The sequence below is a fragment of the Azovibrio sp. genome (genome assembly GCF_049658005.1).
In the GTDB taxonomy this organism is placed as follows: domain Bacteria; phylum Pseudomonadota; class Gammaproteobacteria; order Burkholderiales; family Rhodocyclaceae; genus Azovibrio.
Genome location: NZ_JBASOH010000063.1, coordinates 1 through 49,220 on the forward strand (window position 1 = coordinate 1; position 49,220 = coordinate 49,220).

At 61.9% G+C, this 49,220-nt stretch carries 34 protein-coding genes, 1 tRNA gene and 1 pseudogene; 23 read left to right on the forward strand and 13 right to left on the reverse strand.

The genetic code is table 11. The annotated features are described in order from the left end of the window. The 5 genes from WBH99_RS06775 to WBH99_RS06795 all read left to right on the forward strand — a co-directional run. A partial coding sequence (locus WBH99_RS06775) for a DNA methyltransferase (protein WP_424219348.1) occupies nt 1-2,897 on the forward strand: 2,897 nt, incomplete at its 5' end. After that, complete coding sequence (locus tag WBH99_RS06780) at nt 2,897-4,054, forward strand: AAA family ATPase (protein WP_424219349.1); 1,158 nt, start codon at nt 2,897-2,899, stop codon at nt 4,052-4,054. The genes WBH99_RS06775 and WBH99_RS06780, both read left to right, overlap by 1 nt. Next, complete coding sequence (locus tag WBH99_RS06785) at nt 4,051-4,704, forward strand: DUF4276 family protein (protein WP_424219350.1); 654 nt, start codon at nt 4,051-4,053, stop codon at nt 4,702-4,704. Before WBH99_RS06780 ends, WBH99_RS06785 begins: the two co-directional genes overlap by 4 nt. A gap of 1 nt (nt 4,705) precedes the next feature. Continuing rightward, nucleotides 4,706-8,065 (forward strand): DEAD/DEAH box helicase family protein, encoded by a 3,360-nt coding sequence (locus WBH99_RS06790; RefSeq protein WP_424219351.1) that lies wholly within the window; start codon nt 4,706-4,708, stop codon nt 8,063-8,065. Between the two features lie 167 nt (nt 8,066-8,232). Beyond that, the gene (locus WBH99_RS06795) at nt 8,233-9,381 is read left to right on the forward strand and encodes a DUF748 domain-containing protein (RefSeq protein WP_424219352.1); all 1,149 of its coding nucleotides are present in this window, start codon (nt 8,233-8,235) and stop codon (nt 9,379-9,381) included. Nucleotides 9,382-9,430: 49 nt separating this feature from the next. Here WBH99_RS06795 and WBH99_RS06800 read toward each other — a convergent pair whose 3' ends face one another. Continuing rightward, nucleotides 9,431-10,210: an SDR family NAD(P)-dependent oxidoreductase gene (locus tag WBH99_RS06800; RefSeq protein ID WP_424219353.1), complete on the reverse strand. Its 780-nt coding sequence runs from the start codon at nt 10,208-10,210 to the stop codon at nt 9,431-9,433. Between the two features lie 204 nt (nt 10,211-10,414). Between WBH99_RS06800 and WBH99_RS06805 the strand changes: the two genes are divergently transcribed. Continuing rightward, nucleotides 10,415-10,825, forward strand: coding sequence for a bacteriohemerythrin (locus tag WBH99_RS06805; RefSeq protein WP_424219354.1), 411 nt, complete (start codon nt 10,415-10,417; stop codon nt 10,823-10,825). Here WBH99_RS06805 and WBH99_RS06810 read toward each other — a convergent pair. Further along, entirely contained in the window at nt 10,789-11,679 is an 891-nt protein-coding gene (locus tag WBH99_RS06810) for a UDP-2,3-diacylglucosamine diphosphatase (RefSeq protein ID WP_424219355.1), read from the reverse strand. The genes WBH99_RS06805 and WBH99_RS06810 overlap by 37 nt on opposite strands. Next, complete coding sequence (locus WBH99_RS06815; RefSeq protein WP_424219356.1) at nt 11,679-12,908, reverse strand: glycosyltransferase family 4 protein; 1,230 nt, start codon at nt 12,906-12,908, stop codon at nt 11,679-11,681. Before WBH99_RS06815 ends, WBH99_RS06810 begins: the two co-directional genes overlap by 1 nt. A gap of 209 nt (nt 12,909-13,117) precedes the next feature. Here WBH99_RS06815 and WBH99_RS06820 point away from each other — a divergent pair, with 209 nt between their 5' ends. After that, the gene (locus WBH99_RS06820; protein WP_424219357.1) at nt 13,118-13,642 is read left to right on the forward strand and encodes a Dps family protein; all 525 of its coding nucleotides are present in this window, start codon (nt 13,118-13,120) and stop codon (nt 13,640-13,642) included. A gap of 109 nt (nt 13,643-13,751) precedes the next feature. Here WBH99_RS06820 and WBH99_RS06825 read toward each other — a convergent pair whose 3' ends face one another. From WBH99_RS06825 to WBH99_RS06835, 3 genes are read right to left on the reverse strand one after another with little or no spacing between them, the layout of a single operon-like run. Further along, entirely contained in the window at nt 13,752-14,882 is a 1,131-nt protein-coding gene (locus WBH99_RS06825; RefSeq protein ID WP_424219358.1) for an ABC transporter permease, read from the reverse strand. Further along, entirely contained in the window at nt 14,879-17,650 is a 2,772-nt protein-coding gene (gene rbbA / locus WBH99_RS06830; RefSeq protein WP_424219359.1) for a ribosome-associated ATPase/putative transporter RbbA, read from the reverse strand. The genes WBH99_RS06825 and rbbA overlap by 4 nt, the downstream gene beginning before the upstream one ends. Then, the gene (locus tag WBH99_RS06835) at nt 17,647-18,714 is read right to left on the reverse strand and encodes an HlyD family secretion protein (RefSeq protein WP_424219360.1); all 1,068 of its coding nucleotides are present in this window, start codon (nt 18,712-18,714) and stop codon (nt 17,647-17,649) included. The genes rbbA and WBH99_RS06835 overlap by 4 nt, the downstream gene beginning before the upstream one ends. Nucleotides 18,715-18,905: 191 nt before the next feature. On the opposite strand from WBH99_RS06835, the gene trxB reads away from it, so the two are divergent. Continuing rightward, nucleotides 18,906-19,883: a thioredoxin-disulfide reductase gene (gene trxB, locus WBH99_RS06840; RefSeq protein ID WP_424219361.1), complete on the forward strand. Its 978-nt coding sequence runs from the start codon at nt 18,906-18,908 to the stop codon at nt 19,881-19,883. Between the two features lie 4 nt (nt 19,884-19,887). Beyond that, the gene (locus WBH99_RS06845; protein WP_424219362.1) at nt 19,888-20,529 is read left to right on the forward strand and encodes a Smr/MutS family protein; all 642 of its coding nucleotides are present in this window, start codon (nt 19,888-19,890) and stop codon (nt 20,527-20,529) included. Between the two features lie 45 nt (nt 20,530-20,574). Here WBH99_RS06845 and WBH99_RS06850 read toward each other — a convergent pair whose 3' ends face one another. The 3 genes from WBH99_RS06850 to ppa all read right to left on the reverse strand — a co-directional run bounded on the left by WBH99_RS06850 (nt 20,575) and on the right by ppa (nt 23,178). Further along, nucleotides 20,575-20,913, reverse strand: coding sequence for a P-II family nitrogen regulator (locus tag WBH99_RS06850; protein WP_424219364.1), 339 nt, complete (start codon nt 20,911-20,913; stop codon nt 20,575-20,577). An 18-nt stretch (nt 20,914-20,931) separates the two neighbouring features. Further along, complete coding sequence (locus WBH99_RS06855) at nt 20,932-22,557, reverse strand: NAD+ synthase (protein WP_424219366.1); 1,626 nt, start codon at nt 22,555-22,557, stop codon at nt 20,932-20,934. Between the two features lie 72 nt (nt 22,558-22,629). Beyond that, nucleotides 22,630-23,178: an inorganic diphosphatase gene (ppa, locus tag WBH99_RS06860; RefSeq protein WP_424219367.1), complete on the reverse strand. Its 549-nt coding sequence runs from the start codon at nt 23,176-23,178 to the stop codon at nt 22,630-22,632. 397 nt (nt 23,179-23,575) lie between these two features. On the opposite strand from ppa, the pseudogene mads1 reads away from it, so the two are divergent. From mads1 to WBH99_RS06910, 10 genes and pseudogenes are all read left to right on the forward strand, one after another. Next, a pseudogene (gene mads1, locus WBH99_RS06865) lies at nt 23,576-23,755 on the forward strand (methylation-associated defense system helix-turn-helix domain-containing protein MAD1); the annotation flags it as partial. Between the two features lie 68 nt (nt 23,756-23,823). After that, on the forward strand, nt 23,824-26,592 hold the full coding sequence (locus tag WBH99_RS06870) for a DUF499 domain-containing protein (protein WP_424219368.1): 2,769 nt from the start codon (nt 23,824-23,826) through the stop codon (nt 26,590-26,592). Further along, nucleotides 26,592-27,611: a hypothetical protein gene (locus tag WBH99_RS06875; protein ID WP_424219369.1), complete on the forward strand. Its 1,020-nt coding sequence runs from the start codon at nt 26,592-26,594 to the stop codon at nt 27,609-27,611. Before WBH99_RS06870 ends, WBH99_RS06875 begins: the two co-directional genes overlap by 1 nt. 34 nt (nt 27,612-27,645) lie before the next feature. Beyond that, nucleotides 27,646-28,662: an AAA family ATPase gene (locus tag WBH99_RS06880; RefSeq protein WP_424219370.1), complete on the forward strand. Its 1,017-nt coding sequence runs from the start codon at nt 27,646-27,648 to the stop codon at nt 28,660-28,662. Then, nucleotides 28,662-31,481, forward strand: a complete 2,820-nt coding sequence (locus tag WBH99_RS06885) for a S8 family peptidase (protein ID WP_424219371.1) — start codon at nt 28,662-28,664, stop codon at nt 31,479-31,481. Before WBH99_RS06880 ends, WBH99_RS06885 begins: the two co-directional genes overlap by 1 nt. Next, nucleotides 31,481-34,732, forward strand: a complete 3,252-nt coding sequence (locus WBH99_RS06890) for a hypothetical protein (RefSeq protein ID WP_424219372.1) — start codon at nt 31,481-31,483, stop codon at nt 34,730-34,732. The genes WBH99_RS06885 and WBH99_RS06890 overlap by 1 nt, the downstream gene beginning before the upstream one ends. Further along, complete coding sequence (locus WBH99_RS06895) at nt 34,732-35,934, forward strand: ATP-binding protein (protein WP_424219373.1); 1,203 nt, start codon at nt 34,732-34,734, stop codon at nt 35,932-35,934. Before WBH99_RS06890 ends, WBH99_RS06895 begins: the two co-directional genes overlap by 1 nt. Beyond that, nucleotides 35,931-36,929, forward strand: coding sequence for a ParA family protein (locus WBH99_RS06900; RefSeq protein ID WP_424219374.1), 999 nt, complete (start codon nt 35,931-35,933; stop codon nt 36,927-36,929). The genes WBH99_RS06895 and WBH99_RS06900 overlap by 4 nt, the downstream gene beginning before the upstream one ends. Continuing rightward, nucleotides 36,926-37,450 carry a hypothetical protein gene (locus WBH99_RS06905; RefSeq protein WP_424219375.1) on the forward strand — a complete coding sequence of 175 codons (525 nt, stop codon included), beginning with the start codon at nt 36,926-36,928 and terminating at the stop codon, nt 37,448-37,450. The genes WBH99_RS06900 and WBH99_RS06905 overlap by 4 nt, the downstream gene beginning before the upstream one ends. A gap of 9 nt (nt 37,451-37,459) precedes the next feature. Next, the gene (locus tag WBH99_RS06910; protein WP_424219376.1) at nt 37,460-40,225 is read left to right on the forward strand and encodes a DEAD/DEAH box helicase; all 2,766 of its coding nucleotides are present in this window, start codon (nt 37,460-37,462) and stop codon (nt 40,223-40,225) included. Nucleotides 40,226-40,324: 99 nt separating this feature from the next. Here the strand turns inward: WBH99_RS06910 and WBH99_RS06915 are convergent, their stop codons facing one another. Continuing rightward, nucleotides 40,325-41,203 (reverse strand): class I SAM-dependent methyltransferase, encoded by an 879-nt coding sequence (locus WBH99_RS06915; RefSeq protein WP_424219377.1) that lies wholly within the window; start codon nt 41,201-41,203, stop codon nt 40,325-40,327. Nucleotides 41,204-41,304: 101 nt separating this feature from the next. Between WBH99_RS06915 and WBH99_RS06920 the strand changes: the two genes are divergently transcribed. Next, the gene (locus WBH99_RS06920; protein ID WP_424219378.1) at nt 41,305-42,630 is read left to right on the forward strand and encodes a replication-associated recombination protein A; all 1,326 of its coding nucleotides are present in this window, start codon (nt 41,305-41,307) and stop codon (nt 42,628-42,630) included. A gap of 1 nt (nt 42,631) precedes the next feature. On the opposite strand, the gene WBH99_RS06925 is transcribed toward WBH99_RS06920, so the two are convergent. Continuing rightward, nucleotides 42,632-43,786 carry a phospholipase A gene (locus tag WBH99_RS06925; protein WP_424219379.1) on the reverse strand — a complete coding sequence of 385 codons (1,155 nt, stop codon included), beginning with the start codon at nt 43,784-43,786 and terminating at the stop codon, nt 42,632-42,634. Then, the gene (locus tag WBH99_RS06930) at nt 43,783-44,676 is read right to left on the reverse strand and encodes a M14 family murein peptide amidase A (RefSeq protein ID WP_424219380.1); all 894 of its coding nucleotides are present in this window, start codon (nt 44,674-44,676) and stop codon (nt 43,783-43,785) included. The genes WBH99_RS06925 and WBH99_RS06930 overlap by 4 nt, the downstream gene beginning before the upstream one ends. A gap of 141 nt (nt 44,677-44,817) precedes the next feature. Here WBH99_RS06930 and serS point away from each other — a divergent pair, with 141 nt between their 5' ends. Further along, nucleotides 44,818-46,119, forward strand: coding sequence for a serine--tRNA ligase (serS, locus tag WBH99_RS06935; RefSeq protein ID WP_424219381.1), 1,302 nt, complete (start codon nt 44,818-44,820; stop codon nt 46,117-46,119). A gap of 1 nt (nt 46,120) precedes the next feature. Here serS and mltF read toward each other — a convergent pair whose 3' ends face one another. Beyond that, complete coding sequence (gene mltF, locus WBH99_RS06940; protein ID WP_424219383.1) at nt 46,121-47,578, reverse strand: membrane-bound lytic murein transglycosylase MltF; 1,458 nt, start codon at nt 47,576-47,578, stop codon at nt 46,121-46,123. A 12-nt stretch (nt 47,579-47,590) separates the two neighbouring features. Between mltF and WBH99_RS06945 the strand changes: the two genes are divergently transcribed. Beyond that, a tRNA-Ser gene (locus WBH99_RS06945) sits at nt 47,591-47,683 on the forward strand. Between the two features lie 345 nt (nt 47,684-48,028). After that, on the forward strand, nt 48,029-49,141 hold the full coding sequence (locus tag WBH99_RS06950; protein ID WP_424219384.1) for a glycoside hydrolase family 5 protein: 1,113 nt from the start codon (nt 48,029-48,031) through the stop codon (nt 49,139-49,141). The last annotated feature ends 79 nt before the right edge of the window (nt 49,142-49,220 follow it).

The following is a 49,220-nucleotide window of genomic DNA, read 5'->3' on the forward strand; positions in this document are numbered from 1 at the left end:
TGGCCGAGAAGGTGCAGGCCGCGCTCAACAGCGACAACGAAGCCCAACGTGAGCAAGTGGCGCGCGAGCTGAAGGAAAAAGAAGCCCAGTATCAGGCCGATGGCATCGACCCGGATACCGTGCCCAAGCTAAGGGAATTGCGCCAGAAGCTGGCGCAATACGGCGAGGGTGCCAGCGAACACGAAAACGCCGTGTTCTCGCACCTGCTCACCTTCTTCTCGCGCTACTACCAGGATGGCGACTTCATCAGCCAGCGCCGCTACAAGGGCGACACCTACGCCATCCCCTACGCGGGCGAAGAGGTGATGCTGCACTGGGCCAACAAGGATCAGTACTACACCAAGAGCGGCGAGAACTTCAGCAACTACAGCTTCAAGCTCCCCGAAGAACATGGAAAGCCCGGCCGCACCGTGCATTTCCGTCTGGTGGCCGCCGACACCGCCAAGGACAACCGCAAGGACAACGACAAGGAACGTCGTTTTGCTTTGGTCGAAAAGAAGACCGTCACCCGCATCGACGATCAGGGCGACGAGTACGAAGAAGAAATCCTGCCGGTGGAAGAAGCAGACGGTGCGGACGCCACAGAGCTGATCATCCGCTTCGAGTACGCCGCCCAGCCCAAAGGCACCAAGCAGGAGGCGCTGGTCACCAAGGCGGTAGAGGCAATACTGGCGGATGTCGCCGTCAAGGCACGCTGGCTGGCCTTGGGCAACCGCGCGCCGACGGAGAAAAACCCGCAGCGCACGCTGCTGGAAAAACACCTGACCAACTACACCACCAAGAACACGGCGGATTACTTCATCCACAAGGATCTGGGTGGCTTCCTCCGGCGCGAGCTGGACTTCTACATCAAGAACGAAGTCATGCACCTGGACGATGTGCAAAACGCGGGTGCGTTCGCCGACATCGAGAAGTCCTTGCGCATGATCCAGTGCCTGCGCAGCATCGCGCTGGAGCTGATCACCTTCCTGGCGCAGCTGGAGGATTTCCAGAAGAAGCTGTGGCTGAAAAAGAAGTTCGTGGTGTCCAGCCACTACTGCATCACGCTGGATCGAGTGCCAGAAGCGCTTTATCCAGATGTCGCGGCCAACGAACGACAATGGGCGCAGTGGAAACAGCTGGGCGTCTGGGATGGCGATGCGACGGGGACGGTGGAGGACTTGAAGGCTGCGCCGTATCGGATGGTGGATACGAGCCTGTTTGATGATGAATTCAAGAGGGAACTACTTTCAGGCATCGATAACCTTGATGAGAGCTTCGAAGGGCTTCTCGTTCATGGAGAAAATTTTCAGGCGCTGACGCTATTTCAAAAACTTCTACAAGGTAAAGTGAAGTCGATTTATATCGACCCGCCATATAACACTGGGAAGAGCGACTTTCCGTATAAAGACGGATTTCAGGCGTCAAGCTGGTACACAATGATGCTTGATAGGGCAGAAAGCGCGAAGACGCTTATGTCAAAGAAGGGATTGTTCGCGCTACAAATCGGAGATCAAGAAGCAGGGAGATCACGTCTATTAGTTGAGGATGTTTTCCCTGAGAGAAAGAACTCGGTCGTTGTTCGTCGCGGCATAAAAAATGTGCAAGCACAGTTTTCAGACATCGAAAAATTAAGCCTCGGACATGATGTGATTCACATCTGTTCCGCGCAAGAGGGTGTTCGACTTCCTCATCTTCGGCATCGTCTCAAGAACGGCAAGGATGGAAAGTGGGATACTTTCTGGAGAGGGACAGATCGTGCGACCATGCGCTATGAGTTGTTTGGACAAAATCCATCGACTGGACAGTGGCGCTGGGAAGAAAATCGAGCGAAGCAAGCGATAGAAAATTACGAAAAATTTCTTAAGAGCGAGGCTAACAAGAAATCGCTGGATGAGTGGTGGGCGGAATGCCTCCAAGCGGGTTCTGATTTGGATTTTGTTCGTTGCAATGAGGATGGAGTTGTACAGTATTATGTCCCACCTCAAGATTTCCGCCTTGTAAGCGATAACTGGCTCGACATTCCTGCATCAGGCGGATTCACAGACTTTCCGCATGAGAAGGGCATATTGCTCCTTCAGCGCATTATCGGCTGGAATTGTGAGCAAGGCGATATCGTCCTTGATTACTTTGCTGGCTCCGGTTCAACCTCGCATGCAGTAATTGATCTGGCCAGATATGGCGTGCTTTTGAAGCACATTTCGATTGAACAGGGCGATTATTTCGATACCGTGCTCAAGCCACGTTTGCAGAAAGTCGTATTTTCTGCAGAGTGGGCAAGCGGAAAGCCAACTGCTCCTGGCACCGGCATCTCCCACTGCTTCAAAGTCCTCAAACTCGAAAGCTACGAAGACGCCCTGAACAACCTGCAACTGCGTCGTACGTCCGCGCAGGGCGATCTGCTGAACACGCTGCCGCAGCAGGCCAGGGACGATTACCTGCTCCACTACCTGCTGGACGTGGAAAGCCGTGGCTCGCTGCTGTCCGTGGACGACTTCAAGAAGCCATTCGACAACACCCTGAACGTGGCCGTGGATTCAGCAGGCGCATTCGAGCCGCGCAAGGTCGATCTGGTCGAAACCTTCAACTACCTGATCGGCTTGCGCGTCAAACACATTGATGCCCAGCCTGAACGCGGCTTCGTTACCGTCACCGGTACGCTTCCCAGCGGCGAATCCTGCCTTGTGCTCTGGCGCGACTGCGATGCGCTGGACTACGAAGGCGTCAACAAACTCTGCAACACGCTGGCCATCAACCCGGCGGACAACGAGTTCGATGTGGTCTACATCAACTGTGACCACAACATCCCGACGGTGCTGACGCAGACCGCCGATGAAGGCGGTGCCACCCGTGTGCTCAAGCTGCGTCAGATCGAACCGGAGTTTCTGGAGCGCATGTTCTCGGTGGAGGATGTGTGATGGCCGAGTTTGGCACCCCGGGTATTCAACAGAGAGAGCGAGAGCCAGCTCGAATCAAATCGGTCACCATTGAAGGCTTTCGCAGCCTGAATAACATCCAGAACCTGGAGTTGCCACAGCTCACCGTGCTCATCGGGGCGAACGGTGCAGGCAAGTCCACCTTGATCAGGTTTTTCGAAATGCTCAGCTGGATGCTCAAGGCGAAGAACCTGCAGGAGTTCGTGCTTCGCCACGGGGGAGGCGATGATCAGTTCTTCATGGGGGCGCGCAAGACACCGCGTATCCACGCCGAGCTGTGCCTGGAGACAGCATCTGGCTACAACGACTATCGGTTTGATTTGTCTCACATCTCGGCCGGCGATACGGTCATGGTCATGAACGAAGCCTATCGATATTCGGCCCATGGCATCCCGGCCAAGGCGAAGTGGACCGAGATTGATGCGGTTGGAAAGGAGTCCAGCCTTCTGGACCAGAAGCACAAGAAGACGGTCCAAACGGCCCAAACCATCGTCAATCTCCTGCGCCAGTGCTCTACCTATCAGTTCCATGACACATCCATCAACGCCGCCATTCACAACCGCTGGGATGTCACCGAGTCGTTCCGCCTGCGCTCGGACGGCGGCAACCTCGCGGCTGTGCTGCTGGATCTGCGCAACACGGACAGCAAACGCTACGAACTGATCGTCAAGCAGATTGGCCGGGTGTTGCCTGCGTTCAAGGACTTTGTGCTGGAAGAAGAAGCCGGCAAGGTGTTGTTGCGCTGGGTGGGCCGGCAAAGCGACAAGGTTTTCGGCTCGCACCTCACCTCGGACGGATCGCTGCGCCTGTTCTGCCTGTTGACGCTGTTGAACCTGCCGCCGGAGCGGTTGCCGGACGTGATGTTCTTCGACGAGCCTGAATTGGGGCTGCATCCCCATGCCATCACCTTGGTGGCCGAGATGTTCAAGCGCTTGTCCAGGAAACGGCAGATTTTCATCGCCACGCAGTCTCCGTACCTGGTGGACTGCTTCGAGCTGGAAAACATCATCGTGGCCAGTGCCAACAACGGCGAGACCGTGTTGCGCAACCTGCCGCCCGAGCAATACCAGGAATGGCTCGATGATGAGTATCAGATCTCTGACATCTGGTTGAAACAGGCAGTCGGAGGGATGGAATGATCCGGGTCTGCATTGTTTGCGAGGGCCAGACCGAGGTTGAGTTTGTGAAGTCCTGCCTGGCGCCTTATCTGCGGGGTAGCCAAGTGTTGGCATTTCCGTCGCTGCTTCAGGCTCCCTCAGGGAAACACAGGGGTGGGCGTGTCACGGTGGAGCGCTTGGTCAAGTTCATGTCGCACCAGTACCACCAGACGGACCGCATCAGCACGCTGCTGGACTTCTACGGCTTTCAAGATCGCGCAGGCCGCACACGTGCCCAACTGGAAGCCGACATCGGCGCGGCTGCCCGTTGTCGTATTACCAAGGGCTATGACCCGCGCTATGTGCTGCCTTATGTGCAGATGCATGAATTCGAGGGCCTGCTGTTCACCAACCCCGCAGACTTTGAATGGGCAGAAGACGGCTGGAGCGAAGACGTGAAAGCCGCGTTGATCGCTGTGGCGCAGGCGTTCCCGAATCCAGAAGACATCAACGACAGCCCCGAGACCGCGCCTTCCAAGCGCATCCTGCACATCTTTCCCGACGGCACCTATTCCAAGACCGAGCACGGCCCACTGATCGCGGAGTCCATCGGTATGGATGCTATTCGAGCCAAGTGCCCGGCTTTCAGCGAATGGGTCGGAAAACTTCAAGCCTGGGGAGGCACAGCCTGACATGGCAACCAAAAAACATGCTGGCCGACCGGCCGCAAAAAAACGCAGCTTCCACCAGGAACTGGTGCTCAATCGCTGGGTGCTAGGTTTCTTTCAGGGCGGCACGCTGGCGGCGCTCAAGATGCGCCTGGGCGACGACCGCTTCGGGGGCATCGACGAGGACGGCCAGACCAGGTTCTTTCATGAGCTGACCCGAGGCTTGTTCGATCCCGACAAGGTGCCCGAAGCCGACCTGCGGCGCTACGACTTGAACGTCGTCGCCCACTGGCAGGCCATCACCGCCCAGCGCAACAAGCTGGAAGGCCATGAGCTGCAGATGAAGTACTTCCAGTACCTCTCGCTGCTGTTCACCGAGCTGTATCTGGACTGGTACTTCAACCACCGTCAGGACTTGCTCGATGGCCTGAATGAGGAAATGACGCGCTACCGCGCCGAGACAGGCGCGGAGCCGTTCCGCGATTTCGAGGCAGACGATCTGAACAAGGTCGCCTTCTGGAACGCCACCGGCAGCGGCAAGACCTTGCTGCTGCACGTCAACATCCGCCAGTACCTGCACTACTTCCAGGCGGGGCGCAGCGATCACTTTCCCGACAAGATCATCCTGCTCACGCCCAATGAGGGGCTGTCGCGCCAGCATCTGGAAGAACTGCACCTGTCCGGCTTCGGCTTCTCGAAGTTCTTCAACAAGGCGCAGTCACCGGCGCGCGGCACCATCGAAATCATCGACATCAACAAGCTCGGCGACGAGATGGGCGACAAGACCGTCGCCGTGGATGCCTTCGAGGGCAACAACCTGGTGCTGGTGGATGAGGGGCATCGCGGCACCGGCACGGCGGCCGGGGCGTGGATGAGCCGCCGCGACGCGCTGGTGCGCGGCGGTTTCGCTTTCGAATATTCAGCCACTTTCGGGCAAGCGGTGGCCAAGGGCATGACCGTGGCGGCGGCAGAAGAAGACATCCAGAAAAAGCGCGCCAAGATGCTGTTCAACACCACCAGCCTGCGCAGCCTGGACGACGGGCAGAAGGCGCAACTTGCGCTGACCGCCGAGGACAAGCGCCGCGCGCGCATCACTGCCACGCGCGAGATTTACGCCAAGTGCATCCTGTTCGATTACTCGTACAAGTTTTTCTATGAGGACGGCTACGGCAAAGAGTCGCTGATCCTCAACATGAATGGCGAGGCCTACGAGCAGGCGGACAACGCGCGCAAGTATTTCACTGCCTGCCTGCTGGCCTTCTATCAGCAGCTTTGGCTGTGGAGCACGCACCGCTCGGCGCTTACCGACTTCAACATCGAAAAGCCGCTGTGGGTGTTCGTGGGCAACACGGTGTCAGGCGAGAATTCGGACATTCTGGAAGTGGTGAAATTCCTCGCTGACTTCCTGAACAGCGATGCGCAGATCAAAACCTGGCTGGCCGATTTGATTGCGGACAAGGCCCGGATTCTGGACGCCAAGGGCAACAACATCTTCAGCGGGCGCTTCACGCCCTTGATGGGCTTCAGCGGTCGCGTGGACGAGCTGTACGCCGGCATCCTGCTGCGCGTGTTCAATGCCTCGGCCCGTCAGCGTTTGAAACTGGTCAACATCAAGAGCAGCAAAGGTGAGCTGGCGTTGCGTGTGGGCGATGCCGAGCCCTTCGGCCTCGTCAACATCGGCGACGACGCAGGCTTCTTCGGGATGGCGGAGGGCGTGGAGGCCTTCGACACTGAACGTGACGACTTTGGCGGCGCGCTGTTTGGCACGCTGAACAACAAGGACAGTCGCCTCAACGTACTGATTGGCTCGCGCAAGTTCACGGAAGGCTGGAGCAGTTGGCGCGTATCCACCATGGGTCTGCTGAACATGGGCCAGGGCGAAGGCTCGCAGATCATCCAGCTGTTCGGGCGCGGCGTGCGTCTGAAGGGCAAGGGTTTCTCGCTCAAGCGTACCTTGCCGCAGGACCGGCCCAAGGTCGCGCATCTGGACAAGCTGGAGACGCTCAACATCTTCGGCGTGCGCGCCAGCTACATGGCCGCGTTCAAGGACTACCTGCGCGAGGAAGGTATCACGCCCAGTGACGAAGTGCTGGAGCTGGACTTCCCGACAAGGGCCAACCTGCCCAAAGGCAAACTCAAAACCTTGGCGCTGAAGGATGGCTACAAGGACAACCAGAAACTAGGATTCAAGCGCACGCACTTCCCGTGGCTGTACGAAATTCCCGCGCAGTTCCAAGGGAAGATCAAGCCGCCCCACGTGGTGCTTGACCTGTACCCGCGTGTCGAAGCGCTGTCCAGCAAGGACAAGGGCACAGCCTCCACGACGAAAGCCCGCAACAAGGGCAAGCTGAATCAGACGCTGCTCCCGGCTTTCAATTGGGATCGCATCTATCTGGCCTTGCAGGATTACAAGCTGCAGCGCAGCTGGAGCAACCTGCGGCTGGAACGGCAGAAGCTGATCGACTTCTGCGCGGGTGCACAGGACTGGTACACGCTGTTCATTCCGGCAGCGGAGTTGAATGTCACGACCTTCGCCGACATTTGCAAGCAGGAAGACATCCTGCTACGACTGCTGACGGACTACACCGACCGCTTCTACAAGGCCCTGAAGACGGGCTACGAAGGCCAGTTCTACGACATCACCCACATCGATGAAGATCACGGGTCGATGCTCAAGCTGTACCAGTTCGAGATCGAGAACAGCGACGACGGTCTGGAATATCAGGCCAAGCTGGAAGTGCTGAAGAAGCTGGTGGCGGACGGCAAGATCGGAGAGGCGAGCAAATGGAACGCACCACACATGGTGGCCATCAGCTTCGACCGCCACTTGTACTACCCGCTGCTGGCGTTGGAGGACAAGGATGCAGTGCCGCTGAAGCTGCGTCCGCTGGCGTTTGACGCGCCGAGCGAATGGGAGTTCGTCCGCGATCTGGAGGCGTTCTACCACTCGCCAGACGGCAAGGAAGCTATCGGCCAGCGCAGTCTGTACCTGCTGCGCAATGCGGATCGGGAAGAGAAAGGCTTGGGCTTTGCGTTGGCGGGCAACTTCTATCCGGACTTCCTGCTGTGGCTGGTGGACGATGCCAGCGGCAAGCAGTGGCTGACCTTTGTCGACCCGAAGGGGCTGCGTAATCTCGACCTGTCGCACCCCAAGCTGGGGCTGTACAAGGAAGTGAAGACGCTGGAAACGACGCTGGCATCGCAGGCCAAGGCGGGCGAAGCACCACTGGTCTTGAATGCCTTCGTGCTGTCGCCGACGAAGTTCGCCGACCTGCTCAACGTCGGCGACCCAACAAAGAAGGACGATCTGGAAAGCCGCAACGTGTTGTTCATGGAAGATGGTGCCAGCGCCTACCTGAAAAAACTGTTCCGGGTGTTGGTCTGAGTGCATGCCAGCTGGATGCCATCGGCAAGCATGTTGGGCATGTTGGTCTAGTCTGGCCAGACGCGGATGGCGGCATGGAGTTGGTGTAAGGGCAGGTCGAGATGAGATGTGCGTCATATCGCGTCCGGGTAAAATCCCCCCTTTTTGAAAACGGTGAAGCTTCGTCCATGACTTCTGCCTCCACTTCGCGCCGTTCCTGGCCCCTCTTTTTGCTCGGGGGGCTGCTGCTTCTCGCGCTCCTGGCTTTGGCCGCCTTCCAGGTGGCGGTGCATCTTCTCGAGGCGCAGATCGTTGCGGCTCTGGGGCCCAGGGGGGAGGTGCGGGAATTGAAGGTGGGGCTGACCGGGGTGGAAATCCTCGGCCTGCGCCTGCCGGCTGAAAACCCTTCCGGCAAGGGCGGCTGGCTGGCTCCCGAGTTGCTGCGGGCCGAGCGCATCCTGGTGGTGCCGTCGATTGCCGACCTGCTCGGCGCCCGGGTGGTGCTGCAGAGCATCCGCATCGAAGGGGCTTATCTTTCCATCCTGCGCACCCGGTCCGGGCAGTTGCAGGTGCTGCCTTCCCTGGCCGAAGCCAGCCCGGTCGAGACGCCGGGGAAGGGGGAAAACCCGGCGGGGCAAAAGCCGGGCCGGGCCGTGGAGGTGCGCATCGGCGAGGTCGAGCTGGTCGATAGCACCGTGGATTTCTTCGATGCCTCGATCCGCCAGCCGGCCTTGAAGGTGCGGCTGGAGCAGATCAATGCCCGCCTCGGCCCGCTGCTCCTCCCCGATCTCACGGGCCAGAGCCAGTTGCAGGTGGAGGGGGTGGTCAAGGGAAAGCACCGCGATGGCACCCTGAAGCTCACCGGCCAGGTGGAACTGGCCAGCAAGGAATCGGACCTGGAGCTTCGCCTGCGCGGGGTGGATCTCACTGCCCTGCAACCCTATCTGATCAAGGCGGCGGAAACCGGGGTGCGGCGCGGCAGCATGGACCTCGATCTACACACGACGGTCAGGAATGGCCGCCTGCAGGGTCCGGGAACCCTGACCCTGAACCAGCTCGAGCTTGCCAGCGGGAGCCGCTCCTTCATGGGGATGCCAAGGAGCGCCGTGGTGGCGATGATGAAGGACCGCCAGGGCCGGATCCGCGTCCATTTCGTCCTGTCTGGCAAGCTCGATGACCCGGCTTTTTCCCTCAATGAGAATCTGATGGCCAAGGTGGGCTCCGCCGTGGCGGAGAGCCTGGGCATCAGCCTCGAAGGCCTGGCAAAGGGGGTGGGCGGCGCCGGCAGCGGCGTCGTTCAGGGCCTGGGGAAATCCTTGAACAAGCTCTTCAAGTAAGGGCCCGGAGCCGGGGTGGGGCCGTCCCCCAGGGCGCCGGCAGGCCCGCTCAATGCAGGCTCAAGCCTCCGGAGATGCTGATTGCCTGCCCGGTGACGAAGCTGGCGTCGTCCGAGGCAAGCCAGGCCGCCGTGCCCGCCAGATCCTGAGGGTATTCGAGCCGGGGGATGGCCGAGACTTTTGCCAGCTCTTCGCTCATTTGCTTGAAGTCGTGCTCCTGAACCGTTTCGCTTTGCGTCAGACCCGGCGAGATTGCATTGACGGTGATGCCGAATGCCCCCACTTCAAAGGCCAGCGCCCGGGTGAGCCCAACCACGGCGGCTTTGGAGGTCACATACTGGAGGCCATTGCCGCGCCCCATATACACGGTGTCGGACGATATATTGATGATGCGGCCCCAGTTCTGGGCCCGCATGTCCGGGAAGACCTCGCGGGCGCAGAGCCACATGCCCTTGACGTTGACGGACATGACGCGATCCCAGTCTGCTTCGTCGAGCTCATGAAATGGGCGCGCCGCCCGTTCCAGGCCGATGTGCCGCAGCATGACGGCGGCGTTATTGACGAGAACGTCGATCTTGCCGAAGCGTTGCCGCGCTTTGCCCACCATTTCTTTGATCTGGGCGGCATCGGAGACATCGCACAGGACCGGCATCACCTGACGATCTTCGCTGGCAATTTCTGCCGCCGCTTGCTTTAGGACATCCTCGGACGTGCCGCAGATGACGACATTGGCGCCTTCCTCATAAAGGCGCTTGGCAATGGCTTTGCCGATCCCTCGGCCGCCGCCGGTGACGAGGACGACATGATCCTTCAATCGTTTACAGCTCATTTTCGTTTCTCCTTGCAGGGATGAACTTGGAACTTGGGAAATTGCGTTCCTGGCCTTGATAAACCAAGGTGCTGGATGCTTCATACCATAGCATACGAGTGGTCTGGAACAGTATGGCTTTCCCTGGGAAGAAGATGATGGCATGCTAATGGCCTTGATGGCCCCAATGCGGGGCTTTGCCCCGATCGATTGCAAGGAGCCGCCGTGTCTGCATTCATGCCCTGGTCTGATGAGTTGGTTTTGGGAATCGACTCCATCGATAATCAGCATCGCTGGCTGGTGAATGCCACCAACCAGATCTACGAACAGATCGAATCGCAGAATCCCGATCCTCAGATAGTCGGTGAGGTGCTCGAAGGGTTGGTGGATTACACCATGAACCATTTCGTTCTCGAGGAAGACCTGTTCAAGCGTTTCAACTATCCCGAAACTGCGGCTCACAAGCAGGAGCACGACAAGTTTACCCATCAGGTCATGAACCTGCTGCTTGATTTCGAACGGGGTGAGCCGGTTACCGAGGATGCGCTGGAATTTCTCAAGGCCTGGTTGATTCACCACATCCTGAGGGTGGACAAGGCCTATGTGCCCTTCCTGAAAGCCAATGGCGTCGTCTGAAGCGGGGCAGTCGTTGCGCTTTCCTCGTGCGTTCTCAGCTGCGGCTGGGGCAGCCGTTCCGGTACCGGAAATTGCGCCTCGTCCGATGCCGTCGCGGCCACGGCCTGGGCTTCCTGGATGCCCGGGTGCCAATGCACCAGTTCCATGCGGCCGTCCTGGTGTTCGACGATGGCCGTGCAGCTATCGACCCAGTCGCCACAGTTGATGTAGGTCATGCCCTGCATTTCGCGCAGGGTGGCCCAGTGGATGTGGCCGCAGATCACCCCATGCAGGCCCCGCTGGCGCACTTCATGGGCGACGGCATCCTCGAAATCGAAGATGAAATTCACCGCTTTCTTCACCTTGCGCTTGGCGTAGCCGGCCAGGGACCAGTAGCCGGGACGGCGCAGCTTGCGGCGCAGCCAGGAGAGGAGGAGGTTGGCGCGCACCAGGATGTTGTAGGCCATGTCGCCGATCACGGCGATCCAGCGGTGACAGTAGGTGATCTGGTCGAATTCGTCGCCGTGCACCAGCAGGTAGCGGCGGCCATCGGCCGCCGTATGCACCCATTCCCGCTCCACCCGGATGTCGCCAAAGGCGGTGCCCACGTATTCCCGCAGGGCTTCGTCGTGGTTGCCGGGGATCAGCATGACATGGTTTCCATGCCGGGCCCGGCGCAGGATTTTCTGTACCACCGTGTTTTGGGCCGCCGTCCAGTGGATGCCCCGGCTCATGGCCCAGAAGTCGATGATGTCCCCCACCAGATACAGGTATTCGGAGGGATATTCCTTGAGGAAGTCGAGCAGCGGTCCGGCCTGGCAGGCGCGGGTGCCCAGGTGCACATCGGAAATGAAAACGGAACGTACCTCGGGCATCAGTCGGGCACGATCTGTAAAAAATGGTTTTCCTGGCCCGGCAGCCGGGCGTGGCGCCGGATGATGTGCAAGAAGATGGCTTCCAGGTGTTCGTGGATGCGTTCCCAGTCGATGGGGGCGACCCGTTCCCGGGCCGCGGCGCCAAGGCGCTCGCGCAATTCCGGCTCTGCCGCCAGACGGCGGGCGGCGGCAATGAATTCGGCTTCATTGCCCGGGGTGGCCAGCAGCCCCGAGCCGCCGTCCTCGATCACTTCCCCCGCCGCCGCACAACGGTAGGCCAGTACCGGCAGTGCGCTGGACATGGCTTCCAGGGTGACATTGCCGAAGGTCTCGGTGAGGCTGGGGAACAAGAACAGGTCACCGGAGGCATAGTGGGCAGCCAGGTCTTCGCCGCTGCGCATGCCGGCAAAGTGGGTCTCCGGCCAGGCCTGGGCCAGACTCTTGCGGGCCGGTCCGTCACCCACCAGGATCAGCCGGGCATCCGGGCGGAGCGCGCGGATGGCCTGGAAGGCCTTGAGGGCCAGGGGCAGGTTCTTTTCCGGCGCCAGACGGCTGACCACCAGCACCGCCAGGCCATCGGGTCCCAGGCCCCATTCCCGGCGCAGGCTCTGGGAGCGGCGACCGGGATGGAACAACTGGCGATCCACCCCCCGGGCCAGGACTTGCAGATTGGCGTAGCCCTGCTGGCCCAGGTCCCTGGCCATTTCGGCGGTGGGCACGAAAGTGGCGGCGGTGCGGTTGTGGAAACGTTTCAGGTAGCTGGCCACGGGCTGCTTCAGCCAGCCTATGCCGTAATGGCGGCTGTAATGGTCGAAATTGGTGTGAAAGCTCGATGTCACGGGCAGCTTCAGCTTGTGGGCCACGGTCACCGCCGATCTGCCCAGGGGGCCTTCGGTGGCCACATGGACCAGGTCAGGGGGATTGTCGGACCAGTGCTGTTGCAGCCGCCCACCCAGGGGTAAACCGAAACGCAGGCCGTCGTAGCCGGGAATGGGGACCCCGACCGCCAGCATCTCGAGGAAATTTTCTGTCTGGCGCGGAATGTCTGCCGGTCCCTGGCGCGGTCGTACCAGCTGCACCGAGTGTCCCCGGGCCAGCAGTCCATCCACCATGCGGCCCAGAGTCATGGCGACCCCATTGATCTCGGGGGGGAAGGTTTCCGTCACCATGGCCACCCGCAGGCGGGGCTTGCGGGCCAGGCGCGGGATGCTGTTGTCGTCTTGGTTCATGGTGTCGATGGTGGCGGCCCGGAACGACAAGGGTTTGACGATTTTGTGATGCTTTTCTTACTTGCTCCGCTGCGCCGCCAGCATACTGCCGGGGCGCGAGGCGTATGCCGTCCAGGCTTGCCCCGGGCGTTGATCCGGGTTACAAATGCGCCTGTCCGGCCAGCCGCAGCCACCGGATCTTCCGAACGACAACAAAGGAGAGTTCAATCATGTCAGCCAAAACCGCCAGCAAGAAACCCGGCAGCAAAGGGGCCTCCAGCGAGGCCGCCCTCGACATTGGCATCAACGACGAGGAGCGTGCCAGGATTGTCGAAGGTCTTTCCCGTCTGCTGGCCGATACCTACACCTTGTACCTGAAGACTCACAACTTTCACTGGAACGTGAAGGGGCCGATGTTCAATACCCTGCATCTGATGTTCGAGACCCAGTACAACGAGCTGGCCCTGGCCGTGGACCTGATTGCCGAGCGCATCCGCGCCCTGGGCTATCCCGCCCCCGGCACCTATAGCGAGTTTGCCCGGCTCACCTGCATTCCCGAGCCCGAGGGCGTGCCCCATGCCGAGGAAATGATCGTGCAACTGGTGGAAGGCCAGGAGGCCGTGGTGCGGACCGCCCGCAACCTGTTCCCCGTGGTGGATGCCGCCCGCGATGAGCCCAGCGCCGACTTGCTCACCCAGCGCATGCAGGTCCATGAAAAGACGGCCTGGATGCTGCGCAGCCTGCTGGAATCCTGATTTCCAACAGTTTTCGGTCGTGCCATGCAAAACGGGCGGGGAATTCCCCGCCCGTTTTGCATATCCGCCCGGCGCGGCTCGTTGCCGGGTGGCTGGTGACACGAGGCGTTTACTCGGCGGCGGCCAGGGTCTTGCGAAACCGCGCCAGCGAGAACGTGAACAGGATCGATCCGATCACGGTCAGGCTGATCAGCTGTGGCCAGACCACCTCCAGGCCAGCGCCGCGATAGAGAATGCCGTGGGACAACAGCACGAAGTGGGTGTTGGGCGCTGCCAACATCACGAACTGGACGAGTTCCGGCATGCTTTCGCGCGGGGTGCTGCCACCGGAGAGCATCTGCAGGGGCAGCAGCACCATCAGCAGCAGCATGCCGAACTGCGGCATCGAACGAGCCAGGGTGGCCAGGACAATCCCCAGCGAGGTGGTGGCAAAGAGATGCAGGGCCGCACCGAAAAAGAACAGCGGCAGCGAGCCTTCGATGGGCACGCCCATCAGGCCGCGCACCACGACATTGAGGGAGAAGGCCGAGGCGACGAGCACCACGGCCGCCATCGCCAGCACCTTCGAGGCCATGATCTCGAACGGGGAGACCGGCATCACCAGGAGGTGTTCGAGGGTGCCGTGCTCGCGCTCGCGGATCAGGGCCGCGCCGGTGAGCACGATGGAGAGCATGGTGATGTTGTTGATGATCTGCATCGCCCCGCCGAACCAGGACTTGTTGAGCTCGGGGTTGAAGCGGGCGCGCAGCACCAATTCCACCGGCGGGATCGATACCGCGCGTTCGCGGCGCACGAACTCGTTGATCTGATCCAGGACGATGGCCTGGATGTGGCCGCTGCCGGTGAAAGCCTGGCTCATGCGCGTGGCATCGACGCTGAGCTGGATGGTCGGGGAGCGCCGGGCAAGCACATCGCGCTGAAAGCTGGCCGGGATGTACAGGGCGAAGGTGTCGAGCCCGGCATCCATGCGCGCATCCAGCTCGGAGAGGGCGATCCGCGTCGGCGGCATGAAGTAAGGAGGATAGAGGGCATCGACAATGCGCTCGGAGAGCGGCGAGTGGTCCTCGTCGATGACCGCGATCGGCGCCTTGTGCAGCGTTTCCGGGATGGCCGTGGCGGCGGTGTAGATCGAGAAACTGAAGGCATAGACGATCAGCACCAGCATGATGGGGTCGCGCAGCAGGCTATAGAGTTCCTTGATGCCGAGCTGGGTGATGTTGCGGATGTGTTGCTGTTTCATCGTTGTTGCTTCCTGAGCAGCAGGGCGGTCAGGCCGATCAGGGTGGGAATGCAGATCAGGAGCGGCACGAAAGAGGACTGCAGATCGGCAAATTGCAGCGCCTTGGAGAAGGTGCCGCGCGAGATGATCACGAAGTAGGTGGTCGGAAAGATATTGCCGATCAAGCGTCCCGCGCCTTCGAGCGAGCCGACCGGATCAATCAGGCCGGAGAACTGCACCGCTGGCAGGATGGTGAGGATCGAGGTGCCGAACAGGGCGGCCACCTGGCTGCGCACGAAGGTGGAAATGAGCAGGCCCAGGGCGGTGGAGCAGGTCACATAGAGTAGCGCGCCCAGCGTGAGGGCCGCGAAGCTGCCGGTGACCGGTACGCGGAACAGCACCACGGCCATCAGCACCAGCAATAGAAAACTCACCATGGACAGCACGATATAGGGAATCTGCTTGCCCAGCAGGAATTCGAGCCGGGTGCTCGGCGTCACGTAGAAGTTGATGATCGAGCCCATTTCCTTCTCGCGCACCACCGACAGGGTGGCGAGAATGGCCGGGATGAGCATCAGCAAGAGCGGAATCACCGCCGGCACCATCGCCGGCAGGCTGCGCACGTCGGGGTTGTAGCGAAAGCGCGTCTCCACGGTCGCCAGCGGCGCCCCGCCGGCATCCCCCAGGGCCTCGCGCAGGCGCTGACTCAGCCAGTGCTGGTGGATGCCCTGCACATAGCCGCGCACCGTCTCGGCACGGGTGGGCATGGCGCCGTCAATCCAGGCGGCGATCTGGACCGGCCGGCCGTGCAGCAGATCGCGCCCGAAGCCGGGTGGAATCTCGATGGCCAGGCTGATCTCGCCGGTGCGCATGCGCCGGTCGAGCTCGGCATAGTTGGCGAGCGGCGCTTTCTCGGAAAAATAGCGGGAGCCAGACAGGCTCAGGCTGTAATCGTGGCTGAGGCTGGTCTGGTCGTGGTCGAGCACTGCATAGGCCAGATCCTCCACATCCATCGTGATGCCGTAGCCGAGTACGAGCATCAACAGGAGGCTGCCCAAGACCGCCAGCGTCAGCCGGATCGGGTCGCGCTTGAGCTCCAGCGACTCGCGCAGCGTATAGCTGAACAGCCGCCGCAGGCTGAAGCTGCGGCTGGCCGCGTGGGCGAATGCCGGCGGAGCGGCATCGTCCGCGCTCGCCGGGGGGGCTGGCCGGGCCGGCTCCAGCAAGGTTTCGCGGGTGGCTTCTTGCAGGTAGGCAATGAAGGCGTCTTCGAGCGTGGCGGCGCCGCGCGTCGCGATGATGGCCTGGGGCGTATCGCTTGCCAGCACACGGCCGGCGTGCATCAGCGAGATGCGGTCGCAGCGCTCGGCCTCGTTCATGAAATGGGTGGAAATGAAGATGGTGACGCCATCGCGGCGGGAAAGCTCGATCAGGGCGCGCCAGAAGGCATCGCGCGCCACCGGGTCCACCCCCGAGGTGGGCTCGTCGAGAATCAGCATCTCGGGGCCGTGGATCATCGCCACCGCCAGCGACAGGCGCTGCCGGTCTCCGAGCGGCAGCGCATCGGGCAGCGCATCGAGGATGTCGGTTAGATCAAAGCGTTCGGCCATGGCCTGCACGCGCGGCTCGATGTCGGCTTCCGGCATGCCGAACAGGCGGGCGTGCATGACCAGGTTCTGGCGCACGCTGAGCTCGTTATAAAGGGAAAAGCTCTGTGTCATGAAGCCGACGCGATGGCGGGTGGCGAGGTCGTTGGCATCGAGCGGTTTGCCGAACAGCAGCGCTTTGCCCTCGGTCGGGGGGAGCAGGCCGGTGAGCATCTTCATGGCGGTGGTCTTGCCGCAGCCGTTGGAACCCAGGAAGCCGAAAATCTCGCCGCGCCGGATGCGGAAATTGACCCCATCCACCGCGGTGAAGTCGCCAAAGCGCATGGTGAGATCGCACGCCTCGATGGCGATTTCGGCATCGGCATCGGTGGATGGGGGAATGATCTCCACCGGCCGGTAGCCGGCGCGTTTTTCTTCCGGCAGCAGGGCGATGAAAGCCTGTTCGAGCGTGGTGCTGCCGGTGCTCGCCAGCAATTCGGCGGGGGCGCCGGTGGCGAGCACGCGCCCGGCATCCATCGCCACCAGCCAGTCGAAACGCCCGGCTTCCTCCATGTAGCCGGTGGCCACCAGGACGCTCATGCCCGGTCGATCGGCGCGGATGTCGTCGATCAGGGCCCAGAACTGGCGGCGCGAGAGCGGGTCGACGCCGGTGGTGGGCTCGTCGAGGATCAGTAGTTCGGGGTCGTGGATCAGGGCGCAGCACAATCCGAGCTTTTGTTTCATGCCGCCCGAGAGCTTGCCGGCCGGACGGTCTGCAAACGGCGCGAGCCCGGTGGCGGCCAGTAGCGTGTCAATGCGCCGCTTGCGCTCGGCACGGTCATGGCCAAACAGGCGGCCAAAGAAGTCCACGTTCTCCATCACCGAGAGGGTGGGGTAGAGATTCTTGCCCAGCCCTTGCGGCATGTAGGCGATGCGCGGCGAGGCTTCGGCGCGGAAACGGGCGCTCGCCATGTCGCCACCCAGCACCTCGATCTGCCCCTGTTGCAGAGCCTGCACACCCGAAACCAGGGCGAGCAGGCTGGACTTGCCGACCCCGTCCGGGCCGATCAAGCCGGCCATCAGCCCGGCGGGGATGTCGAGGTTGATGTCCCGCAGTGCCTGCGCCTTGCCGTAGCTGAGCCCGACGCCATGGAGGCACGCAACCGGAGCGACCGGAGCGGCCGGAGCGGCGACGTCGTTCATTTGGGCAGCTTGACTTGCAAGTGCGGCGGCCAGGGCGCGCTGGGGTCGAGCGTGACATAGGCCACCCCGGGCAGGCCGGTCTTGACCTGGGTCAGGTGCTTCACCAGCAGTTCCTCGGGAATCTGCGCCCGCACGCGGAACATCAGCTTCTCGCGCTCGACCTCGGTTTCCACCGTTTTCGGGGTGAACTGCGCCACGTCGGCGACGAAGGAGATGTGCGCCGGAATCACATACTGCGGCAGGGCATCGAGCACCAGCCGGGCCTCGCTGCCCAGGGCGACGCGGCCGACGGCCCGGGTGGGAAGAAAGAAGGTCATGTAGACGTCCTTCAGGTCCACCAGGTTGAGCACCCGTCCACCCGCCCCCACCACTTCGCCGGCACGGGCCACGATCAGCTGCACGCGGCCATCGCGCGGCGCCTTCAGCAGGCTGTCCTCGATGTCGGTGCGGATGCGGTCTGCCTCCGCCTGCGCCGCTTCCACCGCCGACTCGCTGCCCTGGATCTGGTTGCGGGCCGCCGCAATCGCGGCGTCGCTGGCCGCCACCTGCGCCCGGGCGGCGGCGAGTACGGCTGCGGCGCGATCGACCGCTTCGAGGTAGTCGTCGAGTTGTTGCTGCGAGATGAATCCCCGTTTGCGCAGATCGGTGAAACGCTGGGCGCGCCGCTGGGCGGCCGCCAGCTCGGTCTGGCGCTGCACCACCAGGGCCTGTGCGGCGGCCTTTTCGCTCTCGCGCTGGGCAAGCTGGCTGCGTGCCGTGCTCACCGCTTCTTCGGCCTGCCGGATGCGGGCCTCGGCCTGCCGCAGCTGCGCCTCCAGCGAGTCGGTGTCCATGTGCACCAGTTCCTGGCCGGTGTGGACCAGCTCGCCTTCCTCTACCTCGATGGACTTGATCCGCGCCGGCTGGCGGGCCGCGATGTCGATCTCCACCGCCTCGATACGGCCATTGCCGCTGACGATGTGCTCCATCGCCCCATTGCCGTTGTGCTGCAGCCAGAAATACGCCGCCACCGCGACTCCTGCGACAACGATGCCCGACCCAAGCGCCCAACGTTTGATGTTCATGTTTGCTTCCTCATGTTTGCATCCTCATGGTAACAACTTCGCGCCGGGGTGTGTCAAAGCGCAAGCCGGCACAGCACTCGTCCCTCCTCCGGCGCATCAGAGGTGGCAGATGAAAAAACCCCGAAGCCCGGTTCGAGGACTGCCGGCTCAGGGACTATAATTTCCACCCTCCCAGACCAGAGAGAGACAACATGACCCAAGCCACCCGCCACTGCCCCCTGCTCATTCTCGGTTCCGGCCCTGCCGGCTACACCGCCGCCGTCTATGCCGCGCGCGCCAACCTGAAACCGGTGCTGGTCACCGGCCTGGCTCAGGGCGGGCAGTTGATGACCACCACCGAAGTGGACAACTGGCCGGCGGATGCGGATGGCGTTCAAGGTCCCGAACTGATGGCCCGCTTTGAGCGGCATGCCCGTCGTTTCGACACCGAAATCATCTTCGACCACATCCACACGGTCAAACTGCAGCAAAAGCCCTTCACCCTGAGCGGCGACGCCGCGACCTACACCTGCGATGCCCTGATCATCGCCACCGGCGCCTCGGCCATGTACCTGGGGCTGCCCTCCGAAGAGAAGTTTGCCGGCAAGGGCGTCTCCGCCTGTGCCACCTGCGACGGCTTCTTTTACCGCAACAAGCCCGTGGCGGTGGTGGGCGGCGGCAACACCGCCGTGGAAGAGGCCCTGTACCTGGCCAACATCGCCAGCCATGTGACCCTGATCCACCGCCGGGAAAAATTCAAGGCCGAAAAGATCATGGTGGACAAGCTCTCCCGGAAGGTGGAAGAGGGCAAGATCACCCTGCTGCTCGATTCCGTCCTGGAAGAGGTGGTGGGCGACGATACCGGTGTCACCGGCCTCAAGGTGAAAAACATGAAGACCGGCGCGGTACAGGACGTGGCCGTCCCCGGGGTGTTCATCGCCATCGGCCACAAACCCAATACCGGCATCTTTGAAGGCCAGCTGGAAATGGAAAACGGCTACCTCGTGACCCGGGGCGGGCGCCACGGCAATGCCACCCAGACCAGCATCGCAGGCGTCTTCGCCGCCGGCGACGTGCAGGACCCGATCTACAAGCAGGCCATCACCAGCGCCGCCTCCGGTTGCCAGGCGGCCCTTGACGCCGAGCGCTACCTGGACAACCTGGGTGGTGTTGGCCTGGCAACGGACTGACGCCATGGCGCGGCGACGCGCCCTGCATCCTGCCTTCGACGCCCTGGCCGGTCTGGCAAAGGCCCGGGTGCCGCAGCCTCCCAAACCGCCCAGGGAGGCCCCGCTGGCTCCCGGCGACCGGGCCCTGTTCCGGGCTGCCATGGCAGGGGTGCGCCCCTTGCCCCCTACCGGCCGCGCCGAGATCGAGCCCCTCCGCCCCAGACCCCTGCCCCGCCAACGCCATCTGGACGAGGCCGCCGCCTTGGCCGAAGCCCTGCTGGGGCCGCTCAGTTTTGAAGACCGGCTCGACATGGGCATCGAGGACGCCTACCTGCGTCCCGGCCTGCCGCGTCGCCTGCTTTCCGATCTGCGCAAGGGGCGCTGGGTGATCCAGGCGGAACTGGACCTGCACGGTCTGTACCGGGAAGAAGCCCGGGAGGAACTGGCCCACTTCCTGGCCGCTTGCCTGATCCGGGAAGTTCGCTGCGTGCGCATCATCCACGGCAAGGGACTATCCTCCCCCGGCGGCGAATCGGTGCTGAAAGCCCTGTCGCGCCACTGGCTGGCCCGCCGCGATGAAATTCTGGCCTTTTGCCAGGCCAAACCCCACGACGGGGGCGAAGGTGCGCTGCTGGCGCTGCTGAAGGCCCCGAAACACAAGGGCTGACCGGATTCCCAAGCCCGCCCGCCCGGGCTGACGCGGCGGCGGCTATCAGATCGCGGCTTCGCCCGTTTCCCCGGTACGAATGCGCACCACCTGTTCCACGGGCAGCACGAAAATCTTGCCGTCGCCGATCTTGCCGGTACCGGCGGCCTTGATGATGGCCTCGATGGCGGGTTCCACGATCGCCTCGGCCACCACGATCTCCAGTTTGATCTTGGGCAGGAAATCCACCACATATTCGGCGCCCCGGTAGAGCTCCGTGTGGCCCTTCTGGCGACCAAAACCCTTGACTTCGGTCACCGTCAAGCCGGTAACGCCGATTTCGGACAGGGTTTCCCGGACTTCGTCCAACTTGAAGGGCTTGATGATGGCTTCGATTTTTTTCATGCTCGTCTCTCCTGGAAATCAAAATTCGTCCGCATAGCGGTTGGTAATTGGATAGCGCCAGTCCTTGCCGAAGCCACGGGCCGTGATGCGCACCCCGACCGGAGCCTGGCGGCGTTTGTATTCGGCCATGCGCAGCAGGCGCACCACCTTTTTGACCGCGGCTTCGGGCAGACCGGCCGCGATCAGCTCCCGGGGGCTGCGATCCTCTTCCATGTAGCCCTGGACGATGGCATCGAGGATGTCATATTCCGGCAGGGAATCCTGGTCCTTCTGATCGGGCCGCAGCTCGGCCGAGGGAGGCCGCACGATGACGTTTTCGGGAATGGGTGGATCATCCGGGCTGAGGCGGTTGCGGTAGCGGGAGAGACGATACACCAGCGTCTTGTAGACATCCTTGATGACGGCAAAGCCGCCCGCCATGTCGCCATACAGGGTGCAGTAACCCACGGCCATCTCCGACTTGTTGCCGGTGGTCAGCACCAGAGCGCCGGTCTTGTTGGAAAGCGCCATCAGGATCACGCCCCGGGCCCGGGCCTGGATGTTCTCCTCGGTGGTATCAGCCGGCAAGCCGGAAAAATGCGGCGCCAGCATCGCCTCGAATGCCTGCATGGCGGGCTGGATGCCGATCTCGTCGTAGTGGATGCCCAGGGCTTTGACGATGGCGCGGGAATCGTCCAGGCTCATCCGGGCGGTGTAAGGGGAGGGCATCATCACCGCCCGCACCTTGTCCGCCCCCAGGGCATCGACGGCGATACAGACGGTGAGCGCCGAATCGATGCCGCCGGAAAGGCCGATCAGGACGCCGGGAAAGCGGTTCTTGCCGACATAGTCGCGCACCCCCAGCACCAGGGCCTGATAGGCCTCGGCTTCCTCGGGCAGGATCGGGGCTACCAGGCCAGGCTGGATGTCGCCCTCCCGAAAATCGACCAGCATGCTGCCAACCTCGAACTGGGGCAGGCGGGCCATGACCTGGCCGGTCTTGTCGAGCGCGAAGGAGCCGCCATCGAACACCAGCTCGTCCTGGCCCCCCACCAGATTGGTGTAGACGGCGGGAATTCCGTTTTCCACCACCCGCTGGCCGAGAATTTCCGCCCGTTCGGACTGCTTGCCCAGGTGGCAGGGGGAGGCGTTCAGGACCAGCAGCACTTCGGCCCCGGCTTCCCGGGCCCGGCGCGCCGGTTCCGGGTGCCAGACATCCTCACAAATCGTGAGGCCGCAACGCACCCCTTGCACCTCCACCACCAGGGGATCGACACCGGGCACAAAGTAGCGGGCCTCGTCAAAAACCTCGGTGTTGGGCAGGCGCAGCTTGCGGTAGGTGCCGCGCCGCTGGCCCGCGTACAGCACCGTGGCGCTGTTGTGGCAACGGCCCTCCACCACCTCCGGGTGCCCCAGGATCAGGGTGACGCCGGGTTCGAGGCGGACGGCAAGCTGCTCCACGGCCCGGTCGCAGGCACGCAGAAAGTCGGGGCGGAGCAGCAGGTCTTCCGGGGGATAGCCGCACAGGGCCAGCTCCGGCGTCAGGACCAGCCCGGCCCCGGCCAGCCAGGCTGCGTTGGCCGCGGCTGCAATCAGGCCGACATTGGCCTCCAGGTCGCCCAGGATCGGATTGATCTGGGCCATGGCGATTTTGAGTGAGGACATGGGGTGCCACTATACAAAAACAATGCCCGCCTGGGGGCGGGCATCGCGGGTTTTTCCAGCCGCCGGAACCGATCAGAACTTGGGCTTCTGCTTGCTGGCTTCGAAACGTTTCACGGAATTCAGGATTTCCTGCTTGGCAGCGGCCAGATCCTTCCAGCCCTTGACCTTGACCCACTTGCCCTTTTCCAGATCCTTGTAGTGCTCGAAGAAATGCGCGATCTGTTGCAGCAGCAGGGGCTGCAGATCGTCAAGACCCTGCACCTTGTTGTACAAGGGAGTCAGCTTGGAGACGGGCACCGCCATCAGCTTGGCGTCGATACCGGATTCATCTTCCATTTCCAGCATGCCCAGGGGGCGGCAACGCACCACCACGCCGGGCTGCAGGGGATAAGGAGCCACCACCAGCACGTCCACCGGGTCGCCATCTTCGGACAGGGTGTGGGGAATGAAACCGTAATCGCAGGGGTAGTGCATGGGGGTGACCATGAAACGGTCCACCAGAACGCAACCGGAATCCTTGTCCAGCTCGTACTTGATGCCGGGAGTGTTGGCGGGGATTTCGATGACGACGTTGAAATCGTTGGGGATATCCTTGCCGATGGACAGTGCTTCGATGTTCATTGTTATGGTGCTCCGGAGGTGAAGGGGAAAGGCCCGATTATATCTTCTGGGCTGTTTCCCTAAAGGAGTCCGTGACGACATATTTTCTCCCGGTTTTCTCCCGCCCGGCAGCAATGCCCGGCCAGGCAGGCCCAGCGCATGAATGTCAGACGGATCGCGAGGCCGAGCGCAGGAGAGGCCGGAAGGGGTGGCGATGGGGTGGCGATGGGGTGGCGATGGGGTGGCGATGGGGTGGCCAGGCGCAGGGCATCGGCGGCTCCCAGCCTGACCTCTGGCCCGTGCCCCGGCTGCAACACGATGGCACGGCATCATTTTCTCCTTTTGGTCTGGTGCGCACACCTATGGGAGAATCGGCAACTCTTGGCAATTCATGGTTAATGGCGGCAAGGGCGAGACGATGGCGAACGTTGAAGATGAAATCCTGACCCTGGACGAGCTTGCTGCCTACCTGAAGGCAGGCAAGCGCACGGTCTACAGGCTGGCCGCGGCCAAGAAGATCCCGGCGTTCAAGGTGGGTGGGACATGGCGATTTTCGCGTGCAGACATCGACCGCTGGATCAAACAGCAGTCGATGGAAGGGCTTGCCACCGGTGGTGACGGGGATGACACAGCCGATGGCCAATCGAACGATGGGGAGCGTAAGTCATGCTGGGACTGACTCTGCGGGAAGAATTCCGGGGCAAGCGCCTCAAAGGCACAGCCATTGAGCTCTCCAACGACACGAACACCGGCGCGACTCAGATCGCCGCGAAGGAATTTCTCGAGATCACGTATCCGACCCACGACCTGCTGAAGGGGATCGAGGCTGTCGGCCCGAACCAGGGGCGCCCGGTGGTCGTGATTGGCGAGCGGGGCCTCGGTAAGTCGCACTTGATGGCCGCGCTCTACCACGCCGTCAACGATGCGACCTCAACGGGTGCGTGGCTGAATTCGTGGGCCACCACCTTGGGTGATCCGCAGATCGGCAAGATCGGGCTGCGCAGCGGAATGACGGTGATCGGTGAGAGCCTGCACCGGCAGCGCTACAAGTTTCTATGGGACTTGCTGTTCGAGCGCCATCCCCACGGCACCTACATCAAGGGCAAGTGGGAGGGCATGGGCGCGGCCAAGACCGACATCCCGTCCGACAAACTGATTCTCGAGCTGCTGCAGCACACGCCGACGATGCTGCTGCTGGACGAATTCCAGACCTGGTACGACGGCCTGACCAACACCAAGCAGTATCCGTGGAAGAACTGGGCGTTCAATTTCATCCAGATCCTGTCCGAGATCGCCAAGGAGCATCCGGAATTGCTGGTGCTGGTCATCTCGGTTCGCAATGGCGGCAGCGACGCCTACCAGCAAGTGCATCGCGTCAATCCGGTCGCCATCGACTTCATGGCGGGCGGCAATCCCGAGCGAGTACAGCAGGATCGGCGCCGGATGCTGCTGCATCGCTTGTTCACCAACCGCCTGCAGATCACCAAGCTTCAGATCGCTTCGCTCATTGAACCTCACGTCACCGAGAGCCTGCGCTTGATGGAGGTACCTGCCGCCGAGCATGAGCGCAAGCGCAGGGAATTCCTGGTGTCCTGGCCGTTTGCCCCGCATCTGCTGCGCCTGCTTGAAGAACAGGTGCTGATTGCGACCGACGCGCAGGAAACGCGCGACATGATTCGTATCCTGGCCAACCTCTACAAAAGTCGTGGTGAGGCGGCACCGGTGCTCACGGCTGCGGACTTCCGTCTTGATGACGATGCATCGGGCATTGGCGCGCTGCTCGACTCCGTCTCCAACGAGCACCACCGCACGCTGCGCGCGAAGGCCCAGCAGAACATCATTTCGGTCACCGAGGCAGTGTCCGACCACGCCAATCCTGCCCCGCACCTCCAGGAGATCGTGGGCGCGTTGTGGCTGCGATCCATTGCTGTCGGCAACTTGGCCGGTGCCGAACCAGCAACGCTACAGGTCGACATCACGCGCACCAAGGCCATCGACGACAACGCGTTCCAGGTCGAGCTGGCGACCATTGTCGAGAACAGCTTCAATATCCACCAGGACGGCTCCCGGCTGGTCTTCAAGGAAGAAGAGAACCCTCGCGCCAAGCTGATGGCCTGCGCCCGCAACGACAAGCTGTTCGCAGATGGCTCCGATCAGGCGCAGCTGGCCAAACAGGTTCGCTACGTGATCGGCGGCAGCGACGAGGTCGCAAAAAACTTCCGTGTGATCGCGCTGCCGAAATCCTGGCAAACAGACCCGTGGACATCACTCGACGAAGCCGAACGACCCGAGCGCTGGGACGACCGTCTGCCCATCCTGGTGCTGCCGGAAGAGCCGGAAAAAATCGATCAGACGCTCGGCCGCTGGCTCAAGGATCACCTGCAAAAGCGCCGCAACACCATTCGCTTCTTGCTGCCCAGATCTGGTTCCACCCATGCCTTCCTGGATCGCGACCTGCTCATCCTCGCGCGCGCTGAAATGAAGGCGCAGGAATGGAGCGGCCACAAGGCCACAAACCCGGCGGAATATAAAAAACTCCACAAAGAATTCGAAGGCACCCTGCGTGACAACCTGAAGAAGCGCTTTGACCGTTTCGCTGTCCTGCACCGCTACGACCACCAGAACCCGCAGCAATCCCTGTTCAGTGTCGAGCACCTGAAAAAGCAAGGCGCACAAATCCCCGAAGGTATCGAGGAAACGCTGACCAACGATCTCTTCGTGCCTGAAGACTTCGAAGACCTCGTGCTCGAGGCGGCCTCGGAGAATGCGTCCCTTGGCAAGCTGCTGCGCGAACTGCAGGAGCCACGTCCGGCAGGCCAGGACTGCATCCCCTGGCTGGGTGAAACCGCCATGAAGGAGCGCATCCTGCGCCTGTGCGCACGCGGCAAGATCGCCATCAACCTGCGCAATCTGGAGCATCTGCAAACCCACGCAGGCGAAGACGAGGAATCTGCGTGGCGGCGCTTGCGGCCCAAACTCTCCTACACCGGGCGTCAGCTCGATGAAGTTTTCCTCATGGAGCCCTCGGCCGTGCCCGCGACCGGCGGCACCACGCCACCCGCGCCGCAGCCCCCTGTCGGCATAACGGGTGGATTGGGCGGCGACATCTTGGGCGGTGGCACTGCTCCCGGGGTACAAAAACCGCAACCCGGCACTTCACCCACGCCAGCTCCAGCGCCGGGTGGAATTTTCGGTGGCACTGGCAGCACTACCAAACCGCGTATCCCGCTCTCTAACCCGCCAACCTCGCCGCTCAACCTGATCGGCAAGCTCGAAGGCTGGGGCATTGGCCCGGCCACGCCCGTGGCAGAAGTTTCGATCAAGGTGTCTGCTGGCCAAAGCACGCAAATCACGGGCGCGCAGCTCAAGGAACTGCTCAAGAAGCTGCCCGATGGCATGACTTTCGAACTGAGCCTTGAGAAGGAGGACAACTGATGGCGCTCGATGCAGCAATTTTGCAGCGCCTGACTCAAGGCAGCGCGGCTGATGCGTGGCGCTTCATCATCGAGCGCACACTCGACATCGCCTCACGACCCTTGGCCGAGGGCAACGCCCCGGGCGAGGTCGTCAAGCGCGACCGCGAGATCGGCGAGCTCGATCTATTCCTGGCATCCAGTGCCTGGGATCTGTGGCGATGCTTCGGCCAGCCCGAGATCAGCGGGGTGGAGCGCACCTCGGACCGTCTTGCGCGGTGGTGGGCCGAGCCTCGGTTTGGCAACAGCGCTGCCCGCGCCGTGCTGGTGCTGGATGCCCTGAGCCTGCGCGAACTGCCCTGGTTGCTACAGGGGGCCAAAGAGCGCGGTTTCACCCTGCAGGGCGCTACCGCCACCGCCTCCGAATTGCCCGGCGAAACCAACGAATTCGCCCGTGCACTGGGCTGGGCCAGCCGCGGCCAGTTGCAGGCCAACGGCGGCGGTCTGGCGCACAAGCTGCAACCGGCGCAGACCGAAACCATCGATCTGCCGTGGAAGGACTGCGAAGGACTGGTGGCCAGTAGTCCGGGCGCGAAGAACTGGGTGTTCTGGCACCACTGGCCCGACGCCAGGCTGCATGATTACGGCGCAGGCCAGGGTCTCGAACTGCTGACCAAGGATGCCGCGCAGCAGCTGTCCAGCGACGATTTCTGGGCTTTTGTCGAGCGCCTCGCCACTGGGCGGCGCTTGGTCATCACCTCCGATCACGGCTACGCCGCCACCGGCTACTTCCCCGACGCCGATGGCGAGGTTGCCGCCCACCTCAAGCAGACATTTTCCAGTGGCCGTAGCAAGGCGGGGATGGGCGACGCGGGGCCGTTCGTCCCACCGGTGGCATTGCAGATCAACAGCCCGCACGGCGCTTATCTGTTGGCGTTAGGCCGCAGAAAGTGGCGCAGCCAAGGCGGCTATCCAACGCTGACGCACGGCGGCCTCTCGCTGCTGGAGGTGTTGTCGCCGTTTGTTGAGATAAGCAAATGAATGGATGCATGCATACTTTTCGGAGCAATAGCTAATGGCACAAGCTGATTTATTGGTAGACCTGCTTAAAACCGCGACCAGCGGAGATCAGCTTGCGTTCCGGAAAGCAGCTGAAGGTCTGATTCAGGAAGAAAAGCAAAAAGGACATCGATTGCTGGCGGAGCGGCTGATAAAAGCTTTGCAAACTAGCGTCGTTCAATCTGTGCGGCCTCCTGCCGCAAGAACAAACAGTGGCGGTGTAAATAAAGATTTGTTCTACGAAATCATACCGGAGCGCAATCTGAGCAGCCTGGTGCTGCACGAGGAAATCAGGAGTCAGGTACAAGAACTTGTCGAAGAGCAGCATCGTGCAGAGTTGCTGCATGCCCACAATCTGCGGGCGAGAAACCGGATTCTGCTCGCTGGCCCGCCGGGAAATGGCAAAACAACCTTGGCTGAGGCGCTGGCGTTCGAGCTGATGTACCCGCTCATCGTCATTCGGTATGAAACCTTGGTGGGAAGTTATCTTGGCGAAACATCCAGCCGCCTAAAGAGTGTGCTGGATTATGCGAGGACGCAGCGTTGCGTTTTGTTCTTTGATGAGTTTGAAACGCTCGGAAAAGAGCGCGGCGATACCCATGAAACCGGGGAGATAAAACGCGTCGTCAGTACATTACTGTTGCAGCTGGACGAAATGCCAGATTACGTGGTGGTGGTCGCTGCCAGCAATCATCCTGAGCTTCTGGACAGAGCCGTCTGGCGACGCTTCCAATTGCGCATCGAGCTACCAACCCCGACCTGCGAGCAGCTGACCCAATACATCGCATCGATTGGTCAACGATGCAATGTGAATTTTGGTTACGAGCCTGCAACTCTGGCCAAACACCTGCTTGGATTGAACTTCGCGGAAACCGAAGAGTTCTGCCTTGGCGTGGTTCGCCGTGCCGTGCTCGACATGAAAGCGGAAAACGCCCAGCAAGTGACTAAACTCAAGCTGGAGCAATGGAAAAGCCGTTTGAAGCCAGTTTCAAATGAGGGTGCGTCAACAGCCAAGGAAGGGGGAAATCGCTAATGGCAACCCATCTTCCCCTTCTGGTATTCCCGCAGGCGAAAAACATTCCACCACCCAAAGGGCAGCCCGTCATAATCGGTCAGCCTCATGTTCCCAGTCACGGAGAACAGGTGGCTCGCTTGGGCGCACAGCTGACAGCACTTCAGCAGGAGTTCGACTGCTACAAAGCCAGTGTCAGCAGTTCTGTAGCAGGGTTGGAGCCCGAAATCGTTCTAGTGATTGAGATAGCAGGCAGCGTCAACGATTTTCGGCAGGCTGTCGAAGCCATTGGGTTGGAATGGCTGGGTGAATGGGATATTGATGATATTGAGCCTGATGAAGACTTCTACGAAAATCCCAGGATCGGCGTGGATTTTTTCAAGAAAAAAGTCAACGGATTAAGCAATCGAAAGCAATCCAGGGAAATTAGAGACATATTGTTTGCCGTCGGCTTTATTGATGCCGATGGGAAAATACTTTCTGATGTGATACCAGAATTTGATCTGCCTGCTCACTTGGCTGATTTCAAATCTGAAATTGCCCAAGCCATAAATGCCGCAAAGAACAAATCGCTTTCAGGTAGGTTGTTCCTGTCGCTTGGCAACGAAGCCGGGATGCGCGAGCTCCTGTCGCTATGGCAGAAATGGAAAGACAACCAGATGCTTCCGACTGGAAAGACCAAGTGGCGCGATGTTTTCAACCAGACGTTGCAGATTCGCCGCTGGGGAATTGAAGAGGCGCTGCGCGATACAGGCATGCTAGATCGCTGGCGGGATTTGCTTGACCCCATCAATCCGGGGCAATCAATCCATTGTCATATCGAGCTGTTCTATCGCAAATCAGAAGACAGGCGCAGGCAAGGCGAGCGCAATGTTTCCGCATTGTTGGAAGCGGCTGGTGGCCACATATTGAGCGGCTTCATTGACATTCCGGAAATCGCCTTTCATGCGGTCAAGGCTGAATTGCCTGCAAAAAGCATTCGGCAGCTTTTGAACGATCTGAATTCCGAGGCGCACGACACCGACATCCAACTTTTCAAGTTTCACGGCGTCATGTATTTCCGCCCTACCGGGCAAAGCCTTGCTGTGTCAGAAGATGGCGATGGGGTCGATACTGAAATTACCGAGGGAGAGGTTGATCTGCCGCCCGTTGCGGCCATTCTCGATGGTGTTCCCAATGTGCAGCATCAGGCACTGAAGGGGCGCTTGTTGCTGGACGACCCGGACAATCTTTCTGCCAAGTACCAACCGGGTGAAAGAAAGCACGGAACGGCAATGGCGTCTTTGGTGGTGCATGGAGACATGGCGAGCGGACAATCCGATCCCTTGCCGCGTCTGGTGTATGTACTGCCCATCATGCAGCCTGATCGTCATTCAGGTGACCCAGGGAAACGGAGCGAACACGTTCCCGACGAGGTTTTCTTTGAGGATCGCATCGCGCGCGCGGTCAGGCGGATGTTTGAAGGTGAAGGTGTGGTACCCGCACAGGCTCCCAGCGTTTGCATCATCAATCTCTCCATCGGCGACCCCGCACGCCCCTTCATTCACACACCCAGCCCTTGGGCAAGACTACTAGATTGGCTGTCGTGGAAGTACCGTGTACTTTTCTGTGTCAGCGCTGGGAACTATTCCGATGCCATCGACATTGCGCTGACTGGCCCCGACTATCGGGCTTTGACCGATCCACGAAAAATCGAGCACGTGCTGAAGTGCATTCAGGCTCAGTTGTCTGGGCGACGCATCCTGTCTCCTGCAGAGTCCATCAATGCCATCTCGGTGGGCGCAACGCACTCTGATAACAGCGGAAATTATCACTTAGGACAGCGAACAGACTTGTTGCCTGGTGCATCTCTATTCAGCCCTGTTGCACGGCTTGGTCACGGATTTCGTCGTTCTATCAAACCGGAGATTCTTTTTCCCGGCGGCCGACAACTGTATCGAACGCCCATATTGGATAGCCAAACCTTGTATCGCTTGGATGGCTCGCTCGGTGCGCCAGGACAGAAAGTCGCTTGGGCTAGCAATCAGGCCGGTACGTTGTCGCAAATTGCTCATACTCGCGGCACCAGTAACGCCACCGCTCTTGCCACACGCAGCGCTGCACGCATTTATGAAGTGCTGGACTCTCTGCGCGTAGAGCACGGAGAGAACATTCCGCAAGGACTGATTTCCGTACTCATTAAAGCGCTGTTGGTACATGGTGCGAAGCAGGATGATGACGCTTGCAAAGCAATCACTGCTGCACTGAAAACACCCGAAAACTCACGCAAGATCAAAGAAGTGATGGCCCGATATCTCGGCTATGGCTCGGTTGAAATTGAACGAGTGCTGGCGTGTACTGAACAGCGTGCTACGGTGCTTGGGTGTGGCGAAATTCGTGAGAATGAAATTCACGAGTATCGGCTTCCACTGCCTCCCGTCCTTTCCGGCAGTCAGGTGTGGCGTCGAATGGTGGTGACATTGGCATGGTTCAGCCCTGTCAATCCAGATCACCGGAACTTCCGCGAAGCAAAACTGGAGCTTTCCCCGGTCGGTGGCTGGAGCGATTTGCCTCTCAGAATTGCTCGCCAAGACGCAGACCACAATCAAGTGTTGCGCGGAACGGTGCAGCATGAGGTGGTTGAAGGTTCCAAACAAATCGCGGCATATCAGGACGGCGACAGCATTTTATTGCAGGTCGCTTGCAAAAAGGATGCAAAGGCCAGTCTCGATGTCGCCATTCCCTACGGCCTTGCTGTCACCTTGGAAGTGGCCGAAGGCATCCAAATTCCAATTTATGAACAACTGCGCACTAGGCTCAAGCCGCAAGTGGCGGTCGGTGCAGTTGAGGGAACACCTTAATGGCCACCAAAAAAGAACTGCTCGCTCAGGAAGTCGCCAGGGCCGTCGGCGCAGGCAAGGCGGTTGCGCTGGAAACCGTTGACTTCAACGACCCGAACCGCGCCAAGACTTGTCTCGAGGTTGACTTCCCGATCCTGCCCGTCAATCAGGTGGCAATCATTGAAGGCAACGCGGGCAAGCCGATCTACCAGATGTCGAAGTGGTGGGCGCGGCGGCGTTCCAGTGTGTTTCGTTCGATGTTGATCGCGGCGGCCACCAAGGCCCCGGAAGACAAGTCGCACGCGGCCAGGGTGGTGTGGGACAACTACTACGCCAACCACCAATCGAAGGGCGCGTTCAAGCATTTGAAAGTGGCCGACATCTTCATGGGCGGCGGCACCACGCTGGTGGAAGGCTCCCGCCTCGGCATGCAGATGATCGGCAACGACCTGAATCCGGTGGCGTGGTTCGTGGTCAAGCAGGAACTGGCCAACGTCGATCTGGACGAGGTGAAGCGCCTGCTCGCCGACATCGAGGCCGAGGTCAAGCCGCAGATCATGCCGTACTACTACTGCGACGGCCCGGAAGGTGAAAAAGGCACGTGGACGCACCTGCCGACCCAAAAGGTGATGCCAGCGGACTTTGACCCGCTGACCATTCCGCGCGACGAGCGCAAGGATTACCGCTACGAAGGCCCGGAGATCATCTACACCTTCTGGGCCAAGCACGGCCCGTGTCAGGTGACGGGCTGCGGCCACCGCACGCCGATCATGAGCAGCCCGGTGATGGCGGTGAAGACGCTGACGGTGAAACACTGGGAACACACCTGCCGCCGCTGTGATACCGGATACCACATCGAAGAGCACGCCGCGCGCATGGCGCCCGATTCGCCGCTGTTTGTCGCGCCCGGCGAAACGCCGTTCATCGTGTTCGATGGCAACAAGGTGACCTGCCCGAACTGCGGCGAGGCCACGCACGCCACGATCCGGGTGAAGGATGGTCTGGTGCTCGATGGCGCGAGCGGCCAGACCAAGCTTGGCAAGGGCAAGAACAAGAAGGTGGAACTGAGCCTGCTGGTGCATCCGCAGTGGCTGGCGGGCGAGGCAAAGCAGGATGGGCAAGGCCAGCCCTATGGCGGCTCGGCGCAGGACGATGCGGCGGCGACCACGCGCTGGGATGCGGCGCGCGCCGCGAAGATTCGCCTGCTGGAAGTGCGCGGCACGTTGCCGGAGGAAGTGACCTGCCCGGAAACGGGTGTCACGTTCGCGCCTTCAAGGGGCACGGTGCCGAAAAAATCGCACTACGCCTGCGCGGCCTGCGGCACGGTGCAGGATGTGTTGACCACCATCAAGGCCACCGGCAAGACCGGGCCGATGGCGGCCTACGCGGTGCAGGGCTACGCGCCGAAGCGAGACGAAGCGGGGAAACCATACAGTGGGCGTTTCTTCGCCGCTTACGATTTGGCGTTCGCACGTCAGTACGATGAGGCTCTCGCGGAATGGGAGGCGCGCAAGGAAACTGATCTCAAGGATTACTGGCCGCGCAGCTTGCTTTCGGAAGGCTGGAAGACGCATGGCTGGGGTATCCCGGAGCATGGGCATACCCATTACTGGACGATGTTTAACCCACGTCAGTTACTGGTACATGCGCAACTGCTCAAGGCCATTGCCACCCTTGGAGGTTACGATTGGCAGGTGCGCGAGTATGTACTCGGTGCCTATCAGCAGTATTTGCGCAATCAGAATATGTTCTGTTTTTGGGATAGTGGCTACGATAAGCTCGTACCTCACTTGAGCAACAACAACTACCGCCCCAAAGCACTCCCTGTCGAGAATTGTGTTTTCGCTACCCTTGGCCGCGGCAATTGGGCCTCGTGTATTGAGGGCATCATTGAAGGCCGAGACTGGGCACTGCATCCGTGGGAAGCCGTCAGTGCTGAAGGACTGAAACGCAAGGATCTAGCGCTTGCTGAAGGCATCAGCGGGAAGAGTGAAAAGGTGTTCCCGGGCGACCCCGTGAACGGCGCAGAAGTGTTTTGCGGATCTGCTACGGAACTCATTCAACTTGCTGACGGCAGCCTCGATCTGGTGATTACCGATCCACCGTTCGGTGAATTGATGCAGTACGCTGAGTTGGCGGATTTTTTCTACGTCTGGCTGCGCCTGCTTCTCAAGGGCAAATACCCGTCAGTTTATGCAACGGAGCACTCGCCAAAATCAATGGAGGCGGTGGCCAACAAATTTCGCGAGCCGGAAGATCCAGACGGTTTCTACCAGCGCCTGCTCACCCAGTGCTGGCGCGAGGCGCACCGCATCCTCAAGCCCGGTGGCATCCTGGCCTTCACCTTCCACCACAGCGAGGACGAACCGTGGGTGGCGGTGCTGGAGTCTTTGTTCGATGCCGGGTACTACCTCGAAGCAACGTATCCGATCCGCTCCGATGAAACCAAGGGCGAAGGTCAGTTCGGCTCTCAGAAAATCGAGTACGACATCATCCACGTCTGCCGCAAGCGCACGGAAGAACCCACGCCGGTGAGCTGGGGCCGGATGCGCCGCGAGGTGATGGCCGACGTGCGCCAGCTGCAGGCCATGCTGGAGAACCACGCCAAGGAAGGTCTGCCCGCCGCCGACCTCCAGGTGATCCGGCGCGGCAAGGCGCTGGAATATTTCTCCCGTCACTACGGCAAGGTCTATGTCGACGAGGGGCGCACCATCTCGGTCAGGGATGCGCTGGTCGGCATCAACCAGCTCATCGATGAAGACGCCGACAAGGGCAAAGAACCGCCACCGGTGAATGCCGAGCCGATGACGCGCCAGTTTCTGCGCACCTTCGGTGCGGCCACCGAGATCAAGCGCGACCAGTTGCAGAAGTTCCTGCGCGGCACCATCACCACGCCGGATGACTTTGTGCAGCGTGGTTGGTGCAGTGAGGTGAAGAAGGTGTTCACACGCACCCAGCCGCTCGATTTCGCCCGCGACTGGTCGGGTAAACACCGTCGCCGCCTGACATCCGACTTGGATCAGGCACTGGTGCTGATCGGTGCTTGTGTCGATGGCAGCGGCATCAATGCCTCGGACACGCTGAAGAACGACAACTTCAAACCGCACGTGGCGCTGAAAGCCCTGCTGGAATGGCTGCAGCACAACGGCCCGGATCAGACCACCCGCTTTGCTGCCTCGCGCGCGGTGTCGATCTTCACTACCTGGCAAGCCAGCCAGGCACCCAGGCCGCAGCAGGGTTCGCTGTTTGATGACGATGGGGAGTATGCGTGATGAGTTATTACAGCGATGTACAGCTGCAAGCCATGATGACGGACCTGGAGTCAGATGGTGTGGAGCGCAAACAGTCTTTTCAGGGAGATGCTCCCAAAAAAGTACGAGAGGCTGTCTGTGCATTTGCCAATGACTTGGCAGGGCATGGTGTGCCTGGTGTGGTTCTGATCGGTGTGCACGACAACGGAACCATCGTGCCCGGTTTTGTCGTCAGCGATGAATTGTTGCTGAGTCTTGCCAGTATCAAGAGCGATGGCAATATCGTGCCGCCACCGTCCTTATTTGTGGAAAAGCGCTTGTTGCAGGGTGGCGAGGTAGCGGTAGTTACTGTCTTGCCTTGCGATACGCCTCCCGTACGTTACCAAGGGCGTGTTCATGTGCGCTGGGGGCCGCGCAGGGGGCTGGCCACGGCACAGGACGAGCGCATTCTCAACGAGCGTCGGCGCCACCATGATCGCCCGTTCGACGTGCAGCCGGTGCGTGATGCAGACCTGACGGAGCTTGACCGGCTGCGTTTCGAGCAAGAGTACCTGCCCGCACTCGTGGCACGCGATGTGTTGGATGCCAACGAGCGCAGCTACGAGCAAAAGCTTGCTGCCACCAAGATGGTGCTGGGCGAAGATGACCCGACGCCAACCACGCTGGGCCTGCTGGTGATTGGCAAATCCCCCTCTGATTGGCTGCCTGGCGCCTATACGCAATTTCTGCGGCTGGCCGGTGATGATCTGACCGCACCGGTGGTGGATGACGAGCCCATTCATGGCACCGTGGCCGATCAGATCCGGCGGCTGGAAGAAAAGCTGGCTGCGCATAATCTGCGCGGTGTGCGTTTTCGCGATGTTGCGACTGAGGAGCGCCGTGAGACTTATCCACTGGATGCCTTGCGCCAATTGGTGCGGAATGCCTATATGCACCGCAGCTATGAGGCAACGAACACCCCGATTCGAGTGTACTGGTTCGATGATCGTATCGAAATTCACAATCCCGGTGGGCCGTTTGGTAGTGTGACTCCTGAGAACTTTGGCCAGCCGGGCATCACCGACTATCGCAACCCCAACCTGGCCGAGGCGCTCCGTGCGCTGGGCTATGTGCAACGATTCGGGGCTGGTATTGCCATTGCACGCAAGGCGCTGGGCCAGCGGCTCTGCTTTGAAGTGCAGCCCGGCGTGGTCGCCGCGATCATTCAGGGAGAGTCGTTATGACGGCGCACATTGCTTTTTTCAATAACAAGGGCGGCGTGGGCAAAACCTCGCTGGTCTATCACACGGCCTGGATGTTTGCCGAGTCGGGCTATCGTGTGTTGGCAGTGGACCTCGACCCGCAATCGAACTTGTCGATCATGGCGCTGGACGAAGAACGGCTGGAGGCGCTGTGGCCCGACGCTGCGCACCCCGACACCTTATTCGGTGCAGTCGAACCGCTATTTGGCGGCACCGGGGACATCCGGCATGCGCATATCGAGCCTTTATCGGATGACTTGGGCTTGATCGTGGGGGATTTGGCGCTGTCGCGTATCGAGGACGACCTATCCACCGAATGGCCGCGTTGTCTGGAAGGACGGGAGCGCGCCTTTCGCGTCACCACGGCGTTCTGGCGTGTCATGAAGGCGGCTGCCTCGCGTCATCAGGCGGATGTCGTGCTAATCGATGTTGGCCCCAATCTAGGCGCGATCAACCGCGCGGCGCTGGTGGCAGCCAGCCATGTCGTGGTTCCGGTTGCCCCTGATCTGTTTTCGCTGCAGGGGCTGAAGAACCTCGGGCCAACCTTGCGCAAGTGGCGCAGCACATGGGCTGCAGCGCTTCCCCAGGCACCTCGCACACTTGGCGAGATGCCCCATGGCAACATGAACCCGGTGGGCTATGTGCTGATGCAACATGCCGAGCGGCTCGGGCGACCAACCAAAGCCTACGCAAAATGGCAAGCGCGGCTACCGAGCGCCTATCGGGAAAGTGTGCTGGGCGAGGCCGCCGGACAAACCATACCCACGCCCGACCCGCACCAGATTCAACGCATCAAGCATTACCGCAGCCTGATGCCCATGGCAATGGAGGCCCGCAAACCGATGTTTGCCCTCCGCGCTTCGGACGGTGCCATTGGTGCGCACCAGGCCAACGTGCAACAGTGCCACGACGATTTCAGCCATCTTGTTCTTGAAATTGCTGCGCGAGCAGGAATTTCCAGAGGTGCCACGCAATGAGACAAACGCTCGATACGGTGTGGCAACGGCGCGGCACCAGCTGGCTGTGGGATGAGGAAGCACGCAATACCGTGTGCGCGGCTGGCGAGGTGTGGAGTTTGCGCCAGTTTTTGCAGGCCGCCGCCCCCAATGGCAATGGACAGGGGAATGGATGGCCAGAAGACCTGCCCAGCAACGATAACCAGACGTTGGTGGTGGCCGGGCTGGAAGGCAGCCTTGATCTGCTGGCTCCCGAGCAGGCCGAAATCTGGCTGGGGGACACCATCAAACGCGCCATCCTCTCGTTCCAGGACGCCTATGCGGGCGAGGCGGCGCTGATCTTCTGGTTGCCACAGGGAGATAGCCGTCTCAGGGTGCAGGCATCCACCGATGCGGTGTCGTGGTTGTGCGAAGCGCCACACCGAGGCAGCCAGCTCGACTTTGGCCGCCTGCTCTGGGGCGAGGCCAACGAGTACCCGCAGGAAATTCTGCTGCGTGAGGGCGCAAAAGCGGCGGGCCTCTTCCACTTGCGAATTACATGAGGTCGGCGCGTGGAAGCAGAGGCTCAGTTTCAACCCGGCGAACGGATCACCCACCACGAATTCGGCCAAGGTGTCGTTCTTGACCCTGCGCGCGATGGCTACTTGCGCGCCTTCTTCGGCGTGGGCGAGCGCCGTGTGCCGGTTGGCGCAGTGCGCCGCCAGCTCTCGCGCACCGAGCGCATCCTGCGTGCCGTGGATGGAGGGGCTGAACGCGCACGCAAAGCGTGGTTGTCCTACGAGGCGCACGCGCTGCCCGTCATGGAAAGCGCGTCGGCGCTGACCTCGGCCAGGATCGACCTGCTGCCACATCAGGTGGTGCTGACGCACCGCATTGCCACCGCATCGCCCCGGCGCTATCTGATTGCCGACGAGGTAGGCCTGGGCAAGACCATTGAAACCGCGCTGATTTTGCGCGAGCTGGCCAGCCGGGGCGAGCTGAACCGCGCGCTGATGGTGGTGCCCGCCGGGCTGGTGAACAACTGGCACCGCGAGCTGAACGAAGTGTTCAACCTCGACTTCGAGGTGTTCGGCTCCGAGGGCGACATCACTGACCGCAAGACCAACGCCTTCGCCAAGCACGACCGACTGATCGCGAGCATCGACACGCTCAAGCGCCCGGCGCGCATCAAGCGCCTGCTCGATGCGCCGCGTTGGGATCTGGTGGTGTTCGACGAAGCGCACCACCTGACCGCTTACCGCACTGGCGGCAAGGTCAGGAAGACCGAAAACTACAAACTGGCCGAGGCGTTGAAAGACCACTCTCGCGACCTGATGCTGCTCTCGGCCACGCCACACCAGGGCAATCACTTCCAGTTCTGGATGCTGGCGCAACTCTTGAACCCGACGCTGTTCGGCAGCCCCGAGGAAATGCTGGAACACCGGCACCGCCTGAACACGGTGATGTTTCGCCGCACCAAGGCCGATGCCTGCCAGCCGGATGGCTCGCCGCTGTTTGCGCGACGCTGGGTGCATACCGAGTCCTTCCTGATGAATCAGGACGAGCGGCTGTTCTACGAGAAGCTGCGCGAGTATCTGGAGGACGGCTTCGATCTGGCGCGTCGCCAAGGCGGACAGGGACGAGCCCTCGGCTTCTTGATGGCGATCTTCCAGAAGATTGCGGCATCCAGTTTTGCGGCTGTGCGGCGAACGATGAAGCGCCGTCTGCTGATGCTGACGCTACACGAGGCATTGCTGCGGGACAAAGACCTGGACATCGAGGGGCGCGAGCGGCTGACCGATGAAGCCCGCGAGCTGATCCACGAAGAGTTCAACCTTGCACGCGACAGCATCGGGTGCAGCGAAGTAGATCGTGTGCTGGCCGACCTCAAGTACCGCCTGGTCAAGAAGCTGGACGAGGAAGCGCTGGAGCTGGCCTCCGACCCTTATGGCAGCGAATACGGAGCTGCTCACGCTGAAGAAGCCGCATCGGCTGTCGTTGAGCTTCATCTGCCCGAAGAACGGCTGCGCATTGGCGATCTGCTCAAGGTCTTCCCGCAGCCGCGCGAGACCAAGGCGCAGAAGCTGCTGGATGGCCTGGGCACGCTGTGGCGGCAGAATGCCAGCGAGAAGGTCGTGATCTTCGCCACCTACCTCGGCACGGTTGATCTGATTGCCCGCGAGATTGAGCAGGCCTATCCCGGCCAGGGTGTGGTGGTGCTGCGCGGCGGTGACCACGGTGCCAAGCTGGCAGCCGAGCGGAAATTCCGCCTGAAAGACGGGCCGCGTGTTCTGGTGTGTACATCGGCTGGCCGCGAAGGTTTGAACCTGCAATTCGCGCGCATCCTGTTCAATTTCGATTTGCCGTGGAATCCGATGGACGTGGAACAACGCATCGGGCGCATCCACCGCTATGGACAGAACCACACGGCGCAGGTCTACAACCTCGTCTTGTCCGACACCATCGAAGGGCGGATTTTCCTGATGCTCGACGAGAAGCTGACGGAAATCGCCCGGACGGTCGGCAAAGTCGATGAGCAAGGCAACGTCGCCGAAGACCTGCGTGCGCAGATTCTTGGCCAGCTCTCCGAGCGGCTCAATTACGACCGCCTGTACCAGGAAGCGTTGTCCGACCCTGAATTGAAACGCACACAGGTGGAGCTGGAAGCGGCGCTCTCGAATTCACGTGAAGCGCGGCAGGTCGTGTTCGATCTGTTCCAGGACCTCGAAGGCTTCAGTCTGGACGACTACAAGCCCTTTTCCGATGTGTCGTCCAGCCTGGATCGGCTGGTGCGTTTCCTGTCGGCAGCCGTGGCGGATCGCCAGCAGCGCTTGGTCAAGATCGACGGCGAGACCTACGACCTTGTGACGGTTGATGGCGCACGTCGGACACGATTTACCTTGAGCCGCGATACGGCGACGAGCAGCGATAACGTGGAACTGCTGGGCCTGGATCATCCGCTGATACAAGAAGAGCTAGGACGCTGGCGCAGCATTCCACCCGAGGAAATCGGCATTGCGGTTTCAGGGGGTGTGGACGCGCCAGTTCTGCTTTCTCTCTGGATGGTCGATGCGTCCGCAGGCAACGGCGAACGCCGTGTCGTCGTTCAGCCCATTGCCGTCAAGCAGGACGGCACACGGGTTCCGGCGGTCGAGCGGCTGGCGGAGCAATACCTGCAGGCCCCTGCAGCCTCACCGAGGTTGGCGCCAGAGCAACGGCTGGATCTTTTCGCACAGCTCGTTGAGCCGACCCTGCAGCGGGAACTGAAGCACAAGGGCGCCGCGAATGGGGATGGCAGCTATTCGGCGGAGCTGATTGGATACATTGAAATTTCGTAACCCCCAACTTCCACGATTGAAATTGCCTGGAAGCTGGAGCGCTCCGCCACGCGGGCGATCTGGTCGCGTCGAGCTTGGCGCTGGGCTGCGTCGCCTCCGTCAGTCAGTAAACCGCCCCCGCAGGTCTTCCAGGTTCAGTTCCTTCAGGATCGCCTCGGCCCGGTCGCGGGCGTCGCGTTTGGGGCCGCCGGTTTTCCGGGCGATGATGAGTTCGTTCTTCAGCGAATGTTCCCAGCCCACCAGCTCGGTGACGGTGACCTGGTAGCCCTTCGACTGGAGCAGCAGGCAGCGCAGCACGTTGGTGACGTGGCTGCCGAATTCCCGGGTGTGCAGGGGGTGGCGCCAGAGTTCGGAGAGGGGGGTCTGGCCTAAGGACTCGTTCTTGTGTTGCCGCAGGATGGCGGCGACTTCGGCCTGGCAGCAGGGCACCAGCACGATGGCCTGGGCGTTTTTGGCCAGCGCAAAGCGGATGGCGTCGTCAGTGGCGGTATCGCAGGCGTGCAGCGCCGTGACCAGCTCGACCGTGGCCGGCAGTTCGGGCGAGGTGATCGCTTCTTCCACCGTGAGATCGAGAAAGTCCATGCGGGCAAAGCCGAGCTTTGCGGCCAGTTGCCGGGATTTTTCCACCAGTTCCGGGCGGCTTTCGATGCCGTGGATGTGGCCCTGTGGCCGCTCCTTGAGGAACAGGTCGTAGAGGATGAAGCCGAGGTAGGATTTGCCCGCGCCGTGGTCGGCCACGTGGTAGTCGCGGCCGTCTGCCGCCAGTGCATCGAGCAGGGGTTCGATGAAGTGGTAGAGGTGGTAGACCTGCTTGAGCTTACGGCGGCTGTCCTGATTCAGCTTGCCGTCCCGGGTGAGGATGTGCAGTTCCTTCAGTAGTTCGATGGACTGGCCCGGACGGATCTCGGGGAGGGCGGCGGTGGCGGCGGGTGCGGTGGCGGCGGGTGCGGTGGCAGCGGGTGCGGTGGCGGTAGGCATGGGCGCGGAGCAAAGCGGAAAGCCGGCATTTTAAGGGCGGGTTGCCAAAAGCACGCATTTCTCTGAAGATGCCCTTCCTGTTTTTTCCGGTGCCTTGCTTCATGACGACCGACCTCTTTTCCAGCGCCCAGCCGGCTGCCCTGGCTTTTCAGCCCCTGGCGGAGCAGCTGCGCCCGGGGAGTCTCGATGAGGTGGTGGGGCAGCAGCACCTGCTCGGGCCAGGCAAGCCCCTGCGCATGGCCTTCGAGGCGGGCCAGCCCCATTCGATGATCTTCTGGGGCCCGCCCGGGGTGGGCAAGACCACCCTGGCCCGGCTCATGGCGCATGGCTTCGATTGCCAGTTCATCGCCTTGTCGGCGGTGTTTTCCGGGGTCAAGGAAATCCGCGAGGCCATGGCCCAGGCCGAGGCCAGCCAGCGGCTGGGGCGGCGCACCATCCTCTTTGTCGATGAGGTGCACCGCTTCAACAAGTCGCAGCAGGATGCCTTTTTGCCCTATGTGGAGGCGGGCACCATCACCTTCATCGGCGCGACCACCGAGAACCCTTCCTTCGAGGTGAATTCGGCGCTTTTGTCGCGGGCCGCGGTGTATGTGCTCAAACCCTTGACGGAAACGGAGCTGGGCCTGCTCTTTGACCGGGCCCGGGAGAAGGCCCTGGCCGACCTGAGTTTCAGCCAGGAGGCGAGGGAGCGCCTGATCGGCGTTGCCGACGGGGATGCGAGAAAGCTCCTCAACCTCCTGGAGCAGCTACGCATCGCCGCGCACGCGAGCCATGTCAGCGCGATCGACGGGGAATTCGTGGCCTCGGCCCTGGCGCAGAACCTGCGCCGCTTCGATAAAGGGGGCGATGCCTTCTACGATCAGATTTCCGCGCTGCACAAGTCGGTGCGGGGCTCCAGCCCGGATGCGGCGCTGTACTGGTTGGCCCGCATGCTGGACGGGGGCGCCGATCCCCGCTACCTGGCCCGGCGGCTGGTGCGCATGGCCTGGGAGGACATCGGCCTGGCCGACCCGCGCGCCGCCCGGGTGGCGCTCGATGCGGCGGATACCTATGAGCGGCTGGGCTCGCCGGAAGGGGAGCTGGCCCTGGCCGAGGCGGTGCTCTACCTCGCCGTGGCACCCAAGTCGAATGCCGGCTACCAGGCCTGGAACGCCGCCCGTGCCTTCGTCGGCAAGGACAAGTCCCGGCCGGTGCCGGAGCACCTGCGCAATGCGCCCACCCAGCTCATGAAGGAGCTGGGCTACGGCAAGCACTACCGCTATGCCCACGACGAGCCGGAAGCCTATGCGGCCGGGGAAAACTATCTGCCCGAGGGCATGGCCGAACCCGGCTGGTACCAGCCCGTGCCGCGCGGGCTGGAAGCGAAGATCGCCGACAAGCTCGCCCACTTGCGGGCGCTGGATGCCGCCACCCGCAAGGGCAAGTGATTCAGCGGACGATGGAAAACCCGATCCGCAGGGTCGGGTCCTGGCGGACGTTGTAGTCGAGCAGGCTTTCGCCGTAGCCGCCAAACAGCTGGAAGTGCAGGAAGCCGCCGGCGCGGCTGAACAGGGGCGCGCGCAGGGGGAAGGAAAGATCGAGCTGGGCGCTGGCGTAGCCGCCCGTGCCCTGGCGCAGGCGGGCGCCCAGTATCCAGCCTTGCTCGTGGCCGTAGCGGATCGTCCAGTCGGCATAGCCCCGGTAGCGGGCGATGTCCGGGTTTTCGTCCTTGTCCAGATAGCCGTAGAACTTGGGGGAGAAGATCAGGCTGCTGCCATTGGCGTAGTCCTGGCGCCAGACCGGCTGCGCAAACAGGGTGTCGATGCTGCGGGAGGCGTTGCCGTCCTTGCCGTTGGATTCGTGCTCGTAGCCCCCCCGCCAGTAACTGGGCAGCAAGGGGTGGTGGGTATCGAGGCTGCCCTGCCAGAACAGGCTGGGGCGGTAGCTGGTGTCACGGAAGGGCTTCGAGTCGCCGTGCAGGTCCCAGAGCGAGGTCTGGGTATAGCCGATATGCAGGCCGCCCAGCAGGGGCAGCAGCCGGACGGGCAGGGATTCCCGGTCAAAGATGCGGTACTTGAAGCTGAGCTGGAAGCGGGCATCGGCGCCATCCCGGGCACCCAGGACGAAATACATGGGCTCGTGGGCCGACAGGGCGGGTTCGTTTTCCGGGATGGGGTCGAGGCTGGCGCTGTCGGGCTGGCGCATCCGGTCGATGGGGTCGGCCTGCGCCGCTTGGGCGGCCTCCCGGGGCGCGGCTGCCAGCAGGGCCAGGCGGTTGGAGGGGCGTTCCGCCAGTTCTGCCCGGATCAACCCCCGGCTGCGCGGGGGCAGCGTGGCCTGGTACTCGCGGCGGAAGGAATCCGCCTCTGCGGTTGTCCCGGCCTGCAGCACCAGAGTTTCTTCCCGGCCTTGTGCATCTGCCAGCCGCAGTTTCAGGGTGGCGGGCCAGGGGCCGTTGTCGGGGCGGATGGCTTCGACCGTCAGAAGCGCACCGGCCTGGACGGATTCGCTGGCGGTGGCGATCAGCCAGCGGGCCTCCCCGGCGCTGGCCGGTAGAGCAAGCCCCATCAGGGTGGCAAAGCCAAGCTGGCGCAGGCGGTTCATGACAGGGTATGGGGCACGATATGTTTCCTGATCCAGGCCAGCATGTCGTCCCAGATCAGGCGCTGGTCGCGCGGGCTGGGCATGGCGGCGGCATTGGGTAGTTCGATGGTGATGACGGGAATGTTCTTGTGCACCCCGCCGAAATTGCCCAGCGAACCCGGGTAGACCCCCAGGCGGTTCAGGTTGAGGCGGCCGAAGCGGCGAGGTTCCTGAGCGGGACCATCATAGTCGAGAATGCCGTAGGGGGCGTGGATGGATACGATCACGTCCGGCTTGAAGCGCTCGATTTCCTCGTGCAGCCAGCGGGTTTCCGGTTCCGACATCGGTTTTTCACCCGGGAAGCGGCGCGGGTCCTTGCCGGTGCGCTGGGCCCAGTAGGGCAGGGCCTTGGCGAACCAGTCCGGGGTGGGAAAGTTGCGGTTCAGGTCCACCCCGTTGCCGTTGGTGCGCCGCGAGGGCCGGGCCAGGAGCCCGTCCGGATTGGAGAGGGGGGCGATGCGCCAGTGGTAGTGGCGGGCCTCGGCTTCCCCCAGCCAGTCCATCCAGCGGAAGACGATGGAAACCGAGGTCAGTTCATCCCCGTGGATGCCGCCGATGATGAAGATGCGGGCTGGCCGCTGCGGCACCGGCTTGCTGCTCTCGGTCTTGAGGGCGGAGAGCTTGACCGGGGCCGCGGGCACGTCGCGGATCATCAGGGGCCGGCCCTGGACCGAACGCAGCTTGCCGGGCTCCATTCCCAGCTTGCGGCAGGATTCCGCCTCCACGCTTCTCAGGCGCTGGGCCAGGGCGTCGCACCAGTTCAGGGCCTCCGGATGCTGGGCAAGGGCGGGCAGGGCGAGGCTGGCGAGCAAGCAGGTGGCGGCGATCCGTTCGGGCAGGCGGCAGGACATCGGCAATCGGGAAGGGGGTGCGGGAAAGCCCGTAAGGATAATCCCAGGGGCCCGCGAGGGAAAGCGCAGGGGCCGGCCTCGCGTATAATCCGCCATTCTGGCGCCTCCCGGCCCGACTTCAGCCTCCGATAAAAGACTCTCATGCTCGATATCCAACTTCTCCGCAGTCAGCTCGACAGCGTGGCTCAACGCCTGGCCAGCCGTGGCAAGCCCATCGATTTTTCCGGATTCACCGCCCTCGAAGCCGAGCGCAAGACCTTGCAGACCCGCACCCAGGAACTGCAGAACCAGCGCAACACCCTCTCCAGGCAGATCGGCATGCTGAAGGGCAAGGGGGAGGACGCTTCCGCCGTCCTGGCCCAGGTAGCAGAACTGAAGTCGGAGCTGGAAGCCGCCGAGGCCCGGCTCGGCGAGTTGCTGGGCCAGTTCAATGCCATCCTGGCGGCCCTGCCCAACCTGCCTCATGAATCCGTGCCCGTGGGCTCCGATGAAAGCGGCAATGTGGAGCAAAAGCGCTGGGGCACGCCCCGGGCCTTCGATTTTCCCGTGCAGGACCATGTGGACCTGGGCGAAGCCCTGGGCCTGCTGGATTTCGCCACCGCCGCCAAGATCGCCGGGGCCCGCTTCGCGGTGATGAAGGGGCCGTTCTCCCGTCTGCACCGGGCTCTGGCCCAGTTCATGCTGGATACCCATACCGCCGAGCACGGCTATACCGAGGTCTACACCCCCTACCTGGTCAATGCCGACAGCCTGTTCGGCACGGGCCAGTTGCCCAAGTTCGAGGAAGACCTGTTCAAGGTGCCGCGGGGTGAGGATGCCCAGCCCCTGTACCTGATTCCCACCGCCGAGGTGCCGGTCACCAACATCGTCCGGGATGAAATCCTCGCCGCCGGGACCCTGCCCCTGAAGCTGGTCTGCCACACCCCCTGTTTCCGCTCCGAGGCCGGTTCCGCCGGGCGGGACACCCGGGGCATGATCCGCCAGCACCAGTTCGACAAGGTGGAACTGGTGCAGATCGTCCACCCGGAAAAATCCTGGGAAGCTCACGAGGAGTTGACCCGGCATGCGGAGGCGATCCTGGAAAAGCTGGAGCTGCCTTATCGCCGCATGACCCTGTGCACCGGCGACCTGGGCTTTTCTGCCGCCAAGACCTATGACCTGGAAGTCTGGCTGCCCGCCCAGAACACCTATCGGGAAATTTCGTCCTGCTCCAACTTCGAAGCTTTTCAGGCCCGCCGCCTGCAGGCCCGCTTCCGCAATGAAAAGAACAAGCCGGAACTGGTGCATACCCTGAACGGTTCCGCCCTGGCCGTGGGCCGCACCCTGGTGGCCATCGTCGAAAATTACCAGAACGCCGATGGCAGCATCACCATCCCGGCGGTGCTGCGGCCCTACATGGGCGGCGCCGGGTCCATCGGCGCCAAAATCGGCGCCAAAGCCTGATTCAGGGCTGCCGCCGCTTGAGGCCGGTTCCGCCCGAACCGGCCTTTTGTCTGCCCGCGTGCGCCCTGTCACCTTTGATGCCGGCCTGAAAATTTTCGAGGGGACGATAGGGCGGCTGGTAGCGCTGCAGGATGTCATAGAACATGCGCACGTTTTCCGCCATCACCACGGCTTCACCGCCCCGGGCCGGGCCCGATTTGAGGCGCTGGTAATACTGGGGCCGGGCCAGCAGGGGCAGCACCTTCTTCATTTCATACCAGGAATCCGGGTTCGCTCCCAACTGTCTGGCCATCGCGCGGGCGGCATTGAAATGACCGGGGCCGATGTTGTAGGCCGCCAGGGTCTGCCAGGTGCGGTCGGGTTCAGGCGTGCTGGGCGGCAGGCTGTTCCGGAGCATGGCCACGTAGCGGGCGCCACCGAGAATGCTTTCTTCCGGGTCCAGGCGATTGCTCACCCCCAGATGGTCGGCCGTCTCCTCGGTCAGCATCATCATGCCGCGCACCCCGGTGGGGCTGGTGTTGAGCGGGTCCCAGTTTGATTCCTGATAGGCAATGGCGGCCAGCAGGCGCCAATCGATATCCGTTATCAGCTGGGCCTGCTCGAACAGGGCGCGATACTTGGGCAGCACGGTGGCAATGCGATTGATGAAGGTGGCGACATCGATCTGCCGCAGGCGTTCGAGATGACCGAGATAACGATCCCGGAGTTGGGACAAGGTGGAACTGGACGCGATTTTTTCGATGAAGCGCTGCGCCCGGTTGAAGACCTCGGGATTGCCGTCGGCCGGAAAAAGCCAGGCAATCGGCTGCGGCTTGCCGATTTCCAGGCCTGCCTGCAGCATCGGGTAATAATTCATTCCCATGTTCAGGATGGCGCCATCGACCAGGGCCAGGTCCTCTTCCTGCCTGGCGACCGCTTCGAGGAGGTCAAAGGGGGTTTCGGAGGGGAATTCGCGTATCTGCAGGCTGGGAATCTGCTGCTGCAGGGCCACCAGAGCGCGGTACTGGCGGCTTCCCCGGCTCGCCGTGACCGTGCGCCCTTCAAGCATTTCCAGGGAACTCACCGGCAGGCCGGCTTCGTGGCGCACCAGCACATCACGGCTGCTCAGGTAGGGTTTGCTGAACTTGAATTCGGTATCCGGTGCCGGGGTCAGCCATCCCGCCGCCAGGTGCGCTTCGTGGTGGGCCAGGCGTTTGCGGATTTCGTGGCGCGGGACGACCTTGAAACGTACGGTCACCCCCAGTTCTTCGGCAAATAGCTGAATCAGGTCATGTTCCAGCCCGCCCGGAGGGTCTCCTTCGCCGCCTGCTTCATAAGTCAGCGGCCCGGGGTGGGTCAGGACCACCAATTCCTGACCCGGGGTGGGAAAGGGCAGGGGGCGCTCGCCGGTGGTCAGGAACTGCAAGAGCAGCCCGACGGCCAGAAGTGCCCAGAAATGGTGTTTGATTCGTGCTATCATCTCCGTCCTTCCGGAGAGGTACCGAAGTGGCCATAACGGCGCCGACTCGAAATCGGATGGTCAGAGAAATCTGGCACGTGGGTTCGAATCCCACCCTCTCCGCCAAAATTTATTGGTATCAATTCCATAGCCCGAGCATCTTATCAGATGCCGGGCCATGTCTTTTTCATGAGGCCGGCAGGGCTCGATCTTTTTGATTCCAATGCTTTCTGGATCATTCTGGCCGGGCTGCTGGATTGCCTGGGGCGCAGGGCCCGGCCCCTTTGTGGTAGTCCAGGTAGTTCAGGTAGTCCGGGTAGTCCGGCCCCATGGTAGTCCGGCCCCATGGTAGTCCGGCCCCATGGCAGTCCGGCCGGCTCTGGCGCAAAATGGCAGGGCGAGCGGGCTGGCCGCCGCAGGGCCTCCCCAGGGAGGTCTTCCACCCCGGAGGGAGGCGCCATGAATGACCCCATGAATGAACCCATCAGCGGCCGCAAGTGGCGCGGCGTCAATCTCGGGAGCTGGCTGCTGCTGGAAAAGTGGATGGTGCCCAGTATCTTCGAGGGCCTGGAGGCCACCGACGAAACCACCTGGTGTGCCGAACTGGGCAGCGCCGCAGCGGAGCGGTTGCGGCGTCACTGGAATAGTTTCATCACCCGCGAAGATTTTGCCTGGATTGCCGAACGCGGGCTGAATGCGGTGCGCCTTCCCGTGGGGCACTGGATTTTCGGGCCTGATTACCCCTACCACCCCAAGTACGGGGCGCAGCGCCATCCCTTCGTGACCGGCGGCATCGAGGTGCTGGACCGGGCCATGGGCTGGGCTGAAGAATTCGGTCTTGGGGTGTTGCTGGATCTGCATGCCGCCCCGGGCTGCCAGAATGGTTTTGACAATGGCGGCATCAAGGATGTGTGCGAGTGGCACACCCAGGCCGGATACCTGGAACATACCCTTGCCGTGCTGGAGCGCCTGGCCGGGCGTTACCGGGCCCACCCGGCCCTGTATGGTATCGAAGTGCTCAACGAGCCCCGCTGGGATGTGCCCACCGATTACCTGAAGTCCTTTTATCTGGCCGCTTACGAGCGCATCCGCCGCCACTGCCCGCCGGAGCGGGTGGCGGTGGTGTTCCACGATGGCTTCCGTTCTTACCGGGAATTCCTGGGCTTCATGCCGCCGCCGCTGTGGCAGAACGTGGTGTTCGACTATCACCGTTACCAGTGTTTCGACCGGCGCGACATCGACAGCGACATTTACCAGCATCTGCACAAGACCATTGGCGAGTGGCGGGACGAGGCGGATTCCATCAATGCGGCCCTGGGCCTGCCCGCGATCTGCGGCGAATGGAGCCTGGGCCTGGATTTGAAGGTGGTTTCCCTCTGGGCCGAAGGCCCCTACAACCACGCCCTGGAGCATATGGACCGTTTTCAGCAGGATGTTGCCAACCGGGCCTACGCCGCGGCGCAGTTGCTCAGTTTTGAGAAGCTCAAGGGCTGGTTCTTCTGGAGTTACAAGACGGAGACCACCCCGGGCTGGTGCTTCCGGGAATCGGTCGAACGGGGCTGGCTGCCGGGCCGTTTCGACTAAGCCGGCGGCGCTTCAACCAAGCCGGCGGCGCTTCAACCAAGCCGGCGGCGCTTCAACCAAGCCTGCGGCGCTTCAACCA

Excerpts from the sequence above, each read along its gene's own strand:
- WBH99_RS06855 (WP_424219366.1), bottom strand. The coding sequence starts at position 22,557 with ATGTCCTCACTCAAAATCGCCATGGCCCAGATCAATCCGATCCTGGGC.
- WBH99_RS06815 (WP_424219356.1), bottom strand. The coding sequence starts at position 12,908 with ATGAACCAAGACGACAACAGCATCCCGCGCCTGGCCCGCAAGCCCCGC.
- WBH99_RS06835 (WP_424219360.1), bottom strand. The coding sequence starts at position 18,714 with ATGAACATCAAACGTTGGGCGCTTGGGTCGGGCATCGTTGTCGCAGGA.
- WBH99_RS06905 (WP_424219375.1), top strand. The coding sequence starts at position 36,926 with ATGAGACAAACGCTCGATACGGTGTGGCAACGGCGCGGCACCAGCTGG.
- WBH99_RS06780 (WP_424219349.1), top strand. The coding sequence starts at position 2,897 with ATGGCCGAGTTTGGCACCCCGGGTATTCAACAGAGAGAGCGAGAGCCA.
- WBH99_RS06895 (WP_424219373.1), top strand. The coding sequence starts at position 34,732 with ATGAGTTATTACAGCGATGTACAGCTGCAAGCCATGATGACGGACCTG.
- ppa (WP_424219367.1), bottom strand. The coding sequence starts at position 23,178 with ATGAACATCGAAGCACTGTCCATCGGCAAGGATATCCCCAACGATTTC.
- mltF (WP_424219383.1), bottom strand. The coding sequence starts at position 47,578 with ATGATAGCACGAATCAAACACCATTTCTGGGCACTTCTGGCCGTCGGG.
- WBH99_RS06885 (WP_424219371.1), top strand. The coding sequence starts at position 28,662 with ATGGCAACCCATCTTCCCCTTCTGGTATTCCCGCAGGCGAAAAACATT.
- WBH99_RS06785 (WP_424219350.1), top strand. The coding sequence starts at position 4,051 with ATGATCCGGGTCTGCATTGTTTGCGAGGGCCAGACCGAGGTTGAGTTT.
- WBH99_RS06825 (WP_424219358.1), bottom strand. The coding sequence starts at position 14,882 with ATGAAACAGCAACACATCCGCAACATCACCCAGCTCGGCATCAAGGAA.
- trxB (WP_424219361.1), top strand. The coding sequence starts at position 18,906 with ATGACCCAAGCCACCCGCCACTGCCCCCTGCTCATTCTCGGTTCCGGC.
- WBH99_RS06850 (WP_424219364.1), bottom strand. The coding sequence starts at position 20,913 with ATGAAAAAAATCGAAGCCATCATCAAGCCCTTCAAGTTGGACGAAGTC.
- WBH99_RS06845 (WP_424219362.1), top strand. The coding sequence starts at position 19,888 with ATGGCGCGGCGACGCGCCCTGCATCCTGCCTTCGACGCCCTGGCCGGT.
- WBH99_RS06870 (WP_424219368.1), top strand. The coding sequence starts at position 23,824 with ATGCTGGGACTGACTCTGCGGGAAGAATTCCGGGGCAAGCGCCTCAAA.
- serS (WP_424219381.1), top strand. The coding sequence starts at position 44,818 with ATGCTCGATATCCAACTTCTCCGCAGTCAGCTCGACAGCGTGGCTCAA.
- WBH99_RS06890 (WP_424219372.1), top strand. The coding sequence starts at position 31,481 with ATGGCCACCAAAAAAGAACTGCTCGCTCAGGAAGTCGCCAGGGCCGTC.
- rbbA (WP_424219359.1), bottom strand. The coding sequence starts at position 17,650 with ATGAACGACGTCGCCGCTCCGGCCGCTCCGGTCGCTCCGGTTGCGTGC.
- WBH99_RS06950 (WP_424219384.1), top strand. The coding sequence starts at position 48,029 with ATGAATGAACCCATCAGCGGCCGCAAGTGGCGCGGCGTCAATCTCGGG.
- WBH99_RS06875 (WP_424219369.1), top strand. The coding sequence starts at position 26,592 with ATGGCGCTCGATGCAGCAATTTTGCAGCGCCTGACTCAAGGCAGCGCG.
- WBH99_RS06900 (WP_424219374.1), top strand. The coding sequence starts at position 35,931 with ATGACGGCGCACATTGCTTTTTTCAATAACAAGGGCGGCGTGGGCAAA.
- WBH99_RS06920 (WP_424219378.1), top strand. The coding sequence starts at position 41,305 with ATGACGACCGACCTCTTTTCCAGCGCCCAGCCGGCTGCCCTGGCTTTT.
- WBH99_RS06925 (WP_424219379.1), bottom strand. The coding sequence starts at position 43,786 with ATGAACCGCCTGCGCCAGCTTGGCTTTGCCACCCTGATGGGGCTTGCT.
- WBH99_RS06790 (WP_424219351.1), top strand. The coding sequence starts at position 4,706 with ATGGCAACCAAAAAACATGCTGGCCGACCGGCCGCAAAAAAACGCAGC.
- WBH99_RS06795 (WP_424219352.1), top strand. The coding sequence starts at position 8,233 with ATGACTTCTGCCTCCACTTCGCGCCGTTCCTGGCCCCTCTTTTTGCTC.
- WBH99_RS06810 (WP_424219355.1), bottom strand. The coding sequence starts at position 11,679 with ATGCCCGAGGTACGTTCCGTTTTCATTTCCGATGTGCACCTGGGCACC.
- WBH99_RS06820 (WP_424219357.1), top strand. The coding sequence starts at position 13,118 with ATGTCAGCCAAAACCGCCAGCAAGAAACCCGGCAGCAAAGGGGCCTCC.
- WBH99_RS06880 (WP_424219370.1), top strand. The coding sequence starts at position 27,646 with ATGGCACAAGCTGATTTATTGGTAGACCTGCTTAAAACCGCGACCAGC.
- WBH99_RS06930 (WP_424219380.1), bottom strand. The coding sequence starts at position 44,676 with ATGTCCTGCCGCCTGCCCGAACGGATCGCCGCCACCTGCTTGCTCGCC.
- WBH99_RS06800 (WP_424219353.1), bottom strand. The coding sequence starts at position 10,210 with ATGAGCTGTAAACGATTGAAGGATCATGTCGTCCTCGTCACCGGCGGC.
- WBH99_RS06915 (WP_424219377.1), bottom strand. The coding sequence starts at position 41,203 with ATGCCTACCGCCACCGCACCCGCTGCCACCGCACCCGCCGCCACCGCA.